The sequence below is a fragment of the Vogesella sp. XCS3 genome (genome assembly GCF_020616155.1).
GTDB lineage: Bacteria > Pseudomonadota > Gammaproteobacteria > Burkholderiales > Chromobacteriaceae > Vogesella.
In genome coordinates, this window is the sequence record NZ_CP085530.1 from 1,345,264 (window position 1) to 1,400,813 (window position 55,550).

The 55,550-nt window shown below is 63.3% G+C and carries 56 protein-coding genes, 8 tRNA genes and 1 riboswitch (2 of these 65 only partly in view); of the genes, 29 read left to right on the forward strand and 35 right to left on the reverse strand.

Features of this window, described 5'->3' with window-relative positions:
• Positions 1-209, forward strand: partial view of an ABC transporter ATP-binding protein gene (locus LCH97_RS06320; protein ID WP_227304146.1) — the end only. It extends 568 nt beyond the left edge of the window; the window shows 209 of its 777 coding nt (coding positions 569-777); the start codon falls outside the window, past its left edge; it ends in the stop codon at positions 207-209.
• 78 nt (positions 210-287) lie between these two features.
• Here the strand turns inward: LCH97_RS06320 and map are convergent, their stop codons facing one another.
• Positions 288-1,082, reverse strand: coding sequence for a type I methionyl aminopeptidase (gene map, locus LCH97_RS06325; RefSeq protein ID WP_227304148.1), 795 nt, complete (start codon positions 1,080-1,082; stop codon positions 288-290).
• Positions 1,082-1,312 (reverse strand): ParD-like family protein, encoded by a 231-nt coding sequence (locus tag LCH97_RS06330; RefSeq protein WP_227304150.1) that lies wholly within the window; start codon positions 1,310-1,312, stop codon positions 1,082-1,084. The genes map and LCH97_RS06330 overlap by 1 nt, the downstream gene beginning before the upstream one ends.
• A gap of 258 nt (positions 1,313-1,570) precedes the next feature.
• On the opposite strand from LCH97_RS06330, the gene LCH97_RS06335 reads away from it, so the two are divergent.
• A complete protein-coding gene (locus LCH97_RS06335) occupies positions 1,571-2,695 on the forward strand; it encodes a methyl-accepting chemotaxis protein (protein WP_227304152.1) in 1,125 nt (374 codons plus the stop codon).
• A gap of 104 nt (positions 2,696-2,799) precedes the next feature.
• On the forward strand, positions 2,800-3,276 hold the full coding sequence (locus tag LCH97_RS06340; protein ID WP_227304154.1) for a YbaK/EbsC family protein: 477 nt from the start codon (positions 2,800-2,802) through the stop codon (positions 3,274-3,276).
• 76 nt (positions 3,277-3,352) lie between these two features.
• On the opposite strand, the gene LCH97_RS06345 is transcribed toward LCH97_RS06340, so the two are convergent.
• The 5 genes from LCH97_RS06345 to LCH97_RS06365 form a co-directional block, all read right to left on the reverse strand.
• On the reverse strand, positions 3,353-5,047 hold the full coding sequence (locus LCH97_RS06345; RefSeq protein WP_227304157.1) for a methyl-accepting chemotaxis protein: 1,695 nt from the start codon (positions 5,045-5,047) through the stop codon (positions 3,353-3,355).
• A 345-nt stretch (positions 5,048-5,392) separates the two neighbouring features.
• The gene (locus LCH97_RS06350; protein ID WP_227304159.1) at positions 5,393-5,980 is read right to left on the reverse strand and encodes an SIS domain-containing protein; all 588 of its coding nucleotides are present in this window, start codon (positions 5,978-5,980) and stop codon (positions 5,393-5,395) included.
• A 117-nt stretch (positions 5,981-6,097) separates the two neighbouring features.
• On the reverse strand, positions 6,098-7,042 hold the full coding sequence (locus LCH97_RS06355; RefSeq protein WP_227304161.1) for an ABC transporter ATP-binding protein: 945 nt from the start codon (positions 7,040-7,042) through the stop codon (positions 6,098-6,100).
• A complete protein-coding gene (locus LCH97_RS06360; RefSeq protein WP_227304163.1) occupies positions 7,026-8,558 on the reverse strand; it encodes an iron ABC transporter permease in 1,533 nt (510 codons plus the stop codon). The genes LCH97_RS06355 and LCH97_RS06360 overlap by 17 nt, the downstream gene beginning before the upstream one ends.
• 121 nt (positions 8,559-8,679) lie before the next feature.
• Positions 8,680-9,693: a thiamine ABC transporter substrate binding subunit gene (locus LCH97_RS06365; RefSeq protein WP_227305278.1), complete on the reverse strand. Its 1,014-nt coding sequence runs from the start codon at positions 9,691-9,693 to the stop codon at positions 8,680-8,682.
• A gap of 55 nt (positions 9,694-9,748) precedes the next feature.
• Positions 9,749-9,843: riboswitch (TPP riboswitch) on the reverse strand.
• Between the two features lie 111 nt (positions 9,844-9,954).
• On the opposite strand from LCH97_RS06365, the gene LCH97_RS06370 reads away from it, so the two are divergent.
• Together LCH97_RS06370 and LCH97_RS06375 are read left to right on the forward strand one after the other, a co-directional pair.
• On the forward strand, positions 9,955-11,292 hold the full coding sequence (locus tag LCH97_RS06370) for a DUF1800 family protein (RefSeq protein WP_227304165.1): 1,338 nt from the start codon (positions 9,955-9,957) through the stop codon (positions 11,290-11,292).
• A gap of 10 nt (positions 11,293-11,302) precedes the next feature.
• Positions 11,303-12,490, forward strand: a complete 1,188-nt coding sequence (locus LCH97_RS06375) for a DUF1501 domain-containing protein (protein WP_227304167.1) — start codon at positions 11,303-11,305, stop codon at positions 12,488-12,490.
• 52 nt (positions 12,491-12,542) lie between these two features.
• On the opposite strand, the gene LCH97_RS06380 is transcribed toward LCH97_RS06375, so the two are convergent.
• Positions 12,543-14,075: a class I SAM-dependent methyltransferase gene (locus LCH97_RS06380; protein ID WP_227304169.1), complete on the reverse strand. Its 1,533-nt coding sequence runs from the start codon at positions 14,073-14,075 to the stop codon at positions 12,543-12,545.
• Positions 14,076-14,507: 432 nt separating this feature from the next.
• Between LCH97_RS06380 and LCH97_RS06385 the strand changes: the two genes are divergently transcribed.
• The 9 genes from LCH97_RS06385 to LCH97_RS06425 all read left to right on the forward strand — a co-directional run bounded on the left by LCH97_RS06385 (position 14,508) and on the right by LCH97_RS06425 (position 23,403).
• Positions 14,508-14,583, forward strand: a tRNA-Thr gene (locus tag LCH97_RS06385).
• A 115-nt stretch (positions 14,584-14,698) separates the two neighbouring features.
• The gene (gene phnF / locus LCH97_RS06390) at positions 14,699-15,430 is read left to right on the forward strand and encodes a phosphonate metabolism transcriptional regulator PhnF (protein WP_227304171.1); all 732 of its coding nucleotides are present in this window, start codon (positions 14,699-14,701) and stop codon (positions 15,428-15,430) included.
• A gap of 144 nt (positions 15,431-15,574) precedes the next feature.
• Positions 15,575-16,588, forward strand: coding sequence for a putative 2-aminoethylphosphonate ABC transporter substrate-binding protein (locus LCH97_RS06395; RefSeq protein ID WP_227304173.1), 1,014 nt, complete (start codon positions 15,575-15,577; stop codon positions 16,586-16,588).
• 42 nt (positions 16,589-16,630) lie between these two features.
• On the forward strand, positions 16,631-17,197 hold the full coding sequence (locus tag LCH97_RS06400) for a phosphonate degradation HD-domain oxygenase (protein WP_227304175.1): 567 nt from the start codon (positions 16,631-16,633) through the stop codon (positions 17,195-17,197).
• A complete protein-coding gene (locus LCH97_RS06405) occupies positions 17,194-18,330 on the forward strand; it encodes a putative 2-aminoethylphosphonate ABC transporter ATP-binding protein (protein ID WP_227304178.1) in 1,137 nt (378 codons plus the stop codon). Before LCH97_RS06400 ends, LCH97_RS06405 begins: the two co-directional genes overlap by 4 nt.
• Positions 18,323-20,014 (forward strand): putative 2-aminoethylphosphonate ABC transporter permease subunit, encoded by a 1,692-nt coding sequence (locus LCH97_RS06410; RefSeq protein WP_227304180.1) that lies wholly within the window; start codon positions 18,323-18,325, stop codon positions 20,012-20,014. Before LCH97_RS06405 ends, LCH97_RS06410 begins: the two co-directional genes overlap by 8 nt.
• Before the next feature lie 71 nt (positions 20,015-20,085).
• Positions 20,086-21,186, forward strand: a complete 1,101-nt coding sequence (locus LCH97_RS06415) for a 2-aminoethylphosphonate--pyruvate transaminase (protein WP_227304182.1) — start codon at positions 20,086-20,088, stop codon at positions 21,184-21,186.
• Positions 21,187-21,196: 10 nt separating this feature from the next.
• A complete protein-coding gene (gene phnX, locus LCH97_RS06420; protein WP_227304184.1) occupies positions 21,197-22,012 on the forward strand; it encodes a phosphonoacetaldehyde hydrolase in 816 nt (271 codons plus the stop codon).
• Entirely contained in the window at positions 22,009-23,403 is a 1,395-nt protein-coding gene (locus tag LCH97_RS06425) for an FAD-dependent oxidoreductase (RefSeq protein WP_227304185.1), read from the forward strand. Before phnX ends, LCH97_RS06425 begins: the two co-directional genes overlap by 4 nt.
• A gap of 10 nt (positions 23,404-23,413) precedes the next feature.
• On the opposite strand, the gene LCH97_RS06430 is transcribed toward LCH97_RS06425, so the two are convergent.
• Complete coding sequence (locus LCH97_RS06430) at positions 23,414-24,103, reverse strand: thermonuclease family protein (protein WP_227304187.1); 690 nt, start codon at positions 24,101-24,103, stop codon at positions 23,414-23,416.
• A 115-nt stretch (positions 24,104-24,218) separates the two neighbouring features.
• Here LCH97_RS06430 and LCH97_RS06435 point away from each other — a divergent pair, with 115 nt between their 5' ends.
• On the forward strand, positions 24,219-25,637 hold the full coding sequence (locus tag LCH97_RS06435) for a DUF945 family protein (protein WP_227304189.1): 1,419 nt from the start codon (positions 24,219-24,221) through the stop codon (positions 25,635-25,637).
• Between the two features lie 54 nt (positions 25,638-25,691).
• On the opposite strand, the gene LCH97_RS06440 is transcribed toward LCH97_RS06435, so the two are convergent.
• A complete protein-coding gene (locus tag LCH97_RS06440) occupies positions 25,692-26,486 on the reverse strand; it encodes a helix-turn-helix domain-containing protein (RefSeq protein WP_227304191.1) in 795 nt (264 codons plus the stop codon).
• Positions 26,487-26,581: 95 nt separating this feature from the next.
• On the opposite strand from LCH97_RS06440, the gene LCH97_RS06445 reads away from it, so the two are divergent.
• The 6 genes from LCH97_RS06445 to LCH97_RS06470 all read left to right on the forward strand — a co-directional run bounded on the left by LCH97_RS06445 (position 26,582) and on the right by LCH97_RS06470 (position 31,365).
• On the forward strand, positions 26,582-27,469 hold the full coding sequence (locus LCH97_RS06445; protein ID WP_227304193.1) for a DMT family transporter: 888 nt from the start codon (positions 26,582-26,584) through the stop codon (positions 27,467-27,469).
• 102 nt (positions 27,470-27,571) lie between these two features.
• Positions 27,572-28,291, forward strand: coding sequence for a phosphatase PAP2 family protein (locus LCH97_RS06450; RefSeq protein ID WP_227304195.1), 720 nt, complete (start codon positions 27,572-27,574; stop codon positions 28,289-28,291).
• Between the two features lie 191 nt (positions 28,292-28,482).
• Positions 28,483-28,752, forward strand: coding sequence for a PepSY domain-containing protein (locus tag LCH97_RS06455; protein ID WP_227304197.1), 270 nt, complete (start codon positions 28,483-28,485; stop codon positions 28,750-28,752).
• Between the two features lie 57 nt (positions 28,753-28,809).
• Entirely contained in the window at positions 28,810-29,343 is a 534-nt protein-coding gene (locus LCH97_RS06460; protein WP_227304200.1) for a cytochrome b/b6 domain-containing protein, read from the forward strand.
• 46 nt (positions 29,344-29,389) lie between these two features.
• Positions 29,390-30,052, forward strand: coding sequence for a winged helix-turn-helix domain-containing protein (locus tag LCH97_RS06465; protein WP_227304201.1), 663 nt, complete (start codon positions 29,390-29,392; stop codon positions 30,050-30,052).
• Complete coding sequence (locus LCH97_RS06470; RefSeq protein ID WP_227304203.1) at positions 30,049-31,365, forward strand: ATP-binding protein; 1,317 nt, start codon at positions 30,049-30,051, stop codon at positions 31,363-31,365. Before LCH97_RS06465 ends, LCH97_RS06470 begins: the two co-directional genes overlap by 4 nt.
• A 74-nt stretch (positions 31,366-31,439) precedes the next feature.
• On the opposite strand, the gene LCH97_RS06475 is transcribed toward LCH97_RS06470, so the two are convergent.
• From LCH97_RS06475 to LCH97_RS06485, 3 genes are read right to left on the reverse strand one after another with little or no spacing between them, the layout of a single operon-like run.
• Entirely contained in the window at positions 31,440-31,796 is a 357-nt protein-coding gene (locus tag LCH97_RS06475; protein WP_227304205.1) for a translation initiation factor Sui1, read from the reverse strand.
• Between the two features lie 27 nt (positions 31,797-31,823).
• Positions 31,824-32,789 (reverse strand): alpha/beta hydrolase, encoded by a 966-nt coding sequence (locus tag LCH97_RS06480; RefSeq protein WP_227304207.1) that lies wholly within the window; start codon positions 32,787-32,789, stop codon positions 31,824-31,826.
• On the reverse strand, positions 32,786-33,730 hold the full coding sequence (locus LCH97_RS06485) for a LysR family transcriptional regulator (RefSeq protein WP_227304209.1): 945 nt from the start codon (positions 33,728-33,730) through the stop codon (positions 32,786-32,788). The genes LCH97_RS06480 and LCH97_RS06485 overlap by 4 nt, the downstream gene beginning before the upstream one ends.
• Before the next feature lie 119 nt (positions 33,731-33,849).
• Between LCH97_RS06485 and LCH97_RS06490 the strand changes: the two genes are divergently transcribed.
• From LCH97_RS06490 to LCH97_RS06515, 6 genes are all read left to right on the forward strand, one after another.
• A complete protein-coding gene (locus LCH97_RS06490) occupies positions 33,850-34,962 on the forward strand; it encodes an alkene reductase (RefSeq protein ID WP_227304211.1) in 1,113 nt (370 codons plus the stop codon).
• A gap of 16 nt (positions 34,963-34,978) precedes the next feature.
• Positions 34,979-35,632, forward strand: a complete 654-nt coding sequence (gene nfsB / locus LCH97_RS06495; RefSeq protein ID WP_227304213.1) for an oxygen-insensitive NAD(P)H nitroreductase — start codon at positions 34,979-34,981, stop codon at positions 35,630-35,632.
• An 81-nt stretch (positions 35,633-35,713) separates the two neighbouring features.
• Positions 35,714-36,169, forward strand: coding sequence for a VOC family protein (locus tag LCH97_RS06500; protein ID WP_227304215.1), 456 nt, complete (start codon positions 35,714-35,716; stop codon positions 36,167-36,169).
• Positions 36,166-37,083 carry a glycine betaine ABC transporter substrate-binding protein gene (locus LCH97_RS06505; RefSeq protein WP_227304216.1) on the forward strand — a complete coding sequence of 306 codons (918 nt, stop codon included), beginning with the start codon at positions 36,166-36,168 and terminating at the stop codon, positions 37,081-37,083. The genes LCH97_RS06500 and LCH97_RS06505 overlap by 4 nt, the downstream gene beginning before the upstream one ends.
• Before the next feature lie 43 nt (positions 37,084-37,126).
• Positions 37,127-37,624 carry an Atu1372/SO_1960 family protein gene (locus LCH97_RS06510; RefSeq protein WP_227304218.1) on the forward strand — a complete coding sequence of 166 codons (498 nt, stop codon included), beginning with the start codon at positions 37,127-37,129 and terminating at the stop codon, positions 37,622-37,624.
• Complete coding sequence (locus tag LCH97_RS06515; protein ID WP_227304220.1) at positions 37,621-38,874, forward strand: sugar MFS transporter; 1,254 nt, start codon at positions 37,621-37,623, stop codon at positions 38,872-38,874. The genes LCH97_RS06510 and LCH97_RS06515 overlap by 4 nt, the downstream gene beginning before the upstream one ends.
• 23 nt (positions 38,875-38,897) lie before the next feature.
• Here LCH97_RS06515 and LCH97_RS06520 read toward each other — a convergent pair whose 3' ends face one another.
• The 10 genes from LCH97_RS06520 to LCH97_RS06565 form a co-directional block, all read right to left on the reverse strand.
• Positions 38,898-40,244 carry an MFS transporter gene (locus LCH97_RS06520; protein WP_227304222.1) on the reverse strand — a complete coding sequence of 449 codons (1,347 nt, stop codon included), beginning with the start codon at positions 40,242-40,244 and terminating at the stop codon, positions 38,898-38,900.
• 43 nt (positions 40,245-40,287) lie between these two features.
• Positions 40,288-41,664 carry an esterase-like activity of phytase family protein gene (locus tag LCH97_RS06525; RefSeq protein ID WP_227304223.1) on the reverse strand — a complete coding sequence of 459 codons (1,377 nt, stop codon included), beginning with the start codon at positions 41,662-41,664 and terminating at the stop codon, positions 40,288-40,290.
• A gap of 317 nt (positions 41,665-41,981) precedes the next feature.
• A complete protein-coding gene (locus tag LCH97_RS06530) occupies positions 41,982-42,263 on the reverse strand; it encodes a hypothetical protein (protein WP_227304225.1) in 282 nt (93 codons plus the stop codon).
• A 41-nt stretch (positions 42,264-42,304) separates the two neighbouring features.
• The gene (locus tag LCH97_RS06535) at positions 42,305-43,237 is read right to left on the reverse strand and encodes an IS5 family transposase (RefSeq protein ID WP_227301451.1); all 933 of its coding nucleotides are present in this window, start codon (positions 43,235-43,237) and stop codon (positions 42,305-42,307) included.
• Between the two features lie 113 nt (positions 43,238-43,350).
• Positions 43,351-43,719: a hypothetical protein gene (locus LCH97_RS06540; RefSeq protein WP_227304227.1), complete on the reverse strand. Its 369-nt coding sequence runs from the start codon at positions 43,717-43,719 to the stop codon at positions 43,351-43,353.
• 66 nt (positions 43,720-43,785) lie between these two features.
• On the reverse strand, positions 43,786-44,166 hold the full coding sequence (locus tag LCH97_RS06545; protein ID WP_227304229.1) for a hypothetical protein: 381 nt from the start codon (positions 44,164-44,166) through the stop codon (positions 43,786-43,788).
• 139 nt (positions 44,167-44,305) lie between these two features.
• Positions 44,306-45,238 carry an IS5 family transposase gene (locus LCH97_RS06550; protein ID WP_227301451.1) on the reverse strand — a complete coding sequence of 311 codons (933 nt, stop codon included), beginning with the start codon at positions 45,236-45,238 and terminating at the stop codon, positions 44,306-44,308.
• The gene (locus tag LCH97_RS06555) at positions 45,235-47,037 is read right to left on the reverse strand and encodes a replication endonuclease (protein ID WP_227304231.1); all 1,803 of its coding nucleotides are present in this window, start codon (positions 47,035-47,037) and stop codon (positions 45,235-45,237) included. Before LCH97_RS06555 ends, LCH97_RS06550 begins: the two co-directional genes overlap by 4 nt.
• Before the next feature lie 2 nt (positions 47,038-47,039).
• Positions 47,040-47,360, reverse strand: coding sequence for a hypothetical protein (locus LCH97_RS06560; protein WP_227304233.1), 321 nt, complete (start codon positions 47,358-47,360; stop codon positions 47,040-47,042).
• A gap of 33 nt (positions 47,361-47,393) precedes the next feature.
• Complete coding sequence (locus LCH97_RS06565) at positions 47,394-47,702, reverse strand: hypothetical protein (protein WP_227304234.1); 309 nt, start codon at positions 47,700-47,702, stop codon at positions 47,394-47,396.
• Between the two features lie 102 nt (positions 47,703-47,804).
• Here LCH97_RS06565 and LCH97_RS06570 point away from each other — a divergent pair, with 102 nt between their 5' ends.
• Together LCH97_RS06570 and LCH97_RS06575 are read left to right on the forward strand one after the other, a co-directional pair.
• Entirely contained in the window at positions 47,805-48,593 is a 789-nt protein-coding gene (locus LCH97_RS06570) for a DUF6166 domain-containing protein (protein WP_227304235.1), read from the forward strand.
• Positions 48,583-49,587 carry a tyrosine-type recombinase/integrase gene (locus LCH97_RS06575; RefSeq protein WP_227304236.1) on the forward strand — a complete coding sequence of 335 codons (1,005 nt, stop codon included), beginning with the start codon at positions 48,583-48,585 and terminating at the stop codon, positions 49,585-49,587. Before LCH97_RS06570 ends, LCH97_RS06575 begins: the two co-directional genes overlap by 11 nt.
• Positions 49,588-49,650: 63 nt before the next feature.
• On the opposite strand, the gene LCH97_RS06580 is transcribed toward LCH97_RS06575, so the two are convergent.
• From LCH97_RS06580 to uvrC, 12 genes are all read right to left on the reverse strand, one after another.
• Positions 49,651-49,735, reverse strand: a tRNA-Leu gene (locus tag LCH97_RS06580).
• 130 nt (positions 49,736-49,865) lie between these two features.
• Positions 49,866-51,149 carry an acetyl-CoA C-acetyltransferase gene (locus tag LCH97_RS06585; RefSeq protein ID WP_227304237.1) on the reverse strand — a complete coding sequence of 428 codons (1,284 nt, stop codon included), beginning with the start codon at positions 51,147-51,149 and terminating at the stop codon, positions 49,866-49,868.
• A gap of 181 nt (positions 51,150-51,330) precedes the next feature.
• Positions 51,331-51,795 carry an Rrf2 family transcriptional regulator gene (locus LCH97_RS06590; RefSeq protein ID WP_227304238.1) on the reverse strand — a complete coding sequence of 155 codons (465 nt, stop codon included), beginning with the start codon at positions 51,793-51,795 and terminating at the stop codon, positions 51,331-51,333.
• A gap of 80 nt (positions 51,796-51,875) precedes the next feature.
• Positions 51,876-53,087 carry an NO-inducible flavohemoprotein gene (gene hmpA, locus LCH97_RS06595; protein ID WP_227304239.1) on the reverse strand — a complete coding sequence of 404 codons (1,212 nt, stop codon included), beginning with the start codon at positions 53,085-53,087 and terminating at the stop codon, positions 51,876-51,878.
• 328 nt (positions 53,088-53,415) lie between these two features.
• A tRNA-Cys gene (locus tag LCH97_RS06600) sits at positions 53,416-53,489 on the reverse strand.
• A 50-nt stretch (positions 53,490-53,539) separates the two neighbouring features.
• Positions 53,540-53,615: transfer RNA gene (locus LCH97_RS06605), tRNA-Gly, on the reverse strand.
• 25 nt (positions 53,616-53,640) lie between these two features.
• Positions 53,641-53,716, reverse strand: a tRNA-Gly gene (locus LCH97_RS06610).
• Between the two features lie 25 nt (positions 53,717-53,741).
• Positions 53,742-53,817 (reverse strand) — tRNA-Gly (locus LCH97_RS06615).
• A 25-nt stretch (positions 53,818-53,842) separates the two neighbouring features.
• Positions 53,843-53,918: transfer RNA gene (locus LCH97_RS06620), tRNA-Gly, on the reverse strand.
• 25 nt (positions 53,919-53,943) lie between these two features.
• Positions 53,944-54,019 (reverse strand) — tRNA-Gly (locus LCH97_RS06625).
• Positions 54,020-54,116: 97 nt separating this feature from the next.
• Positions 54,117-54,698: a CDP-diacylglycerol--glycerol-3-phosphate 3-phosphatidyltransferase gene (pgsA, locus tag LCH97_RS06630; protein WP_017508599.1), complete on the reverse strand. Its 582-nt coding sequence runs from the start codon at positions 54,696-54,698 to the stop codon at positions 54,117-54,119.
• Between the two features lie 17 nt (positions 54,699-54,715).
• Positions 54,716-55,550, reverse strand: partial view of an excinuclease ABC subunit UvrC gene (uvrC, locus tag LCH97_RS06635; protein ID WP_227304240.1) — the end only. The gene runs 968 nt beyond the window's last position; only the last 835 of its 1,803 coding nucleotides appear in the window; its start codon lies off the right edge, out of view; the stop codon is at positions 54,716-54,718.

Here is a 55,550-nt window from a genome sequence, read left to right on the forward strand (position 1 = left end):
GCGTGCTGCACGAGCTGCAACTGGCGGCCAACTTTGCCGACTGGCTGCTGCTGGTGGCCGACGGCGAGCTGGTGGCGCAAGGGCGGCCGGACGCGGTGCTGCACGGCGAGCTGCTCAGCCAGGTGTACCGCTGGCCGATCCGCGCCGAACGCCAGCCCGCTAGCGGGCGCTGGCAGCTGGACGTCTACGGCCACGGCGCCGTGGCCTGAGCCGCCCACTTTAGCCCCGGCGTTAAGACAAAAGCCCCTGTCTGGCGACAGGGGCTTTGCTTTGCAGGCGTGGCCGCGTCAGACCGGCGCGTAGCTGCCCACGCCGTCCGGCCAGCGTGTCAGCACGTCGTAGCCGTCTTCGGTCACCACCACCATGTGTTCCCACTGCGCCGACAGCGAGCGGTCCTTGGTCACCACGGTCCAGCCGTCGGCCAGCTGGCGGATGTCGGCCTTGCCGGCGTTGATCATCGGCTCGATGGTAAAGATCATGCCCGGCGCCAGCGTCAGGCCGGTACCGGGGCGGCCGTAGTGCAGCACCTCCGGCTCGGTGTGGTACACGGTGCCGATGCCGTGGCCGCAGTACTCGCGCACCACGCTAAAGCTTTCGCGCAGCGCCACCTGCTGGATGGCGTGGCCCACGTCGCCCAGGCGCGCACCGGGGCGCACGGCGCGGATGCCGGCGCACATTGCCTCGTAAGTGGTGTCCACCAGCCGTTTGGCCAGCGGCGATGGCTCGCCCACGTAGTACATGCGGCTGCTGTCGCCAAACCAGCCATCCTTGATCACCGCCACGTCGATATTGACGATATCGCCGTCCTGCAACGGCTTGTCGTCGGGGATGCCGTGGCAGATCACATGATTAACCGACGCGCAGATGGTTTTGGGGTAGCCGTGGTAGCCGATATTGGCCGGCTTGGCCTGCTGCACATTGATGATGTATTCGCGGCAGATACGGTCCAGCTCGTTGGTGCTGACACCGGGTTTCACGTACTGGCCGATCATCTGCAATAGCTCGGCCGCCAGCGCGCCAGCGCGGCGGGATTGTTCGATCTCGCCAGCGTTGCGGCGGATCACTTGTCGTTGGTTTGCCATCAGGCGTGCTCCTGCGTGGTAGGTGGCCAGGCGATACCCGACAGGCGCTCGCCGGCTTCTGCACGGATCAGCAGCTGGCAGATGTCGCTATAGCTCAGTTTGGGGTTGAGCTCGGCCAGCATGCCTACACGCAGCCAATGTTCGGCTTGCGCGTTGATGGAGCGGCTAAGCGCCCCGCTTGTCTGGCGCAAGGTCTCGTGCATCTGTTCGGAAATCTTGACGATACCCATGGCCGCCTCGTTATATGGTTTGTATACGATGCGTATATTACCAGCCCGCCGCATCACAAGCCACCCAGGCTGGCCAGCGCTGTGACAGGGCACGTCATGCACATTGGCTATTTAAAAAAGTATTCTGTATTTCAAGCACAACAAGCAAATCGATAGACGTAGCTGACAACCTTACAAAGGCAGACAAAGAAACACGCCACATGCTAAACAGAAGCTATCAATAAAAATATCGCATCTGACACACACAGGGAGATAAGCATGTTCGGTTTGTTCAAACAAAAAGAAGCCAGCAGCGCCAAAGACGAAGAAATACACCAGCTGCGCCAGATGCTGGACTGTGTAGACAACCTGATCATGCTGGCCGACACCACGCCGGACAACAAAATCATCTACATGAACAAGACCGCCCGCGAGCTGCTGTCGCAACACCGGGCCGCCATGAACCAGAAGTTTCGCCCTGGCGTAGATGTGGAAAAAGCCTTCGAACACTCTATCCACCAGTTTCACACCTCGCCCGAACGCATACGCGGCATTCTGCAAGACCTGGCCAGTGGCAAGCTGGCAGTACACAAAGCCATGATTCCGGTCGGCAATATCACCTTCGAGACCAAAATCTTCCCTATCTGGCGCCAGGGTAATAACCGCGAGTTGCTGTGTTTCATGGCCAGCTTCCGTGACGTGAGCTCCAGTGTCATCGCCGACAAGCTGGCGGCAGAAACCGCCAACCGCCGCCAGTTCCTGGAAGAGCGCGTGGGTGAAATCTCGCAAAACATGCAAGCCATGAGCGCCACCATCGAAAACGTGGCGGTTCAGACCGCCTCGGCATCCGAGTCGGCCGAGGTCATGCTGCGCGAAAGCCGGCACGGGGTCGCCATTGTGGACGAAACCAGCAAGAGCATGAAAACCGTGGCCGATATGGTACGCAGCACGGCAGACAGCCTGACCTCGCTGGGGCAGCGCTCGGAAGCCATTGGCCAGATCGTCAACGTGATCAAGGATATTGCCGACCAGACCAACCTGCTGGCGCTGAATGCCGCCATCGAAGCCGCCCGCGCCGGCGAAATGGGCCGCGGTTTTGCCGTGGTAGCCGACGAAGTCCGCAAGCTGGCAGAGCGCACCACAGCGGCGACGCAGCAGATCGGCGGCATGATCAAGGACATCCAGCAAGACGTGCAACAGAACGTTTCGGCTACCGAACAAAGCCGGCAGCAGGTTGCGGCGACCGAAAGCGACTTCCAGCGTGCGGAGGCAGCACTGATCAAGATCGTGGAAGAAGTCAACCAGATGCGTGACTTTGTCGTACAGATCGCCGAAGCCAGCGAAGAGCAAGCCGCCACCTCGCAAGACATTTCCGACAAGCTGGGCGATATCGCCCGCGGCTAGTGATTCACGCCACCACGGCACCGCACCCACGGGCAGCGTACAGCTGCTCGTTTGCATGGTGCTGCCGCTGGCCGATAATGGCCTTTTGATCCGGAGACCCCCGCATGAGCTTGCAGTCGGTACGTGACTTTTTTGCTGCCAGGTCGCTGGCAATCGACATCATCGAGCTGGAAACCAGCACCGCCACAGTAGCGTTGGCCGCAGAGGCACACGGCGTGGCTCCCGGCCGCATTGCCAAAACACTGGCGTTTCGCCTGGCCGACGAGCGCACCATTTTGCTGGTAGCGCGCGGCGACGCCCGCATCGATAACAAGAAATTCAAAGCCGCATTCGGCAAAAGCCGCATGCTGCCTGCCGAAGAAGTGCAAGCGCTAACCGGCCACCCGGTAGGCGGGGTGTGCCCGTTTGGCCTGGCGACACCGCTTCCGGTTTATGTGGATGTATCACTGCAGGATTTTGACGAAGTACTACCGGCAGCCGGCGATGTGCACACCGCCGTACGCATCAGCCCGGCGCAGCTGACCGAGCTGGTAAACGGGCAATGGGTGGATTGCTGCCAGGCACAAACCGCCGAAGCCTGACACGGCCAGCATGCAAAAGCCCTGCCGACAGTGCCGGCAGGGCTTTGTATTGATGCGGCAAGGTTGGCCGCAACACTTACATCACCGGCACCCCTACCCCCACAGCCTGCATACCGTCACCACCGCGGCTCTGCCCTGGCTGCGGCAGGGTAAAGAAGTCGATACTGGCTTTCAGCTCGTGCGCCATCTGCTCCATCTGCTCGGCCGAGCTGGACGTCTGCACCGCAGCAGTACTGGTTTCTTCCGACATCTGCGCTACCTGCTCCACATTGCTGGCCACCATGCCGCTGGCCGACTGCTGCTCGGCCAGCGCAATGGAAATGGACGCCACCGAGTCGTTGATGCGCGCCATATTGCTGCTGATACCGGTTACCGCCTCGCGTGCCTGCAGGGTTTGCTGCAAGCCGGCGTCCATTTCATCAACGGTAGCGTGAATGGTCTTGACCACCTGCTGGCTGCTGCTGACCATCTCGGTAATGATGGTGCCGATCTCGGCGGTAGACTGCGCGGTACGCTCCGACAGCTTGCGCACCTCGTCGGCCACCACGGCAAAGCCCCGGCCCTGCTCGCCGGCGCGTGCGGCCTCGATGGCCGCGTTCAGCGCCAGCAGGTTGGTCTGCTCGGCCACATCGCGGATCACCTGTACCACATTGGAAATCTGCTGCGATTTGGCACCCAGCAGGTCGGCTTGCTGCTGCGAGCCACGCGCCATATCGGCGACGGTATTGATGGTGCGCAGGGTGTGGTCGATGATGCGTTCCCCGTCACGTGCCAGCTTGCCGGATGCTTTGGCGTCTACCGACACGTCACGCGCGTTGTCGCTGACCGAGCTGATACTGACCGACAGCTGCTCAACCGATGCCGACATGGCGGCCGCGGCGCGGGTTTGCTCCTCGGTGCTGACTGCAACCTGCTCCGACGCGGCAGCCAGCTCGCTGGCGTTCACACTCAGGCGGCCAATGATGTTTTCCAGATTACGTACCAGCGCAATCAGCCCGCTTTGCATCGCCCCCATGGACGCCACCACGCTGCTGGTGTCGCCAGCGCGAATCTGCAGCTTCTGGCTCAGGTCGCCCTTGGCGATACGCTGCGCCAGTGCCACCACGTCCTTGGGCTCGCCCCCCAGCTGCGCCAGCAGGTTACGGATAATCTGCCAGGCCAGAACCGCGCCAAACAACACGCCCGCCACCATCAGCATGGCCGACAGGCGGGCGCTGAAATTGGCGCTGGCTTCCGACTTGGCATACTCCTGGGCAGCCACTTTCAGCTGCAAGTCAATCAGCGCCGAGATGCTGCCGGAGACCGGGTCCAGCGCAGGATAGAGTTGCTTGTTGTTGAATACCAATAGCGGCGCTTCGTCACCGGCCTCTACCAGGCGGCGCAGCTCGTCCACCGCGCCATCGGCACGCTTCATCGCCTGCTCGGCCTGGCCCGCCAGCGCCAGCTCCTGGTCGGTAAGGTAGGTGGAACGGTAGGCCTGCCACTCGGTGCCAATGGTGGCGCGGGCGCTATCCAATTCTTTCAGGAATGCCGATTTTTCCATGGCACCGGAATGGACTTTATGCGCTGCATCGACAATGCTCACCGCATAGCCGTCACTGACTTTCTTCAATTGCTGCAGCGGCACTACCCTGTCGTGATAAGTACTTGAAAAATCCTTCAAAATAGCCGACTGGGTATGCATGCCATAAGCACCCAGCGTCATGGCAATCGCCAGCAGAACAATGACCAGCACAGTCAGCCGCTGGCCGATAGTCAGTGTAGGCAACATGGCTAAGCTCCAAATTTCGATAAGTTTTGCAACTGAATTTTGCAAATTAAACTTATTGATATTTAGCGCCCCGCGTGGGTGCCGTCAATCGCAAACATGCGTTATAGGTATTTCTACCTAGCCAGTCACACGTCGCGATTCCAGCTAAAAAATGCCATCAACCGGCTTGTTTCACAGCACAAAAAGCACGGGCTGCCAGCCCGGCAAGCCGATAGAAATAAAATACCAATCAAATACCAAACTAATAACAGTGCCAGTGCGACAAAAGCCCCACCCGCCATACCAAAAGCATGCGCGCATGAAAAAACCCGCCACAGGGGCGGGTTGGTCGGGGAGCGGGCGGGCTCAGGCGTAGTTGGCCGGAAACAACGCGCGCTCTACCGACTCGATCAGGATATGGATCACCTTGATGTGCAGCTCCTGTACGCGGTCGGCGTACTGGCCGCCGGGGGTGCATACGTCGATATCGGCCAGGCCGCCGATCACCGAGCCCGGGCGGCCGGTGAGCGACACCACCACCATGCCGCGCTCTTTGGCAGCTTTTACCGCCGCCAGAATGTTTTTGCTGGTACCGCTGGTGCTGATGGCCACCAGCACGTCACCGGCGCCGGCGTGCGCCTCTAGATAACGCGAGAAAATGGCTTCGTAGCCGTAGTCATTACCCACGCAGCTGATATGGCTGGGGTCGCTGATGCTGGCCGCCGGCAGCGCGCGGCGGTCGTTGCGGTAGCGCCCGGACAGTTCCTCGGCAAAGTGCATGGCGTCGCACATGGAGCCGCCGTTGCCGCAGCTGAATACACGCCGGCCGTTATTGAACGCGTTGACCAGCGCATCGCCTGCCGCTTCGATGGCGGATAGCGCCTGCGGGTTGGACAGCAGGGCATCCAGCGCGCTGCGGGCTTCGGTAAGGGTGGCAACAATATGCGGTTTCATAGGCGGGGCGTGTTCTGTATAGCGAGTCGATGCGGCATTTTACCCGTGCTTTGCCGTGCCATCACCCACCATCTGTACACAAAATGGTGGCAAAGCAGAAAAAACCGCCCGCCCAGGCTACCAGTACAGCACCTGGCGGCGATCCAGCCCGATAGCCAGTTGCTGCCCCACGCACGGCGCGCCCTGCCCGGCCAGCTCGCGCACGCCCAGCAGCAATTGCCAGGGTTGGCCGCCCTCGCCCGCCACGGTGACGCGCCAGCCGTCGGCCTGCGCCTCGGCGGCGATGATGTCGCGGCGCGGCTGGCCGGCGCCCAGCACAAAGGCCTGCGGCGGGATGGCGTGGTCGTCAAATACATTGTCGAGGCCGACAAAGCGCGCCACCCAGGCGCTGGCTGGCGCCTGCAAAATGGCCTGCGGCGTGCCCTGCTGCACGATGCGCCCCGCTTGCAAAATGGCCACGCGCTGCGCCAGCGCAAAGGCTTCGTGGCGGTCGTGCGTGACCAGCAGCGCCGGCACCTGCAAAGCGGCCAGGTGGCGGCGTACGTCGGCCAGCAGCTGTTGCTTGAGGTGAGTGTCGAGGCTGGAAAACGGCTCGTCCAGCAGCAGCAGCCGTGGCTGGCACACCAGCGCCCGTGCCAGCGCCACGCGCTGGCGCTCGCCGCCGGACAGCGTGTGTACCGGCGCCGCCTCGCGCCCGGCCAGCCCTACCGCCGCCAGCATCTGCACCGCCTGCTGGCGTGCGGCCAACTTGCCCGTGCCACGCTCCACCAAACCAAACGCTACGTTGGCCGCCGCGTCCAGGTGCGGAAACAGCGCGTGGTCCTGGAACATCATGACGATGTGGCGCTGCTCCGGCGGCAGCCGGGTAATGTCCTGCCCTGCCAGCTGTACGCGCCCCGCGTCGGGCCGCTGCAAGCCGGCCACCAGCGACAGCAGGCTGGACTTGCCCTCGCCGGATGGCCCCAACAACGCCAGCGTTTCGCCAGCGGCCACCTGCAGGCTGACACCTTGCAGCACGGCGCGGCCAGTGTAGGACAGGGTCAGGTCAATCAGCTCGAGCATGGTTTTTCTCCGGCCACTCGATGGCCACAAAGGCCAGCAGGGCAAACAGCATCAATAGACAAGACAACAGCAAGGCCAGCTGCAGGTTGGCCGCACCCGGCCGCCCCAGGTGCTGGTAGATCAGCGTGGTGAGCGTGGCCCACTCCGGCCGCGACAGAAACAGGCTGACGGCAAACTCGCCCACCGCCGTGGCGGCGGCAAACGCCAGCCCGCGGCGCAAAGCCGGGCGCATCAGCGGCAGGCTGACGCGGCAGAAACTGCGCCACGGCGTGGCGCCCAAGGTGCGCGCCGCTTGCGGCAGCTGCGGCGGCAGCGCGGCGGCGGCCGACAGCACGCCCTTGGCCACAAAGGGGTAGGCCAGCAAGGCGTAGGCAGCGATCAGCAGCCACACGCTGGCACTGTACTGCGGGTACAGCAGCAGCAAGCCAAAAGCCAGGCACACCGGCGACACCATAAATGGCAAAAACACCAGCGCGCGCAAGGCCAGCCAGCGCTGCGCCGCCCAGCCGTGGCACAGGCCCAGCAGCAGCGACAACAGCAGCGCGGCGCCGGAAAAGCGCAGGGTATTACCCAGCGCGGCCAGTACTTCGGGCTCGGCCAGTTGCGCCCACACCCCAGCATCGGCCTGCAATGCGCGCCACAGGATAGCCAGCAGCGGCAGCAGGCAACACAGCGCCAGCACCGCCAGCGCTGCGGCCAGCAGCAGGCGCTGCGGCCAACCTTGCGCAGGCTGGCGCAGCGTGGGGGCCAGCCGTTGCGGGCGCGCCAGGCCACGCTCCAGCGCAGCGTAAGCCAGCGCCACCACAGCGCCGATACCCAGCGCCAACAGCGCCAGCACGCCGGCGTCGGCCAGGTTCAGCTCGTAGGCCACCAGCGTATAGATCTCCACTTCCACCGTGGCGTAGCGCTGGCCGCCCAGCAGCAGCGCCAGGCCAAAGCCGGAAAAACAGTACAGAAAAATCAGGCACAGCGCCGACGCCAGCCACGGCCGCACCACCGGCCACTCCACCCGCCAGAAGGTACGCCACGGCGAGGCGCCCAGCGTGCGCGCCACCGCCAGCCGGCTGGCCGGCACCTGCTCTAGGCCGTCGACGCCGGCGCGTACCAGCAACGGCAGGTTGTAGAACAGGTTGCCGTACAGCAGCAGCCACGGCGTGTCCTGCAAATTGACACCGGCCACACCGTGCGGGCCGAACAGCGCCAGCACCCCCATGCCGGCCACCAGCGTGGGCATGACAAAGGGCAGCATCAGCATGCGCAGCAGCAGGCGGCGGCCGGCAAAATCGAACCGCGCCAGCACCCAGGCCAGCGGCAGGCCGATCAGCAGCGCCAGCGCGCAGGTAGCCAGCGCCTGGCCTAGCGACCACGCCAGCCGCCACTGGATATAGCTGCCCTGCAGTAGCGCCAGGCTGAAACCGGCGTGGCCTTCCTGCAGCAGGCGCGCCAGCGGCGCGGCCACCATCAGCAGCAGGAAGGCCAGCGGCAGCAAGGCTGGCAAGGTACGGTAGCGGTTCATCGGCAAGGGTCGGGTCGGTTGGCGGTACGGGTCATGGGGTGCGGTATCTGTACAAAGGCGCAAGGGCGCCGCAGGCGCCCTTGCTACGCGGTGCCGCGGCCAAGGTTGGCCGCAGTGGCCATCAGTTGGCCTGTTTCACCACCAGGCGGTTCCAGCGGCTGACCCAGCCGGCTGTCTTGCTGTTCATCGCTGCCAGGCCAGGGTTGCTGAACTTGGCCGGTTTTTGCGCGTGGGCAAACACCGGGTCGATGGCGGTACCGGCTACCGCCGGGTACATCCACATCTTGGTTTGCAGGCCGGTTTGCACGCCTTCGCTACGCAGGAAGTCCACAAACGCCTGCGCCGCCTGCGGCTCCTTGCCGCCCTTCAGCAGCGCCACGCCTTCTACTTGCAGGAACACGCCGCCTTTGAGCAGCAGGTTGGCGGTGGGCGATTCGCTGATTTTTTCCTTGCTGTAGAACACTTCCGCCGCAGGGCTGGTGGCGTAGCTCACCACGATGGGGCGGCTGCCGCCGTTGCGGCTGAAATCGGTGTAGTAGGCCTCGCTCCAGCCCTTGCTGACTTTCAGGCCGTTATCGCGCACTTTTTCCCACCATTTGAAGGCGCCGTCTTCACCACGGTCGGCGATGGTGGCCAGCAGAAAGGCCAGGCCGGTGCTGGACGTGGCCGGGTTCTGCACCACCAGCAGGTCTTTGTAAGCGGGCTTGGCCAGGTCGTCCAGCGTGGCTGGCAGCGGCAGCTTGGCTTTGGCAAACCAGGCTTTATCGTAGTTCAGCGTGACATAGCCGTAATCCACCGCTACAGCGCCTGGCAGCTGGGCGTCTTTTTCGGTGCGGCCAACCTTGCTGCTGGTGGGCGCCAGAATGCCGGCGGCACTGGCCTTGGCGATTAGCGTATTGTCGATGCCGTACACCACGTCGGCAATCGGGTTGGCGCGGGTCAGGATCAGTTTATTCAGCATCTCGCCAGCGTCGCCGCCTTTGACGATGGACAGCTTCACGCCGTTTTGCTTCTCGAATTCGGCAATACGGTCTTTGGGCAGGCTGAACGAGCTGTGCGTCATGACGCGCAGCTCGGCGGCCAGGGCAGACAGGGACAGGCCGGCAAGAGCCAGCAGCAGTACAGACTTCTTCAACATTACAGACATCCTCTTTTGGTGATGACGCTACCAAAAAAGAAAGCGGGACACGGGCAGACGCCCATCACGCTCCCTCCGCTGGCATTATCCAGATCAGGTTCTGGGGTATGTCTCAGCCCGCACGCGCAGGCACCCCCGGTGATCGAGCCGCGAGTATAGAGCTTTGTGTCACATTCGTTAACACCTGCCTGCCCACACTTCACATCCGGCCAACAAATAAGCGCCATACTTGATAGGTCAAACCATCAGGAACATGCCATGTTTTTGCTGCGTAAACTCGCCACCCTGGTGTGGCTGCTGCCGCTGCCCGTGCTGGCCGCCCCTATCGGCGAAGCGGGCGCCCGCCTGCTGCTTGGCCGTACCGGCTTTGGCGCACCGCCTGCACAGGTGGCCGCGCTGGCGCCACTGGAACGCGAAGCCGCGGTAGACCGCATTCTGGCCAGCAGCCGCACCGTGCCGGCTACGGCGCCGCCAGACTGGACCGCCGAGCCGCTGCTGCACCCGCCGCGCAAACAGCTGAGCGAAGAGGAAAAAAAAGCCCTGCGTGACACCGAAACCCGGCGCGGCCTCGCCCTGCGCGGCTGGTGGCTGCAGGAAATGGCCACCACCCCCAGCCCGGTCACCGAAAAACTCACCCTGTTCTGGCACGGCCATTTCGTGTCCGGCCAGAGCAAGGTCAAAAGCGCGCAGCTGATGTACCGCCAGAACACGCTGCTGCGGCGCGAAGCGCTAGGCAACTTTGCCACCCTGCTGCACGACATCGCGCGTGACCCGGCCATGCTGCGCTACCTCGACACCGCCGGCAGCCGCAAAGGCGAGGCCAACGAGAACTTTGCCCGCGAGGTGATGGAGCTGTTCACGCTGGGCGAAGGCCACTACAGCGAGCAGGACATCCGCGACGCCGCGCGCGCCTTCACCGGCTGGCAACTGGACCCAGACAGCGGCGAGCCGGTATTCCGCCCGCGCCGCCACGACGACGGCGCCAAGACAGTACTGGGCCGTAGCGGCGCGCTGGACGGCGACGCGGTGCTGGACACGCTGCTGGCGCAGCCAGCCACCGCCCTCTTCATCACCCGCAAGCTGTGGCTGTACCTGGTATCGCCTACGCCGGACGAGGCCACCGTGAACCGGCTGGCCGCCAGTTTTGCCCGCGACTACCAGATCAAGCCGCTGGTACGCGCCCTGCTGCTCACCCCGGCGTTCTGGCACAGCAGCGGCCAGCAAGTGAAATCGCCGGTGGAGCTGACAGTGGGCACCGTAGCCACCTTCGGCATTGCCGTCTCCGACTGGCAAGCGCTGGCCGTACAAAACCGCCGCCTGGGGCAAGACCTGTTCGACCCGCCCAATGTGCGCGGCTGGCCCGGCGGCGATGCCTGGGTCAACAGCGACAGCCTGCTGCTGCGCAAACAGTTTCTGGACAGCCTGACGCGCCCTGGCGGCAACAAGCCGCGGCCACAGATCGCACCGGACTGGCTACAACAGCACCCGACCGCTGCCAGCTGGCTACCGGCACTGCCTGCGGCCAACCCCGCCCCGGCCGCACCGCTACAGGCGCTACGCCAGCTGCTGCAAGACCCGGCCTGGCAGCTGCAATAAGGACACCACCATGCAAAGACGACAGTTTCTCGCCACCCTCGGCGCCGGCCTGCTGACCGTACAGCTGCCGGGTCTCGCCTACGCCATCGCGCCCGCCGGTTACCAGCGCCTGCTGGTGCTGGTAGAGCTCAAGGGCGGCAACGACGGCTTGAATACCGTCATCCCCTACGCCAGCCCCGACTACACCCGGCTGCGGCCAACCCTGGCCATCGCCCGTGAACAGGTACTACAGCTGGACGAGCAGCGCGGCCTGCACCCGGCGCTGGCGCCGCTATTGCCGCTGTGGCAAGCGGGCCAGCTGGCCATCGTGCAGGGCGTCGGCTACCCCGACCCGAACCTGTCGCACTTTCGTTCCATCGATATCTGGGACACCGCCAGCAATAGTACGCAAACACTCAGCAGTGGCTGGCTCACCCGCTTGCTGCAGCAGTACCCGGCTGGCGACGCCTTCGCCAGCGACGGCCTGATTCTGGGCAGCCAGACGCTGGGGCCACTGGCCGGCGGCGCCCGCGCCGTAGTACTGCGCAACGCCGCCGACTTTGCCCGCCAGGCGCGGCTGGCACAGGCGGGTGCTAGCCAGGGCGGTAGCAGCGCGCTGGCCCATGTGCTGAAAGTGGAAGCCGACATCCGCCGCGCCGCCAGCGACATCGGCAAAATGAGCCCGGCCCAGCAGGCCATGGGTGGCGCGCAAGACCCGGGGCGCATTCCGGACGCCCCCGGCAATTTTGGCCGTGCCGTGCATACCCTGCTGGAAACCCTGGCTGGCGGTAGCCAGGTCGTGGTGGCCAGGCTCACGCTGACCGGCTTTGACACCCACGCCGGGCAAACCGGTACCCAGCAGCGGCTGCTGGCCGAGCTGGCCGAAGGCTTGGCCGCATTGCAGGCCGGCCTGGCCGCACAAGGGCGCTGGGACGATACGCTGGTGATGAGCTACGCGGAATTCGGGCGGCGCCCGAAAGAGAACGGCAACCAGGGCACCGACCACGGCACCGTCAATAGCCATTTCGTGCTGGGCGGCCGCGTGGCGGGCGGTTTCTACGGCCAGGCGCCGCAGCTGGCCGGCGTCAGCGATGGCAACCTGCCCTACGCGGTGGACTTTCGCCAGCTATACGCCACCGTGTGCGAACGCTGGTGGGGCAAACCGTCGGCAGCCGTGCTGGGCGGGCGCTTCAGCCCGCTACCGCTGCTACGGGCCTGACAGCAAAAAGCCAGGCACAAGGCCTGGCCTGGGGCGATGGCTCGGGGCCAAATCAGACCAGCGGCACAATGCCCAGTGCCTGCAGCGATGCCAGCTCGGCCTGCAGGAAACGCTGCGCCAAAGCCTGCAGGTGGGCCAGCTGGGCGGCGTCGTTTTCCATCATCTTGCCCTCGTGCACCACGCGTTCGCGGTTGCGCTGCAGCAGCGTGTGCACGTAGCGCGCCAGGCCATCCGCCTCGCGCTCCCCGGCCAGATACTGCTGGATAAACAGCTGGGTAAAGCGCGAGATCGGCACGCCGCCACCGGTTTGCGGGCTGGCCAAGGCGGCAATGCCCGCACTATGCTGCGCCAGCTGCACAATGCGCTGGTTCAGCCGGGCGGCGGCCTGGCCGTCTGCTGCTGCCTGCTCGGGCAGCGGGTGCAACATGCGTGCCCCCACCATCACACGAATCACCTCCACCAGCTGGCTGCGCTGCATGGCAGGGCCCAGCAGCCGCTTGGCCAGCTCGCCCAGCGTGCGCGGCTGGCCATCCTGCAATATTTCCAGCAGCGGGTCGTACAGTGCGGGGGTCAGGTTGATGGTGCCACGCGGCAAGGCCAGCTTCATTTTTACCTGGTCGCGCGGCACCGCCAGCGCCACGCGCATGCGCTCCCATTGCGCCTGCTGCTCGGCCGGCGCCAGCTTGCGGGCGCCTTTTATCCAGTAGTCGCGGCGGAACTGCTGGTTCTGGATGTAATCACGCACGGTTTCGCGAAACAGCGGGTCGGCAATACCGTCCAGCAGCGCCTGCTGCTCCGGCGTAAAGTGCAGCACCGGTACCTGGTCCATGGTGCTGGCCTGGCAGGCGTAAGCCAGCTTGGCCGGTGCCAGCGCCGCGGCCAGATCGGCAAAGTACATCGGCTCCCAGTCGCGGTTGAAGTATTCATGCGCCAGATAGTGCGGGTCTTGCTTGGCGATGGTGCCCAGCCTGTCTTTGACGCGGCTATCGGACAGGGCGCGCGGCTCGGTGGCAACGAGCTGCTGGCTGAAATCCAGTGCCGCCTTGACCTGGGCTTCGATGCCGGCACCCGGCGCGCTCATGCGCTCGGCGTGGCAGGCAAACAGCTTGCGCAGCGGCGCAAACGCCGCCCAGCCCGGCAGCGTGTTGTAGCTGATATACAGCACGCCGCCCACCCGCAGGCGGCGGCGCACAAAGTCCACGATCAGGGCGCGGTTGTCGGGCGAGATCCAGCTCCAGATACCGTGCAGGCCGATGAAATCGAACTGCGGCAGGTCGTCTCGGGCGCAAAACTCGGCAAATGATTCGTCGCTGAGCACCGCACCGCTACCACTGATGGCCGCCAGCTCTTGCGCAAAAGCGGCGTGCTGCGGGTTGAAGTCATTGGCGTACCACTGCAGGCTGCCGCTGGCGGCGTGCAGGTTCACGCTCATGCCCTGGCCAAAGCCCAGCTCGCAGGCGGTATGCCAGGCCGGCAGCGCGTAGCCGGCATCCTGCAACACAAAGCGCGCGTAGTAGGGGTTCAGCTCGCTGTAGTACCCGTAGGTGTAATCCACATCCGTGACATAACCGGCAGACCAAGACATAACGCGCTCCCCTTATTTAAGTAATCCGCACGCGGACAAGTTATGCCCACCATAGCGCATGGCTACCCAAAGCTGCAGCAATCGCCTGCCAGATTCTGCCACCGGCCACGCCGCCGTCGGCAGCAGCGCGACACCTTGTGCCGCCACCGGCGCGTCTGGCCAGCTTCATAGCAATAATCTAGCTATCGTATTTTTATTATTAATTTAACTTTTAAATCAAAATGCAGCATCATGACAGCAGCCCATCACACCGCAGGAGCCGCAACATGAAACGTCTATTCCAGCACCGCATCAACCTGGACGAAATCTGGGCCAACCTGGTGTGGATGCAGTAATACTGCCGGCCACCGTCGCCTGATTGCCCTGCATGCAAAAAAATTGCATGCAGGGGCTTGCCAAAGCGCGCGGGCTTGTCTAATATTCGCGTCCTACGCCGGTGTAGCTCAGTTGGTAGAGCAGCTGACTTGTAATCAGAAGGTCGAGGGTTCGACTCCTTTCTCCGGCACCAAGCATTTAGGCCCCTGTCGCAAGACAGGGGCCTTTTGCCATTTGCGCGACGGCGTACGCTGTCAGCTGTCACATTGCCATGGTAATGTCGGGCAAATCCTTTTTGCCCGTACACCATGAACAAACGCACCGCCCGCCCTGCCGGCACGCCGCTGTGGCTGCAGATCGAAGCCACCCTCAGCCAGGAAATCCTGGCCCGCACCCTGCAGGGCCGCTTGCCCAACGAAACCGCGCTGGCCGAACGCTTTGCCGTAAACCGCCACACCGTGCGCCAGGCTATCCAGCACCTGCAAGACAAAGGCCTGGTACGTATCGAACGCGGCCGCGGCACCTTTGTGCAAGAAGAAATCATTGCTTACCGCCTGGGCAAGAGCAGCCGCTTTTCGCACAGCCTGAACGAACAGCACCTGGTAAGCGATGTGGACATCCAGTCCTGCCATTTCGAGCCAGCCAGCGACGCCGTGGCCCGGCTGCTGGCCGTGCCTGCCGGCAGCCAGGTATTGCGCGTCGAAGCACTGGACCTGGCCGATGGCAAAGTGGTCAGCGTCTGTACCCAGTACTTTCCGTTACCGCGCTTTGACGGCTTTATCGAGCACTACCGCCACAGCCGCAGCACCAGCGAAGCCTTTGCCCGCCTGGGCATCGCCAGCTTTCGTCGCAGCCTGAGCCGCATCAGCGCGCGCCTGCCGCGCCCCGAAGTCGCCGCCGCACTGTGCCAGGGCAAGCAGCAGCCCATCCTGTACGTGGAAAGCGTGTATGCCGACAGCGACGGCACACCCATCGAGTACGGCATTACCCGCTTTGGCGGTGACAATGTGCAGGTAGAAATCAACCCCGACAGCCTGTAAGCAGCAGGCCACCGCTCGTGGCACCGGCACAACGCTGTGTGGCACAAGACACACAAAGTCATCTAGACATCTAGATGTAAATCGCCTGTAATGTTGGCCGCGTACAGTGCGCCTTGTCTCCCAACCCGACACAAGGCTCACGACATGCACACCCTCCGCACCCTGCTGGCCGCCGTGCTGGCCACCACCAGCCTGGCCGCCCTGGCCGACACCACCCTTACCGTGTACACCGCGCTGGAAGCCGACCAGCTGAAGGCGTACCAGCAAAAGTTCGAGCAGGAATACCCGGACGTGAAGCTGCGCTGGGTGCGCGACTCCACCGGCATCATCACCGCCAAGCTCTTGGCCGAAAAAGCCAACCCGCAGGCCGATGTGGTAATGGGCGTGGCGGCATCGTCGCTGCTGGTGCTGGAAAAGGAAGGCATGCTGCAGCCGTACGCGCCGAAAAACCTGGCCCGGCTCAGCAAGGCCTACGTGGATGACAGCAACCCGCCAGCCTGGGTAGGCATGGACGTATGGGGCGCGGCCATCTGCTTTAACACGGTAGAGGCCTCCAAGCAGGGCCTGAAAAAACCGGAAAGCTGGAAAGACCTGCTGAAGCCCGAATACAAGGGCAAGATCGTGATGCCGAACCCGGCCTCCAGCGGCACCGGCTATTTTGATGTCACCGCCTGGCTGACGCTGTTCGGCGAAAAAGACGGCTGGTCCTATATGGACAAGCTGCACCAGAACATGGCGCAGTACACCCACTCCGGCTCCAAGCCGTGCAAGCAAGCCGCTGCCGGCGAGTTCCCCATCGGCATCTCGTTTGAATACCGCGCGGCCAAGCTCAAAGACGGCGGCGCACCGATCGACGTGGTGTTCCCCAAAGAAGGCCTGGGCTGGGACGTAGAAGCCACCGCCATCCTGAAAGGCACGCGCAATCTGGCCGCTGCCCGCAGCCTGGCCGACTGGTCGGCATCGCAATCGGCCAACGAGCTGTACGAGAAAAACTTCGCCATCGTGGCCATGCCCGGCATTGCCAAGCCCAACGCGCACATCCCCGCCGACTACGAAAAACGCCTGGTAAAACAAGACCTGCGCTGGTCTGCAGCCAACCGTGACCGCATCCTGGCCGAGTGGACCCGCCGCTACGACGCCAAATCCGAACCCAAGTAAGCCACCCCACGCGGCGGGCACGCCCCGCCGCCGGAGCCCCCCATGCCCAGCACCCCGCTTAGCTCCCTGGACGATATCGCCCGCCTGCTGGCCGGCAGCGGCACCCGCCTGTACGGCGGCGAAGCCATCAGCCAGCTGCAACACGCCCTGCAAAGCGCCCACGCGGCCGAACAAGCGGGGGCCAGCCCGGCACTGATTACCGCCGCCCTGCTGCACGACCTGGGCCACCTGGTGTGCGAGCAAGGCGACGACGATATCGCCAACGGCATCAACGACCACCACGAAGCGGTGGCCGTACACAGCCTGCAACACCTGTTTGCGGACGAGGTATTGCAGCCCATTGCCCTGCACGTGGCGGCCAAACGCTATCTGTGCGCCGTGCAGAGCGGCTACCACGCCGCGCTGTCGCCCGCCTCGCAAGCGTCGCTGGCACTGCAAGGCGGCGTGATGAATGCCGCAGCCTGCCAGCGCTTTGCCGCCCGCCCGTGGGCAGCGGATGCCCTGACACTACGCCACTGCGACGACCTGGCCAAAGACCCTGCCGCCAGCACGCCGCCGCTGGCGCACTACCTGGCTATTGCGGCCAACGTTTTGAAAGCCACGCCATGAAGCTAGACCCTACCACCCTGCTGCACAAAGCGCCGCCTGCCGACGGTGCGGCCACCCGCCCCTACCTGCAGCTTGCCGGCATCAGCAAACGCTTTGGCCAGCAGCAGGTACTGAGCCAGCTGGACCTCACCATCGGCAAGGGCGAATTTGTCTGCCTGCTGGGGCCATCGGGCTGCGGCAAAACCACACTGCTGCGCCAGATCGCCGGGCTGGACGTGCCCGATAGCGGACACATTGTCATGGATGGCCGCGACATTACCCTGCTGCCACCCGCGCAGCGCGACTACGGCATTGTGTTCCAGAGCTACGCGCTGTTTCCCAACCTGAGCGTGGCCGACAACATCGCCTACGGCCTGGGCGGCGCCCGCCGCGACAAAGCGCGCCGCGTCACCGAGCTGCTGGCACTGATCGGCCTGGACGGGATCGCCGGCAAATACCCGGCGCAGCTGTCCGGCGGCCAACAGCAGCGCGTGGCACTGGCGCGCGCGCTTGCCACCTCGCCCAGCCTGCTGTTGCTGGACGAGCCGCTGTCGGCGCTGGACGCCCGCGTACGCGAACACCTGCGCCGCGAGATCCGCAGCCTGCAGCAAAAGCTGGGCATTACCACCATCATGGTCACGCACGATCAGGAAGAAGCCCTCACCATGGCCGACCGTGTAGTGGTGATGAACGGCGGCCGCATCGAGCAGTGCGCCACGCCGTTTACGCTATACCGCGAGCCGGCTACGCGCTTTGTGGCCAGCTTTGTCGGCCAGGGCAACTGGTTGGCCGCACGTAGCCGCAGCACCCAGCACGCCACGCTGGGCGATGTGTCGCTGCTGCTGCCTGCGCCGCACGGTAGCGCGCCAGGCAGTGCGCTGACGCTGTTTATCCGCCCGGAAGACCTGACCCTGCACCCGCGCTGGCCGGCCACGCCGGACGCGGTACTGGCCGACATCACCAAGCTGGAGCTGCTGGGCCCCATCTACCGCGTGAGCCTGCACGTGCCGGCCTGGGGTGCGGCCAACGTGGTAGCCGACATCACACACGCCCAGCTGGCGCAGCTGGATATCAGCCTGCAGCAGCGCGTGCCGGTATCGCTCAATGTGGCGCGGCTGCGCGTGTTTGCCAGCGAAGGGGCGCAGCATGACTAGCCTGAGCACACCACGCCGCCTGGCGGCCAGCCGCGACGAAACCCAGGCCAGCCTGCTGTTGTGGCTGCTGCTGGCCTTGCTGGTGGTGGCCGTATTGCTGCCGCTGGCTGCCATTCTGGGCCAGGCCATGTTGGCCGCGGACGGCAGCTTTGCCGGGCTGGCACCGCTACGCGACACGCTGGCGCAGCCGGGGCTGACGCGGGCGGCGGGCGGCAGCCTGCAGGTAGCGCTGGCCACTACCGCCCTGGTGCTGCCGCTGGCCTACGGCTACGCTGCCGCGCTCACCCGTGTGGCGCTGCCGGGGCGCGGGCTGTTCCGCCTGCTGGCCTTATTGCCCTTGCTGGCACCGTCGCTGCTGCCGGGCATTTCGCTGGTCTACCTGTTTGGCCACCAGGGCCTGCTGAAAAGCTGGTTTGCCGACGGCAGTATTTATGGCTTTGCCGGCATCGTGCTGGGCGAGGCGTTTTACACCTTTCCGCACGCGCTGATGATTCTGCTCACCGCGCTGGCGGTGGGCGACGCCAGGCTGTACGAGGCGGCGCGCACACTGGGCGCCGGCCCGCTGCGCCGCTTTGCCACCATCACCTTGCCCGCCACGCACTACGGCCTGGTATCGGCCGCCATGGTGGTGTTTACCCTGGTAGTCACCGACTTTGGTGTGGCCAAGGTGATAGGCGGCCAGTACCCGGTGCTGGCGGTGGAGGCGTACAAGCAGGTGATCGGCCAGCAGAATTTCCCGCGCGGCGCGGTGATCGGCCTGCTGTTGCTGCTGCCGGCGCTGCTATCGTTTGCGGTGGATCGCTGGCTGCAACGGCGCCAGGGCAGCCAGGTCTCGGCGCGCGCACAGCCCCTGCAGCCGCTACGCCAGCCACTGGCGCGCCTGCTGGCGCTGCTGTACTGCAGCGTGGTGGGTGGCGCACTGCTGGTGCTGCTGGGCACCGCCATCGCGGCCGCTTTCATCAAACAGTGGCCGTACCAGTTGCAGTTCACGCTGCAGCATTTCGACTTTGACCTGGTAGACGGCGGCGGCTGGCTGGCGTTTGGCAACAGCCTGAAGCTGGCGCTGTATACCGCGCTGGCCGGCACGGTACTGGTGTTTCTGGGCGCCTGGGGTAGCAGCAAGCTGCGCACCGCCGGCACAGCCGGGCAGCTGCTGCACGCGCTGGCCATGCTGCCCATGGCAGTGCCGGGGCTGGTGCTGGGCCTGGGCTATATCTTTTTCTTCAATCATGCGGCCAACCCGCTGCACGGCCTGTACGGCACGCTGGCGATTCTGGTGCTGTGCTCGGTGGCGCACTTTTACACCACCGCCCACATGACGGCGCGCACGGCGCTGGCGCAGCTGGATGCCGACTTCGAGCCGGTAGCCGCCTCGCTGCACGTACCACTGTGGCACACGCTGTGGCGCGTCACCCTGCCCACCTGCCTGCCGGCGGTGCTGGATATTGCCCGCTACTTTTTTGTGTCGGCCATGACCACGGTGTCGGCGGTGATCTTTCTGTATACCCCGGACACCGTGCTGGCTGCCGTAGCGGTGCTGAACATGGACGACGCCGGCGATACCGCCGCCGCCGCGGCCATGGCCACGCTGATCGTGGCCAGCAGCGGCACGGCCTGCCTGCTGTTTGCCCTGCTGTCGCACTGGCTGCTGGCACGTAGCCAGCGCTGGCGGCGGCCGCTGTAAACCCTGCCTCACCGGGCTGCGGCCCGGTTTTTCTGACCCCGCAAAGACATCTAGACAAGCAAGGAAGCACCATGCGCGAACCGATACTGCTCACCCCCGGCCCGCTCACCACCAGCCTGGCCACCAAAACCGCCATGCTCACCGACTGGGGTTCGTGGGATAGCCGCTTCAACCAGCTCACCGCCAGTGTATGCCACGACCTGCTGGCCATTGCCGGCGGCCAGGGCAGCCACGTGTGCGTGCCGCTGCAAGGCTCCGGCACCTTTGCCGTGGAAGCCGCCGTGGCCAACCTGGTGCCGCGCGGCGGCAAGCTGCTGGTGCTGGCCGGTGGCGCCTACGGCCGCCGCATGGCCGACATTGCCCGCTATCTGGGGCGCGAACACAGCCTGTACACCACTGCCGACGATACCCCGCCGGACGCCGCCACGCTGGCCATGCTGCTGCACGACGACCCGGCCATCACCCACGTCGGCCTGGTGCACTGCGAAACCAGTACCGGCATGCTGAACCCGCTAGCCGAGCTGGCCGCCGTGGTACACGCCGCCGGCCGCCGCCTGATTGTGGACGCCATGTCCAGCTTTGGCGCGCTGCCCATCGACGTGGCCGCGCTGCATATCGACGCACTGGTAGCCAGCAGCAACAAATGCCTGGAAGGCGTGCCCGGCATGGGCTTTGTCATCGTCAACCAGGCCAGCCTGGCCGCCAGCCGCGGCAACAGCCACTCGCTGGCGCTGGATCTGGCCGCGCAGCACGACTACCTGCAAACCACCGGCCAATGGCGTTTTACCCCGCCCACCCACGTAGTCGCCGCGCTGCGCGCCGCGCTGGACCAATACCTGGCCGAAGGCGGCCAGCCGGCACGCCTGGCGCGCTATGCGGCCAACGCGGCACAGCTGCAGCGCACCCTGGGCGAAGCCGGGCTGGCGCTATTTCTGCCGCCCGCGCTACAGGCGCCCATCATCCTGACCTTCCACGCCCCCGCGCACCCGGACTACCGCTTTGCCACTTTCTACCAGGCGGTGCGCGAACAGGGCTTTGTGCTCTACCCCGGCAAGCTCACCACGCAGGAAACCTTCCGCGTGGGCTGCATCGGCGCCATCGACCAGGCCGAAATCGGCCAGGCCTGCCACGTCATCATTTCTACCCTGCGCCAGCTCGGCTGGCTTGCCTGAGGCACACACCATGCACACCTACCAACACCTTGAAGCCGTGATTTTCGACTGGGCCGGCACCGTAGTGGATTTCGGCTCCTTTGCCCCCACCCAGGTATTGATCGACGTCTTCGCGCGCATGGGCGTACCGGTCAGTATGGCCGAAGCCCGCGTGCCCATGGGCCTGGCCAAGTGGGACCATATCCAGGCGCTGGGCCGCCTGCCCGGCGTGGCCGCACGCTGGCAGGCACGCTTTGGCCGCCCCATGCAAGACAGCGACGTGGACGCGCTGTACGCAGAATTCATGCCGCTGCAGGTAGCGCGCGTGGGCGAGTACTCAGCCCCCATCCCCGGCGCGTTTGCCACGGTGGAAAGCCTGCGGGCGAGCGGTTTGAAGATCGGCAGCTGCTCCGGCTACCCGCGCGTGGTGATGGACCAGCTGCTGCCGCTGGCCGCCGCCGCCGGCTACGCACCGGACCACACCGTAGCCACCGACGACCTGCCCGCCGGCGGCCGCCCCGGCCCGTGGATGGCGCTGGACAACGTACTGGCGCTGGGCGTGGGTGATGTACGCCACTGCGTGAAAGTAGACGACACCGTGCCGGGCATTGCCGAAGGCCTGCGTGCCGGCATGTGGACGGTAGGCCTGGCAGCCAGCGGCAACGCCGTGGGGCTCACCGCCGACAAGTGGGCTGCGCTCAGCCCGGCGCAGCAGGCCGAGTACCGCGCCCCGGCCGAGGTGCAGCTGCGTGCTGCCGGTGCGCACTACGTGGTGGATACCCTCGTCGAGCTGCCTGCGGTGCTGGACGCCATCGACGCCCGCCTGGCCAACGGGGAACGCCCGTGAGCCAGCAAGCCTTCTGGCTGCAGCAGGCGCTGGCGGCCGAACTCCAGCCGCCGTCGCCACCGCTGCAGGGCGAGCAGCAGGCCGACGTGTGCATTGTGGGCGGCGGCTTCACCGGCCTGTGGACCGCTATCCTGACGCAGCAGGCGCAGCCGCACTGGCGCATCGTGGTGCTGGAAAAAGACCTGTGTGGCAGCGGCGCGTCAGGGCGCAACGGCGGCTGCATGCTGACCTGGAGCACCAAATACCTGTCGCTGTGCCAGCTGTACGGCGCCGAGGAAGCAGGCCGCCTGGTAGCCGCCTCGGAACAAACCGTGTTCGACATCGACCGTTTCTGCCGCCAGCACGGCATCGATGCCGGCATACGGCTGGGCGGCGCCGTATACGCCGCCAGTAGCGCGGCCCAGGCCGGCACGCTGGACGGGGTACTGGCGGCACTGGACAAGGTTGGCAGCAACCGCTGGCAGCCGCTGGACGCCGCCACCACGGTGGCGCTGGGGGGTAGCGCGGCCTTGCAGCACGGCGTGTTCAGCCCGGCAGCGGGCAGCCTGCAGCCGGCGCTGCTGGTACGCGGCCTGCTGCGGGTGGCGCGCGCCATGGGCGTGCGCGTGTACGAACATAGCGCCATGACCACGCTGCAAGAGGGCGAACAGGTGCGGGTGCATACCGCGCAGGGCTGCGTACAGGCGCGGCAGGCGGTGATGGCGCTGAACGCTGCCATGCCGCGCCGCTTTGGCCAGCTGGCCGACAGCGTGGTGCTGGTATCGTCCGACATGGTCATTACCGAGCCCGTACCCGCGCTGATACAGCAGCTGGGGCTGGCGCGTGGCCAGGCGGTGTGCGACCTGCGTACCTTTGTGCACTATTGGCGCAGCACGCCGGACGGGCGGCTGATGCTGGGCAAGGGCGGCAACCACATCGCCTGGGCTAACCGCCTGCATGGCTATTTCGACCAAGCCAGCGCCTACCGCGGCCAACTACAGGCAGCCATCGCGCGCTTTTTTCCGGCGCTGGCCGGGGTGCCGCTGGCGCAAAGCTGGACCGGCGCGTCCGACCGCTCGGCCACTGGCCTGCCCTTCTTTGGCGTGCTGCCCGGCTACCGGCGCGTGTTTTACGGCATGGGCTATTCCGGCAATGGCGTGGTGCAGTGCCACCTGGGCGGGCAGCTGCTCAGTAGCCTGCTGCTGGGGCTGGATAATGCCTGGACGCGCAGCCCGCTGGCGCAGGGGCCGCTGGCACAGTTCCCGCCCGAGCCGCTACGCTGGCCCGGTGCCATGCTGGTGCGCCAGGCCATACGCAGCGTGGAGTCAGCCCAGGACGCCGGCAGGCAGCCGGCGTGGCTGGCTACGCGGCTGGCCGCACTGGCCAGCATGGCCGGCAAGGCCGACCGTTAACGCTACAGGCTCAAGGGCGGCATAGCGACGCGCAGGGGATGCCGTCGTTATTGCCGTCCAGCTTTTTCACGCCGCACTGCTGCAGGTAGAACTGCGCCTCGGCGCAGTTGGCCATCTGGCTGCAGCGGTTTTTGCTGCCGCACTGGAACGCCGCTGCCGGGCTGGCGGGGGTGCTGCGGCCAGGGTTGGCCGCAGGCGGTGCCGCAGGTGTGTCCAGCGGTGGCAGGCTGCTGGCGCGGCGGCTGCCACGGCGCCAGTCTTGCGGGCGTACCGGCCCGCTACCTGCCCACAGGCCGCGCCCGGCGGCGCGGGCGCTGTTTTCGGCGGCGATATAGTGCGGCTCTTTCAGGTAATCGCGATAGGCCCAGGCCCAGCCGTCCTGCACCTGCGCCAGGTTGATGTCCACGCCGTCCAGCCACAGGCGGCCAACGATGCGGCCGTATTTGTCGGTTTCATGGCGCTCCAGCTGCACATTGCGGCCGAACACGCGCGCGGCCAGCGCGGCACGAGCCCGCTGGCCGTAGGGCTGGGCTTTTTCCGGCGCGTCGATCTGCACCAGGCGCACGGTAAGCTCGCGCCAGTCTTGCAGGCACTTTACCGTATCGCCATCGCTGATCGCCGTGACCCTGCACGCCTGCCCCGCGCCCCAGCTGGCCGCCGCCAGGCACAGGCATAGCCACCCTGCTATGGTTTTCAGCACACGACGCTCCTGCAACATAAAAATGCACTGTAATGGCTGGCCCGGTGGCGGGCAAATTGACCCTGGCTATTCCGCTGCCATACAGTGACGCTTTCCCCCCCGCCCGAGCCCCGTCATGAAGCCCGCCCATCTCGCCCTTACCGCCACTGCCGTCCTGCTGGCTACCTTTAGCGGTGCCAGCGCCTATACCGCCTGGCGCAGCCACCAGCAGCTGGACAAGCTGAATCAAGCCATGGTGCAGTACCCGCTGCTGAAAGTGATCAGCCGCAGCAAGACCTACAGCCTGTGGCAAAGCGAAGAAACCGTGAGCTACCAGCTAGGCTGCGACAACGAAATCAGCAGCGAGCTGTTTGGCGGTACACGCCCCGGCATTACCGTGCGCAATACGGTGTCGCATAACCCGCTATCGCCAGGGGTGCGTACCGACATCATTTGGCCGGCCAACTGGGCCGAACCCATCAAGCAGCTGTTTGGCGATGCGCAGCCGCTGAGCATCCACACCCGTGCCGGCTGGCTGGGCCAGATGGAAACCCGCATCAGCAGCCCCGGCTTCCGTGTGGAAAAAGACGGCAATATGCTGCACTGGAAAGGCCTGGAAGCCACCTTCCAGTACGACCTGCCCCTGCAAAACCTGCAGCACACGCTGATATTGCGCGGCAGTGACGCCAGCGATGCCCAGGGCCGCTTCAAGCTCAGCACGCAAGACTTGCAGCACCAGGGCCAATACCAGCGCAGCAGCAGCGGGCTGTTGCTGGGCCAGGAAACCCTGCGCTTTGGTGGCGTGCAGCTTGCTGCCAGCCAGGGTGATACGCCGCACAGTTTTAGCGCCGGCGTACTGGAAACCAGCATGCAAAGCAGCGAACAAGGCGGCATGGTGGCGCTCAGCGGCAAAGGCAGCTGGGTGGGCCTGCACTACAACAGCAAGCCACTGGGCGACCTGTCCGGCCAGGCCAGCCTGAGCCGGCTGGATGCCAAGGCGCTGGCCGATTACAACAAGCAGGCGCTCACCCAGGGCGTACTGCAATGCCATTTCGACAGCCAGCTGGCCAACCCGGCTAACCGCGCACTGCTGGCGCGCATCCTGTCGCATAGCCCGGCGTTTGCGCAGGTGATTGCCCTGGCCAACCCCGAAGGCAACAGCACGCTGAACATCAAAGCCAGCCTGAACGCGCCAAGCGAGGCCGAGCTGGCAGGCAATGACGCCGCGCTGGCCAAAAAGCTGGCGCTTCAGGCCTTGATCAGTTGGCCGCAAATCCTGCCAGAGCGCTGGGTCAACGATTTTGCCCCCGAGGCCCAGCGCGACGCGCTGGTACAAAGCTACCGCAGCATGGTGTCGCAGATGCTGGCCACCGGCAGCTTGCAACAGGCCGGTGCGCTGCTGCAAACCCGTTTCGAGCTGGCAGACGGCAAACTGCTGCAAAACGGCAAGCCCTACCAGCCGCAACGCGGGCCCGCGCTGGCCGCCAGTGAACCGGCCGCAGAGCCGATAGACCCGGCCCTGCCGGTGGCGCCGGACGAGGCGCTCAGCCAGTAAACCAGCCTCGCCCCGCCCATGCGGCCAACCTTGCCCAGGTTGGCCGCAGCCGTTTTACGCCCTGCCTGCCAGCAGCTGGCGCCGGTAGCGTTCTGGTGTCATGCCGGTATGGCGGGCAAACATGGCAATAAAAGCCGACGGCGTGGTGTAGCCCAGCTCGGCGGCGATATCGGCCACGGTACGGCCGGCCTTCAGCCAGGCCAGCGCCTGCAGCAGGCGCACGCGGTTGCGCCAGGCGGCAAAGCTCATGCCCAGCTGCTGCTGGAAACGCCGCGCCAGCGTGCGCTCGGTGCTGTGCACCTGTGCAGCCCACGCCGCCAGCGTGGTGTTATTACCCGGCTCGGCACGCAAGGCATGCAAGAGCGGGCGCAGCAGGCGGTCGTGGCTATCGGGCAGGTAGTCGTCCAGGCTGCCGGCCTGCACCATGCGCTGCAGCAAGAGCTGCGCTTGCAGGGTGTCCCACTCATCGGCCATGGCAGTAACGCCGCGCTGGCAAAAGTCATCCAGCAAGGCACGCAGCAGCGGGGTTTGCGGTATCAGGCAGGGCTGCGGCGGCAGCTGCGCGGCCAACCCTGGCGCCACGTACACCGACACGTAATCCAGCGCCTGGCGGATGTGCGCCGCGTGCGGCAGGTCGGCCGGTATCCACACTAGGTACTCGGCCGGCGCGGCCAGGGTACGCTCCGGCAGCTGCAGCTCCAGAATGCCCAGGCTGATGCGGTTGATCTGGCCCCACGGGTGGATGTGCCACTCGAAATCGGTATTGGCCAGGAACTGCTCGTGGCGGAAATGCAGTGGTGCTGGCGGCAGCAGATCCAGGTCGGTACTGCTGTAGTGGTAAGCGGGCATGTTGTCGGCAATGGCGTATCGGATTGTCTGCTTTGAAGTATATACCTTGCAACAGACAGATTTACACTCGCCGTATTCTTGCTCTGGAGCCTGTCATGGCACGATTTTTCCCCCTGCTGGCGGTGCTGATCTGGGCCGCCAATACCGTGGTATCCAAGGCGGCGGCCAGCGTGCTGGACCCGGCCGCCATTTCTTTCTACCGCTGGCTGGTGGCGCTACTGGTACTCAGCCCCTTCATGTGGCGGCCGCTGCGCGCGCAATGGCCGGCCATCCGCCCGCTGCTGCCACGCTTTGCCGTACTGGCGCTGCTGGGCATGGTGGCCTACCAGTGCCTGGCCTACTACGCCGCCCACCTGACCACAGCTACCAATATGGGCGTGATCTGCGCGCTGATTCCGCTACTGGGCCTGCTGCTTAACGTAGTGGTGTTCCGGCAGCGCATTAGTGCGGCTGCCGCTACCGGGGTAGCGGTGTCGCTGGCGGGCGTGCTGTACCTGCTGGGCGCCGGCAACCCGCTGGCGCTACTGGCTGGCGGGGTAAACGGCGGTGATGCGCTGATGCTGCTGGGCTCCACCAGCTATGCGCTATACGGCATTCTGTTCAAACGCTGGGCACCGCCGTTTGGCCAGTGGCTGAACCTGTACGTGCAGGTGGGGCTGGCCGTGCTGATGCTGATACCGGTGGCGGCTAGCGCGCAAACCATGGCCATCCCCCCGGCCGGTGTGCCGCTGGTGCTGTTTGCCGGCATTGCTTCGTCCATTCTGGCGGCCTATTTCTGGATGCGCGGCATCCAGACGCTGGGCAGCGACCGCACCGCCATCTTCATGAACCTGCTGCCGCTGTTTACCGCGCTGATGGCCAGCGTGGCGCTGGGCGAAACCATCCACGGCTACCACTGGCTGGGTGGCGGCCTGATTCTGCTGGGTGTCAGCCTGAGCCAAGGCGTGATCCGCTTTACCCTGCGGCAAAAGCAACATATTTGATGCCCCCGGCACGGCCACTGCACTAAAACTGTGCTTCATTAAGCCGAATTTAAGTTAATTCATGCAGCATAAAGGACATTTTATCGATAAGGCAGAATAAGCATGCACGGCAGCGTACTGAGCGGTAGCCGGGAGGCTAGGCTTCCCATTCCGGGCCAACGGGTAATCCGCCGTACTGCCTGGCATCTGGCCAGTGCTGCCGCCCTGGCGGTACTGTTTCTTGTGCTGGAGTACGACACCAGGCTGGACGATGCCGTCACCCGCCTGTTCTATAGCGACGCCTTGCAAGCTTTTCCCCTGCAAAACAGCGCCTGGCTAGACTGGCTGAACCACCGCCTGGCCAAATACGCTATCGCCGCCAGTGTGTTGTGGCTGCTGTACAGCAGCCTGCGTCGCCGCGACAGCCGCCGCGCTTTTGCCGCCGGCATGATGATGCTGGCGACTGCGGCGGTATCCAGCCTGAAAGCCCGTAGTGCCCACTCGTGCCCGTGGGACATGGCCGCCTACGGTGGCAGCGCAGAACACTTCCCCACCCTGGCGGCTACCCCGCTCAATGCCGGCCCCGGCCATTGCTTTCCGGGCGGGCATGCCTCTGCCGGTTTTGCCCTGATGGCCTTGTACTTTTACTGGCAACCCAGTCACCCGGGCCGGGCGCGCATGGCGCTATGGGGTGGCTTGCTGGCGGGCATGCTGATGGGGCTGGGCCAGGTGGCCCGCGGCGCCCACTTCCTTAGCCACAATCTGTGGAGCGGCTGGGTAGTCTGGCTAGTGTGCGTGCTGGGTTTTGCCCTGTTTGACTACCGCGCCGCGCGCCGCCACTAAAGCACCCGCACGCTCAAACCCATGCCGGCCTGCCCATGCAGCCCGGCATTTTTCATGCGCCCCGCACCCGCTGCCAACAACCACAAAGCCGGCCATGCAAAACATCCGCCAGGCATAAGGGGGCGTTAAGGCTGGCTTGCTTTAATGCACCTGTACCTGCACTGCAGCAGGGGTCTACACGGAGCGTCACCATGAAAAAACTGTTTGCTGTTGCCCTGATCGCCGCCTTTGCCTCCAACGCAGCCCTGGCCGGGGCCGAGTGCAAAGCCCAGCCAAAAGACAAATGGCAGAAAGAAGCCGACTTCAAGAAAAAGCTGACCGCCGAAGGCTACCAGATCAAGAAGTTCAAGGTGTCCGGCAACTGCTACGAGATCTACGGCAAAAACAAGGACGGCAAGAAAGTGGAAATCTATTTTGACCCGGTAAGCGGCGCGCCGGTTAAAACCGACATCGAAGACTAAACCGCACCGCCCTGGCCTGCCGGCAAACGCTGGCAGGCTGCTTACCTGGAGTCTGCCATGAATACCCTGCCCGCCACCCCGCACCGCCAGTACGTATGGGACCCGCTGGTGCGCCTGTTCCACTGGAGCCTGGTAGCCTGCGTGCTGGCCAACTTCCTGCTGCTGGAAGAAGGCGACCCGCCACACCGCTGGGCGGGCTATATCGCCAGCGCCCTGGTGCTGATCCGCATCGTGTGGGGCTTTGTCGGTAGCCATCACGCGCGCTTTGCCAGCTTCTTCCCTACCCCGTCGCGGCTGCGCCACCACCTGCAGCAGCTGCGTGCCGGCACCCTGCCGCACAGCGATGGCCACAACCCGCTGGGGGCGCTGATGATGCTGGCGCTGATGGCGCTGGTGCTGTCGCTGGGCGCTACCGGCTACCTGATGGGCACCGACACCTACTGGGGCGAAGAATGGCTGGAAGAGCTGCACGAAGGCCTGGCCAATACCCTGATGCTGGCCGTGGGCCTGCACGCCGCCGCTGCCATCGTGATGAGCAAGCTGGAAAAGGTGAACCTGGTACGCGCCATGATCACCGGCTACAAGACCTAGCGGGGCTGAACACAGTACACTGCCCGTATAAAAAAACGGAGGTAGCATGCGCATCCTCATTATCGAAGACGACCTGCTTATCGGTGACGGGCTACAAACCGGCCTCACCGCCCTGGGTTTCAGCTGCGACTGGCTACGCGATGGCAAGCTGGCGCTACGCGGCCCCGACGCGGCCCCCTACGACGCCGCAGTGCTGGACCTGGGCCTGCCCGGCGTGGACGGGCTAAACGTACTGGCCACCTGGCGCCAGGCCGGCCACACCCTGCCGGTGCTGATCCTGACTGCCCGCGATAGCGTAGACGACCGCATCCGCGGCCTGGACAGTGGCGGCGACGACTACCTGGTGAAACCGTTTGCCCTGGGCGAAGTGGCCGCCCGCCTGCGCGCCCTGCTGCGCCGCCGCAGTGGCCAGGCCAGCCCGTTGCTGCAGCACGGCCGCATCAGCCTGGACCCCGCCGCCCGCCGCGTACTGCTGGACGGCCAGACGGTAGAGTTGGCCGCACGCGAGCTCACCCTGCTGGAGCTGCTGCTGAACAATAAGGGCCGCGTGCTGAGCCGCGCCCAGATAGAAGAAAAGCTGTACGACTGGGCGCACGAAGTAGAAAGCAATGCGGTAGAAGTCCACATCCACCACCTGCGCAAAAAGCTGGGCAGCGAGCTGATCAAGACCCGTCGCGGCCTGGGCTATACGCTAGGCGACGACGCATGAGCCGCAGCTTGCGCGGCACCGTTGGCCGCAGCCTGCTGAAAACCATCACCCCGCTGTGGCTGCTGGCCTGCCTGCTAGTGGGCCTGCTGGCGCACCACGAAGTATCCGAGCTGTACGACGAGCAGCAGCAGCTGTTTGCCCGCCAGCTCTACCACACCCTGCCGCAGCTGAAGAGCGGCGCGAGTAATGCCCGCCACGAAGAAAATGCCGACCATCAGGCCGTCGCGATCTGGGACAGCCAGGCGCGCGCGCTGGTGGCCGACACCGACGGCATGCAGCTATCGCCGCGCCCCGGTTTTACCGGCTTTGTCACCAGCCTGCACGACAAGGAAATCTGGCGCGTGTACTACTACAGTGGCGAGCAAGGCACCGTGGCCGTGGCACAAGAAGAAGGCGAACGCTGGGAGCTGATGCGCGGCCTGCTGCTGACCCAGCTACTGTGGCTGATCATCCTGCCGGTAGCCATGCTGGCCATCTGGTGGGCACTGGGCCGCGGGCTGAGCCCGCTGGTGCATATCCGCCAGCAGCTACAACAGCGCAGTACCGACGACGACACCCCGCTGCCTACCGATGTGCCCAGCGAAATCCGCCCGCTGATCGACGCCATGAACCAGCTGATTGCCCGGGTAGCCAGCACCCTGCAACACGAACGCCGCTTTACCGCCGACGCCGCGCACGAGCTGCGCAGCCCGCTGGCTGGCCTGCGCGTCCAGGCCGAGCTGGTTCAGCTGCTGGACGAGCCGGCCGCCCGGCAAGCAGCCATCGGCAAGGTACTGGCCAGCGTGGACCGCGCCAGCCACCTGGTAGACGAGCTGTTGGCGCTGTCGCGGCTGGAACAGCAGCAAACCCTGCCGTTTGCACCGCTGTCGTGGCCGGCCATTGCCGAGCAGGCCATGGCCGAGGTAGCCGCCGCAGCCACGCAGCGCGCTACCCGCATCGAGCTGCAGCTGGATGGCCACGGCCCGCTGGCCGACGGCGACGCCAGCCTGCTGCAGCTCTTGCTGCGCAACCTGCTGGATAATGCCGTGCGCTACAGCCCGCCTGGCAGCCTGGTGGCCTTGCAGATCGGCCCGCAGCAGATACAGGTGCTGGACAACGGCCCCGGCATTGCCGCCGAACACCTGGCGCGCATAGGCGAGCGCTTTTACCGCCCGGCCGGGCAAGACGCCAGCGGCAGCGGTCTGGGCTTGTCCATTGTTGGCCGCATCGCCAGCCTGCACCGCCTGCAGCTGGCGTGGCACAACCGGCCGGAAGGCGGGCTATGCGTGACACTGCAGCCGCGCGCGCAACACGAAAGCCAAACCAGGGGCTGACGTAAGCGGAAACAGACAAGCCCCTGTCGGTGAGACAGGGGCTTGTTGCGTTCAGGCCGATACGCTGCTGCCGTTCAGCCGCCGCTGTGCTTCGCGACATACCCCAGTGCGGCCAACTTGGCCAGCACCGTGTCCACGTGGTCGCCCTGTATTTCGATATCGCCGTCCTTTACCGTGCCGCCACTACCGCAAGCGGTACGCAGCTGCTTGCCCAGCGCGGCCAAGGCATCGGCCGCCAGCGGCACGCCACGCACCAGTGTCACCGTCTTGCCGCCGCGCCCTTTGCGCTGGCAGCTCACCCGCACCACGCCGTCGCCGGCCGGCACCGCCTGCGTGCCGCAGCGGCAGGCGGCTTGTGGCTGGCGACAGCCGGGGCACATCTGGCCGTGCTCGGTGCTGTATACCAGCCCGCCTTCTTTACCGTAGCGCATGTCTGCCCCCTTATTGAAAGGCCCGCATCACACCACGGGTGGCGCGGCGTGTAAAGCGCTGCCGTTCACAAAACCGGCTATGCGCTGGTAGGCCGCAGCGCAGGCGTCCGGTACCAGCGCTTCCAGCAGCATATAGGCGTGAATCTGGTCGGCCGCGCAGTGGTAATCCACCGCCACCCCAGCCGCAGCCAGCTGGCGGGCGTAAGCCAGACCTTCGTCGTGCAGCGGGTCGTAGCCGCCGGTCAGTATCTGCGTGGGCGCGTGCCGGGCGCCAGGCTGGCCATACAGCGGCGAGGCCGCGTGGCGGTCGCCCCCTTCGCGGAAATAATGGCCGAAATACCAGGCTATGCGCTCGGCCTCCAGCAGATAGCCCTGCCCCAGCGCCTGGATGGATGGCTGCGACAGCGTGTAATCCAGGCTGGGGTACACCAGCACCAGGCGGCTGATGGCCAGGCTGGCGTCGGCCTGCGCCCACTGCGCCACGGTGGCCGCCAGCGCGGCACCACCGGAATCCCCCGCCAACACGGGCAGGCCGTCGTCGATATTGGCCCCGCGCGCCAGCAAGGTTGGCCGCAAGCCGTGCAGCACGGTGCACACATCCTGCAAGGCGGCCGGGTACGGGCATTCCGGCGCCAGGCGGTACTCTACCGACACCACCACGTGCCGCGTGGCCTGTGCCAGCCTGCGGCACACCGGGTCGTAGCTGCTGACACTGCCCGCCATATGGCCGCCGCCGTGGCAGTACACCAGCACCGGCAGCGCCTCGTCCGGCGCCGGGTGGTAGATGCGCACCGGCACCGGGTAGCTGCCCGGCACCATGGCCTCCTGCACCCACGGCAAAGCGGGGCCGGCCGGCACCATGGCGGCGATCAGCCCGGCCAGCGCCTCGCGCGCGCTGATGGGGGTGGTTTGCTGGCCTGCGGCCAACCTTTGCGCCTGGATGGCGTTGACCTGGGCCAGCCAGGCGGCCAGCGCGGGGTGAAGCGGTGTCATGGGTGTACCTCGGTTGACGGGGTGGCCTGCTGGCCGCCCCGGTAATGGGTGATAAACGCTTGCAAACGCTCGCCCAGATAATGGCGCAGCGCCTGCACCACCGGGTTCAGCTGGCGGCGGTCGGCGCACATCATGTGCAGCGGCGCCGGCTCGCCCAGCCACGGCTGGCACAGCGCCACCAGGCGGCCGGCGTGCAGGTCGGGCAGCACGTCCAGCGCCGATTTGTAGGCAATACCGTAGCCGGCCAGCGCCCAGTGCCGCACCGCGTCGCCGTCGTCCGACACGCGGTTGCCGCCCACCTGCACGCTGTGCGCCACGCCATAGCGGAAAAACTGCCAGCGCTGGTGCACCTGCTCGCCCAGCTGGAAGCACAGGCAATTGTGCTGGCGCAAGTCATCCGGCTGCTGCGGCACACCGGCGCGCTGCAGGTAGGCCGGCGCCGCGCACAGGATGCGGCGATTGTCGGCCGCCAGTGGCACCGCAATCAGGCTGGAATCGCCTGGCACACCGTAGCGGATGGCCAGGTCTACCGGCTGGCGGTAGACATCGGCCATGCGGTCGGACAGCTGCACCCGCAGCGTCACGCCGGGGTGGCGCTGCTGGAAATCGTCCAGCCAGCCCAGCAACTGGTGCCGCCCCAGGTCGGACGGCAGCGACAGCTGCAGCGTGCCCTGCAAGTTGCCACCGCCGGCAATGGCGTCGCGCCCGGCGCCAAGCGTGGCCAGCGCCTGGCGGCAATGCGCCAGAAACAGCTCGCCCTGCGGTGTCAGGCGCAGGCTGCGCGTAGAGCGTACAAACAGCGCCGCGCCCAGCTCGGCCTCCAGCCGTTTCAGCGCCGCGCTGGTGGCTGCCGGGGTCAGGTCCAGCCGCCGTGCCGCCGCCGACAGGCTGCCGGTTTCGCTGGTCAGCACGAAAATTTCCAGGTCCTGCAGCGCCTTCATTTTCAAAAATCCTTCACAAGTGCTTGCAATGCCGCGCAGTTTTTCAAATTTCCATACAAGGCAATGATAGCAGCACCGTTTTCCTGCCCGGCAGGAAACCCCAACAGGAGCTTGCCACCATGCCCGATATATCGTTGTTTTCACCACTTGCCCACCCGGCCTTGCCGCTGCCCAACCGCATCGTGATGGCACCGATGACGCGCTGCCGCACCGACCAGCCCGGCGACGTGCCCAACGCGCTGATGGCCGAGTACTACGCCCAGCGCGCCAGCGCCGGCCTGATCATCAGCGAAGCCACGCAGATTTCGCGCCAGGGCCAGGGCTACAGCTTTACCCCCGGCATTTACAGCCAGGCACAGATCGACGGCTGGCGCGGCGTAACCGAGGCCGTGCACGCCGCGGGCGGGCGCATCGTGCTGCAACTGTGGCACGTTGGCCGCATGTCGCACCCGGTATTCCACGACGGCGGCCTGCCGGTAGCGCCGTCGGCACTGCCGCCACAGGCCCAGGTGTGGGTAGCCGACGCCAACGGCCAGGGCCAGATGCTGGACTGCCCGACACCGCGCGCACTGGACATCGGCGAAATTGCCGACATCGTGGCCGACTACCGCCAGGCAGCGCTCAACGCCATGGCCGCCGGTTTCGACGGTGTGGAAATCCACGCCGGCAACGGCTACCTGATCGACCAGTTCCTGCGCAGCACGTCCAACCAGCGCCAGGACCGCTACGGCGGCAGCCGCCGCTCACGGCTGCGCTTTTTGCTGGAAGTCTGCGGCGCCGTGGCCGGTGCCATCGGCGCAGCGCGTACCGGCGTGCGGCTGGCGCCCTATATCACCGCGCGCGGCATGGCCTGCCCGGACATCATCCCCACCATCCTGGAAGCCGCCGTGCAGCTGGACAAGCTGGGCGTGGGCTACCTGCACCTGTCCGAAGCCGACTGGGACGATGCGCCGCAAGTTGACCTGCTGTTCCGCCAGGCGCTGCGCCAGCGCTTTGCCGGCACGCTGATCGTAGCCGGCCGTTACGACGCCGCCCGCGCCGAAGCCATGCTGGCCAGCAAGCTGGCCGATTTGGTGGCCTTTGGCCGCCCCTTTATCGCCAACCCCGACCTGCCAGCCCGGCTGCAACACGGCTGGCCGCTAGCCGACTTCGACCCCGCCGCGCTGTTTGGCGGCCAGGCCGACGGCTACACCCGCTACCCACCCTATACCCCGCCTGCCAGCCAGGCCTGACACCGAGAACTGCACCATGGACATCACCCCTTACCTGCTCCGCCGCTATACCACCAAAGCCTTCGACCCCGAGCGCCGGCTGGACGCCGCGCAACTGGCGCAAATCGAAACCCTGCTGCGCTACAGCCCGTCGTCCACCAACGCCCAGCCGTGGCATTTCATCCTGGCCGGCAGCGACGACGGCAAGGCGCGCATCGCGCAAGCCACCCAGGGCTTTTACAGCTTTAACGAGGCCAAGATCCGCCGTGCCTCGCACGTGGTGGTGCTGTGCACCCGCGCCCAGGTAGACGACAGCCACCTGCTGCAGGTGCTGGCGCAAGAAGACCAGGACGGCCGCTTTGCCAATGCCGAGGCGCGCGAAGGCCAGCACCGTGGCCGCAGCCACTTTGTGAACGCCCACCGCTTCCAGCTGCGCGACAGCGTGCACTGGATGGAAAAGCAGGTGTACCTGGCGCTGGGCATGCTGCTGCTGGGCGTGGCCGCCATGGAAATCGACGCCTGCCCGATCGAAGGCTTCGACGCCGTGGCGCTGGACGAGGCACTAGGCCTGCGCCAGCACGGCCTGGTGCCGTCGGTGATCGTAGCGCTGGGCTACCGCACTGCCGACGACTTCAACGCCGCGCTACCCAAATCGCGGCTGCCGGCCGACAGCGTCATCACCCGGCTGTAAGCCCCCTTTGCCCGCGCCCTGCACGGGGCCGGGCCCCTGCCGGGTACGCGCTGCGCGCCCGGCTTTTCACAGGAGCCTGTCATGAGCATCCAGCGACTGGATCATTTCACCTTGCGTACCCCGGCGGTAGCCGCCACCGTGGCCTTCTACCAGCACGTTATCGGGCTGGCCCCCGGCCCGCGCCCGGCCTTCCGCTTCCCAGGCGCCTGGCTGTACGCCGGCAGCCAGCCGGTACTGCACATCGCCGAAGTGGGCGACAAGCAGGACCAACTGGAAGCCTACCTGGGCAGCCGCGACGCAGGCAGCGGTAGCGGCTGCCTGGACCACGTATCGCTGCGCGGCAGCGAGCTGGCCGCCACCCAGCAGCACCTGCTGGCGCTGGGCCAGCCGTTCCGCGAACGCGTGGTGCCGGAAATCAACGAACACCAGCTGTTCCTGCAAGACCCCAACGGCGTCACCATCGAGCTGATCTTCCCCTGCTCGCCCGACGACCGCATCGTGGGCGAACCGATGCCGCAGCTGGAGATCGCGCCATGAAGCCGCCACGCCGCCTGCCGGCTGCCAGCCGCCGCCAGTGGCTGAAGCTGGCCGCCACCACCGCGCTGCTGCCGGCGCTGCCGCTGGCCGCCGCCGAGACCCCGCCGCTGCAGCTGGGCGTCACCGACCTGAGCTTCCACCGCGCCACTGCTGCCGTGGTGGTAGCGGTGCTCACCCGGCTGGGCTACCGCGTACAGCGCAGCTACGCGCTGCACGAGGCCAACTTCGAGCGCCTGCGCAACGGCGACATCGACCTGCTGGCCTCGGCCTGGCTGCCGTACAGCCACGGCGTGTACCAGAACCGCGTGCACGAAGTAGTAAGCACCCGCGAGCTGGGCCTGCACTACCAGCCATACGCGCTGTGGGGCGTGCCCGACTACGTGCCGGCCGACGCGGTCGGCAGCGTGGCCGACCTGCTCAAACCCGAGGTACGCCAGCGCATGACGCCGCTGATACAGGGCATTGGCCCCGGCGCCGGCATTACCCGCTTTTCGCTACGCATGATGGACGAGTACGGCCTGAGCGCCGCCGGCTACCGCTTCCAGACCGGCACCCAGCAGCAATGTTTCGACGCCTTCGAGCAAGCGGTGGCCGCGCAGCGCTGGGTGGTGGTGCCGCTGTGGCACCCGCAGTTCCTGCACGCGCGCTACCGCATCCGCGAGCTGCAAGACCCGAAAGGCCTGCTGGGCGGTACCGACCGCGCCGTACTGCTGGCGCGCAGCGACCGCCTGTCGCGCCTGACTCCGGCCCACCTGCAGGTGCTGGACAACATCCGGCTGGATAACCGCATCGTGGCCGCGCTGGACTACGCCATCAACCGCGAAGGACAAAGCGAAGACCAGGCCGCAGAAGCCTGGCTGGCCGCCCACCCCGACACCCTGGCCGGCTGGCTGCGGCCAACCCTGGGCAGCTAAGACCCTAGCCCGCAACACCACACAGAAGAAACAGGAGGAGAACATGCCACATTCCGTCCCCACCCCCGAGGCCCGCCTGGCCGCGATGGGGCTCACCCTGCCCAGCCCGGCGCCGGCGCTGGGCAACTACGTGCCCTGGTGCATCGTGGAGCGCACTTTCATGACCTCGGGCCAGTTCCCCTGGCGCGACGGCCAGCTGCTGTACCGCGGCCGTCTGGGCCAGGAGCTGGACATCGACCAGGGCTACGCCGCCTGCCAGCTGGCGGCGCTGAACGCCATTGCCCAACTGAAACAGGCGGTGGGCGAGCTTAGCCGCGTGCGCCGCATCTTCCGGCTGGAAGGCGTGCTGAACGTAGCCGAGGGCTGCACCCAGCACCCGCGCGCGCTGGATGGCGCCTCGGACCTGCTGGCCGCCGTATTTGGCGAACAGGGCAGCCACACCCGCATGATCTGGACCAACCCGGTGATGCCGATGGACGGCTTTTGCCTGGTGTACCTGTTTGCCCACGTGGACACCGCTATGCCAGGAGACGCCGCATGAACGCCACACAACGCCTGTTTGTCGCCAGCTGTCTTTCCATCATGGTGACGTCGATGATCTTTTCCATCCGTGCCGACATCCTGCAGCCGGTGGCGGCCGACTACGGGCTGAACAACGCCCTGATCGGCCTGACCATGTCGTCGGTGTTCTGGGGTTTTACCCTGGGCATCCTGGTATGCGGCCTGATTGTGGACGTAGTGGGCATGAAGCGGCTGCACCTGCTGTCTGGCGCCGGCTACCTGGGCGGCATCGCGCTGATCTTGCTGGCGCCGGTACCGGCTGCGGCCAACCCTGCAGGCGGCCTGTTTGCCAGCACCGGCAGCACCGTGCTGTACCTGGGCTTTTTGCTGACCGGCATTGCCCAGGGCGTGGTGGAAGGCGTTACCAACCCGCTGGTGGCCACGCTGTACCGCCACGACAAGCGCCGCATGCTGCACAAGCTGCACGCCTGGTGGCCGTGCGGCCTGATCGTGGGCGGGCTGGTGGCCTGGGGCATGGGCCAGCTGGGGCTGGGCTGGCAGCTGCGGCTGCTCAGCGTGGCGGTGCCGGTAGTGGCCTACCTGCTGCTGATCGCCCCGCTGCACTACCCGCCTACCGAGCGGGTCAGCGCCAGCGTCAGCACCGGACAGATGCTGGCCGAAACGCGCCGCCCGCTGTTCCTGCTGCTGTTCGCGCTGATGTGGCTGACCGCCGCCACCGAGCTGGCACCGGACCAGTGGTTTGCCAAGATCATGGCCGACCTGCTGCCGGCGCTGGGTAGCAATACCATCCTGTTCCTGGTGTATACCGCCGGCCTGATGTTCGTGCTGCGCCAGTATGCCGCCGGCTGGCTGTTCCAGCGCCTGTCGCCATACGCCATCCTTACCGGCAGTGCGCTGCTGTCGCTGGCGGGCCTGGCCACGCTGGGGCATTTGTCGGCCGATGCGGCCTGGGCCGGTAGCGCCGCCTTGCTGGGCGCCACGCTGTTCGGCGTGGGCAAAACCTTCTTCTGGCCTACCATGCTGGCCATCACCAGCGAGCAGTTTCCGCGTGGCGGCGCGCTGCTGCTGAACCTGATGGGCGGCGCCGGCATGCTGTCGGTGATGGTGGCGCTGCCGGTAGTGGGGCAAATGATGGATAGCAGCGACACCGCTACCGCGCTGCGCCAGCTCAGCCTGCTGCCGGCCATCCTCAGCGTGGTGTTTGCCGTACTGTGGTGGCGGCAGCGCCAGCGCGGCGGTTACGCGGTGCAGGCCCTGCCGCACGACTAGGGCCCTACCCTGACCCGGCCGGCTTAGCCCGGCCGGGCTTCCAGCGTGTCGCGCTGCGCCAGCGACGGGAACCAGCGCATCCACAGCACCACCACCAGCAGGGTACCGGCACCGCCCAGCACCACCGCCGGCACGGTGCCAAACAGGTGGGCGGTAACGCCGGATTCGAACTCGCCCAGCTGGTTTGACGCACCGATGAACAGCGAGTTGACCGCATTGACGCGGCCGCGCATGTCGTCCGGCGTTTCCAGCTGCACCAGCGTGCCGCGGATCACCACGCTGATGATGTCGGACGCGCCCAGCACCATCAGCGCCGCCAGCGACAGCAAAAAGTGGGTGGACAGGCCAAAGCCGATGGTGGCCAGGCCAAACACCGCCACCGAGGCAAACAGCGTGCGGCCAACCTTGCGCTGTACCGGGTGGCGCATCAGCCATACCGACATCGCCAGCGCCCCCACCGCCGGCGCCGCACGCAACAGGCCTAGGCCCCACGGGCCGGTGTGCAGGATGTCGGCGGCAAACACCGGCAGCAAGGCCACCGCGCCGCCCAGCAGCACGGCAAACAGGTCCAGCGAGATGGCCCCCAGGATGTCTGGCCGGCTGCGGATGAAGCGGATACCGGCCAGCAGCGAATCCATGCTCACCTTGCGGCTGTCGGCCACGTGCGGGGGCAGCGGCAAGCCCAGCACCAGCACCACGCCGGCCACAAACATCAGCGTATTGAGGCCATAAGTCAGCGGCGCACCAAAGGCAAACAGCAACCCGCCCAGCGCCGGCGCCACGATGGTGGCCATCTCGTTGGCCGAAGCCGATGCTGCCACGGCCTGCGGCAGCAAGGCGGGCGGCACGATATTGGGCAGGATGGATTGCATGGTGGGCATATCGAAAGCGCGGCAGGTGCCGATCAGCAGCGACAAGCCAAAAATCAGCTCGCGGCTTACCGCCAGGCCCACGCCGCTATTGGCCAGCAGCATGGTGGCCGCCGCCAGCGCCTGCAGCAGCATGCTGATGGCCACGATGCGCTGGCGCGGGTAGCGGTCGGCCACCGTGCCGGTAACCAGCACCAGCAGGATGCGCGGCAGAAACTGCAGCAGCCCCACCAGGCCCAGGTCCAGGGCGCTACCGCTGAGGGTGTACATTTGCCAGCCCACCGCTACCCCCATGATCTGAAAACCGCCGGTCAGCAGCAGGCGCGCGCTCCAGAACTGCCAGAACGGGCGGTGGTGGCGCAGGGACAACACGGGCGGCGACGCTGGGTTGGGCATGGCAAAGGCAAGCAAAAGGGGAAAGCCGTACAGGCTACGCCGCCAGCCGCCCGCGCACCAGTAGGCCTGGCAGTACGCTGCGTTCTGCCAGGCAATACGCAACAAGGCCCGGGCTGCCAGCAGCCCGGGCCTTGTACCTGGCACCCGCTTAACGCGCGTCGATCAGCGGCTGGATGTCCAGCAGCGTCAGCTCGTTGTCGTCAGGCTTGCCCAGCTGGCGGCCGGACGAGTACGGGAAGTTGTTGTCGTTCACCAGCACGATGTGGTGACCGTCCACCACCACCAGCCCTTCCGGCCCCAGGTGCGGCAGGCCAAAGCGGCCGTTGGCGTCGCTGTAGCGCGACAGGCGCTTGGGGTCGGCAATGCGGGTCAGGTCGATATAGGCCACCTTCTTCACAAAGCCATCGGCATCGGCCTGCGCCAGGTCGATCTTGTACACGCGCTTGAACGCCGCCGGCTTGTTGAAGCAGTCGGTGCGCGCCATCTCGCCGGGGCACACCTGGCCCAGGCCCTCGCTGCTGTCGTCGCGCTCGATCAGCAGCCCGGTGCTGGCGTCCAGCAGCTGGAAGTCGGCCATCACGTTACCATCCTGCTCGAACTGGTACTTCCACTGCTTGCCGGTGTAGCGGCCGGCCGCCACGTCAAACTCGAAGATACGGGTGAAGGTCCTGCCGTTGGCCGCACGCTCGAAGCCCTTGCTGGCGGCGTCAAAAGCCGGCCATTCCAGCGCCGGGTACAGCTTGCTGCCGTCCGGCGCTTTGGCCATCGGCTCGAAGCCGCCGGAGCGGCGTACGTTCCAGCTGCCAATGCTGTCGGTAGGCAGGTTGCCCAGGCGGCCGTTCAGGTAGTGGTCCGGCGAGCGGTAGGCCACGTCGCCCACCTTCATCTCGTGTACCGCCAGCACCTTGCCGTCCAGGTCGGCGCGAATCAGATAGGGGCCGAACTCGTCGCCTATCCACATTTCCTTGCCCACTACCTGCAGCGATTCCACGTCGAAATCAACACCAGTGAGGTAACGCTGGGCGCTGGCTTCGTTCTGGATGGCAAACGGCACCTTGCGGTCCGGGTCGCGCAGGAAGATCGTCCGCTGTACGTCGGTACTGCCTTTGGCCCAGTCCACCGCTACGCGGTGCACCATCAGCAGCGCGTCCTGCGAGTTGATCTTGTTGCCAAAGCCGTTATCGGTAAGCGTCAGGTAGTGGTTGCGGTCCAGCATGGCAATGCCGGAAAAGCCCTGTACCGCCTGCCCCTTTACCGGCAGCGCCCCGCCCGACGCACGCGGGTACTTGGGGTCGCCCACAAAGGTGTTGGCCGCTTCCGAACCCGGCACCTCGTTACGCACGCGCTTGCCGTTGGCAAACTTGCCCGAGGTGGCAAAAAAGGTGCCCGCGTCCGCCGGCGGCGTGGCCACGGTATTAAACGGCACCACGGCGTGGCCAGCCAGCGTGGCCTCCACCGCCTGCTGCGCGTGGGCAGCGGTAGCACAACAAGCCAGGGCCAGCGTCAGGCTAAACAGGGGTTTCATGGCAGACAGCTCCGGTAACAAAAATGAAGCCGCTACGGTAAAGCGCCACGGTGACGGCAGCGTGACGCGGGTGTGAAAGGCGCAAGACAGGCAGATGCGTTGTAACGGTGGGGTAAACGACAAGGTTGGCCGCAAGGGGTGGGCATGGTGATAAGCCCGGATAAGGCGCAGCCGAATCCGGGGATAGGCCGGTATCGTTAACGAAGATGCGGTAGCGTTTTATCCTGGAGACACCAAGGACTAGGCAAGGCAAGCTACTGGCCATCAGCACTTTCAGCCAACCGTAAAAAAGCGGAAAGCTGTGCCACCAAATTTGGCTACTGAACAAATCGCGCCGTATCAACTTCATCAGAAAGGAAAAACGCACCATTAGGCCCGATAGTATAGAAGCGCCCGTTTGGTGCAACAAACTCGGCAATATTGTCTTCCGTCTCGTACATGTTGCTTGTATCCAAAGACAACACCACATGATTTGAGAAAACCAAGTCCACCATATTGGATTCACGCACTAAAAAATTACGCAGAAATACACCTTCTAAGTATTTTAATTTTTCTGCCGCATTATCATCAGTAATGGATTCGCTATGGCTTTGTTGCACAAATCAGCCGTAGGTCGAACTACCCCAATCCCCAGACGGATTTATCCCATACGGACCGTTTGCGGCGTGCCCAGTGCTGTGAAGCGATTCAGAATCGCTGCACAGATTTGAAGCTCCGCTACTTGCCGGTCAAAGTCCCGTGACTTAACCCGATCTGCCAGCAATTTGAAACAGTGCATCTTCGTTTCGACCAAGCTGCGGCGATGGTAGCCACTCCACTTTTTCCAGAGCGCGCGCCCCAGATACTTCACCGCTCGTAGCGACTCATTGCGAGCCTGATTGCCCCGTAAATTCCCTTTCCAGAATTGGCCATTTCGACGTGGGGGAATGATGGCTGCCGCCCCACGCTCTGCAATCGCTGCGTAACATAGGCGTGTGTCGTACGCCCCATCCGTGGTGACGGTTACCAGTCCCTCTCCCGCCGGAATTTGCGATAGCAGCTCTGGCAGCATCGTGGCATCTCCAGTGCGATTGTCGGTCACTTCCATTGCCCGGATTTCCAGCGTTTGCGCATCTATGCCCAGATGCAGCTTGCGCCATTGGCGGCGGTAATCAGCGCCATGCTTTTTCACCTTCCACTCGCCTTCACCCATCATCTTGATGCCGGTGCTATCCACCAAGAGATGCAGACAACCTTGCTTTTTCTGTACCGGGATGCGGACTTGCAGGTCTTTCTGGCGGCGGGAAAGCGTGCTGAAGTCGGGGACGGCCCAGTCAAGGCCAGCCAGGCGCAACATACTTTCGACCATACCTGTGGCTTGCCGTAGCGCCAGGCCAAAGAGGCATTTGATGGTGAGACAGAACTGGATGGCAGCATCAGAAAAAGTTAGCTGCCGTCCCCGCCTGCCGGTAGCCGGTGCCAACCAGTTCATGCCTTTGTCGAGCCAGAGAAGGAGCTGCCCTCGTTGCTTGAGGGACTGGTTGTATGACTGCCAGTTGATGGTTTGGTACTTGGGAGGAAGGGGCTTGCTCATGCGGTCATTCTACCGGACGGACGCAAGCACTGATTTGTGCAACAAAGCCCCTCAACATCTGAAAGATACTGCCATGAAATCAAAAGAAGCCCAATTGATTACCGGCCACAAAACTAGTACCCATATACATTTCGAGCCTGGGGACCATATGTCTTAATCACAGACTTAATCGCTTCAAAATCCAAAGGATCAAGCTGATCACGCAACAAGCGCAAGCCCGACTTAATTTTGCATATATGGGCGATAACAGACTCATCGGGGAGTGGTTTTTCTCGCTCCAAGGCCAAAACTTCAGAATAATGAGTGATCATGGAACCTATAACATCACAGGCAACTTCATACATCACACCAGTACGGCTAAAAAGCCCTGCTTTATCAATCTGCCGAAAAGCAATACTCAACGCATCGATATCACCATCGGCAAGAATACTATCAATTAGCACCCTCAGAAAAATGGGATCAGCATTGAACATCTCTACCATTGCCTCATCATGCGGCCGATCTCTCATACCTTGCCACCTCAAATTGAACACATAAAACCCCAGCCTCTACAACAGAAACGGCAAAAGTCTTATATTCGCATCATTTGCCTTAAATAATTCAAATTCCTTTATTGTTTTTTTCAAACCATCCAAATCACGCATCATCTGATCGATATTTTTTGCCACGGTAGACAATTGCTGCGTCGAACTATTCTCAATATCAATATTTAGAAGATCTTCCACATACTTCTTAGAACTCATACAAAATTTATGCTCCTCAACCAAGAAGCAAGAAACATTGGAAACTCTTCCAATCTCTTCATGAATAACACGAGAAGGATTATCATGTAATTTCTTCGCCTCTTCAAACTCAGCATCAGAAAGATTTCTACTATGGCGAACAGCATAATCAGCTCGATTTGCCATACTTCTCAAAGCACTAAACACCTTATCCCCATCACTGAGCGTCCCCTTAAAAAAACCTTTATCACGGGCAAAGCTTTTAGCCAGCGAATGAATTTCCTCTACTACCGGCTTTGTTGCACAAATCAGCCGTAGGTCGAACTACCCCAATCCCCAGACGGATTTATCCCATACGGACCGTTTGCGGCGTGCCCAGTGCTGTGAAGCGATTCAGAATCGCTGCACAGATTTGAAGCTCCGCTACTTGCCGGTCAAAGTCCCGTGACTTAACCCGATCTGCCAGCAATTTGAAACAGTGCATCTTCGTTTCGACCAAGCTGCGGCGATGGTAGCCACTCCACTTTTTCCAGAGCGCGCGCCCCAGATACTTCACCGCTCGTAGCGACTCATTGCGAGCCTGATTGCCCCGTAAATTCCCTTTCCAGAATTGGCCATTTCGACGTGGGGGAATGATGGCTGCCGCCCCACGCTCTGCAATCGCTGCGTAACATAGGCGTGTGTCGTACGCCCCATCCGTGGTGACGGTTACCAGTCCCTCTCCCGCCGGAATTTGCGATAGCAGCTCTGGCAGCATCGTGGCATCTCCAGTGCGATTGTCGGTCACTTCCATTGCCCGGATTTCCAGCGTTTGCGCATCTATGCCCAGATGCAGCTTGCGCCATTGGCGGCGGTAATCAGCGCCATGCTTTTTCACCTTCCACTCGCCTTCACCCATCATCTTGATGCCGGTGCTATCCACCAAGAGATGCAGACAACCTTGCTTTTTCTGTACCGGGATGCGGACTTGCAGGTCTTTCTGGCGGCGGGAAAGCGTGCTGAAGTCGGGGACGGCCCAGTCAAGGCCAGCCAGGCGCAACATACTTTCGACCATACCTGTGGCTTGCCGTAGCGCCAGGCCAAAGAGGCATTTGATGGTGAGACAGAACTGGATGGCAGCATCAGAAAAAGTTAGCTGCCGTCCCCGCCTGCCGGTAGCCGGTGCCAACCAGTTCATGCCTTTGTCGAGCCAGAGAAGGAGCTGCCCTCGTTGCTTGAGGGACTGGTTGTATGACTGCCAGTTGATGGTTTGGTACTTGGGAGGAAGGGGCTTGCTCATGCGGTCATTCTACCGGACGGACGCAAGCACTGATTTGTGCAACAAAGCCGTTTCGTGAGCTCAACCACAGGAATGACTGCTGCTCTAGCCCTTGAATGGCTGGCGATTCCGCCAGCCGCGTGGCTAGTACAGTTATTGACACGAGTCCAAGACTCGCTACGCTCGTTTTTTGGCGAAAATTCAACGCTCCATTCATGAATACGGGAGCGAACAAATAGGCCATCACCAATATCAACCAGGCCAAGAATACGAATGCCTTTTTCTTCGCCATATCGGTTCAGAAGACCAGTTTCACGGCTGAGTCTGAAAGGTAAATCAGCAAGCCTTAGTCCCGTACCACCAAGCACACGTACAAACTCAGCCCAATCACCAGTATCTGCAGCCACAGCGGCCCGCATAATGATGTCGCTATCGATGACAATCCCAAGGATGGAAAAGAGCCGGCGGCATTCTCGCCAAAAGGTTACAGGTGCAACACCGATCTGCTGAAACTGGCGTATCCCCCAGCACCATGCCCAGCCCAAAACACGCTCTGCTGCAACGGGGGTATCAATACCATCAAAATTAGTACCGACAGGTTCTCCATTATTTTTGAATCCATCAATGTTCTTGCAGACATACTTAACGATGTAGCCAGCAGCAGTACCACGCGACCAATCAATCTCTTTGCATTTAAATCGTGGAGAAATGTCATTACCCAGCTCTGCCCGATCTTCACGGGTGGCGTAATCGGCAAAGACATCAACCATTTCCGCTGCCTGCTCATTTGGAACAAACAACAAAAGATGCCAGTGTGGTGTACCGTCATGATGTGGCTCCGCAATTCGGAAGCCATACGGAGCGATCCCTCGACGATGCAACTCAGCACGCATACGGGAAAAAACACCAGAAAGGTATTGCTGTGCTTGGCGAGGCGTAGAACCGCAGTATTTGTCGTTAGCCACAACCTTGTTCTTGCCCAGCTTCCGGTAGGCGTGGAAACGTGAAGGGCAGGTAATAGTCAGGAATAGACCGGCATGGCCAAGGGTTCGCGCGATAGTTTCGAAACCCGCAATCCGAGTCATCAACTCTGCACGACGGATATCAGGATTAGATACAGACAGATCTGCAAGCTCTGCCAGTGTGTACTGCTGCCCTAACTCATTGAATGCCAGCAGACCTTCCAGAAGCGCACGGTTACGGCAGCGTTGGCCCCTGAAGCGAACTAGCGTCTCATCTGACACATAGAGCCCAGCTTTTTGATTCACTAGACCGCAGCGAATAGCTTCGGCCTCGACCTTGCGAGTAGTTCCCTTGCGGAAGACTTTTCGCCAAAAGGCTTCATCGACCAAGCGGGCAAAGAGCGACTCTTCCGTTACTCCTTTCACACCTAACCTGGGTAAGCGTGTACTCCCATCGGGAGCATCATCACTCGCATGGAAATACACATCCCGGTCAGCCAGGTAGCTGCTTAGGAGTCCCAACAGCTCACCGTGACTTTTATCCCTATGCAGTCTCTGGAAAAGCTGGATATATTCAGCCGTTTCCTTAGCCTGTTCACAAAGCTCTTTGTCAGTCGCGTTCAAATTCAACTGACCCGCTGCACGAGCGAAGTAATCACGGCGATCTTGAACATGTAGGTTTGCCGCACGACGGGCATCCCCGTCGTACTTGAACCCATTCGAAAAGAGAATTTTGTTGTGCTGACGCCGAATATCCTTTGCAAACGCAGCAGGAATACGACGAAGCCAGTGAGCAACGCGCTCACGGTCTTGCTTTAGGCAAGCGCGGCGGTATTCGAGCGACAGCGCAGACAGCACGATCAGTCCTCGACAGCAACGTAGGAGTTAACAACAGGACGACGAGTGAAGCGCTCACCTGTGTCCTTATCCACATACTGGAACGACTTACCGCGATAACCACCGCACACAACCGATACTTCGATCGTTTCACCGATCTGACCCAGCCGTTTACGACTACGAATCTCGACCGTGGCTGGCGCACTGTATTGATCTGGAGCAGGCAGCGTCACCTCTGTGAAAACTGCATCATCCGACTTACGGACAGCATTGACACGACCGGCCAGAACCGCTTGGTTGACGCGGGATTGATTCTTTACTTCAGCGACATTGGGGGTACTCATTTGATAGTCCTCTCAGCGATCAGCAGATAGTGTTCAACCGACTAATGCAGATTTCCCCGCACGGGTACGTGCCTGGCTAACCGCAGAACTAGGCTGAACAGGAAAAGGGATAGGGTCTTCAGGAAAGGATTTGCACTCTCTGTCAAGACAACGTGCATTCAATAGAGCAACATTGACGAGAGACCAGCGGCCAACAGAAACAACCGGGATGTAGCCACGGTCAATCCACTTATTGACGGTGTCATGAGTCACGCCGACGAGATCAGCAAAACGCTGCCTAGTCAGCAGTGGCGTTGCCCCTCCTGATTGGGAGAGGTTTCCGATGTTGAGGTTGTCACCCATAATTACACCATTGGTTCATCCAATCCGGATCATTGATCCGGAACAATGATCCGTATCATATGAGGAACGCAAAAAATGTCAAGTGCTTTGCGCGACCGGCTCATGGAGCTGATCGATCGACTCACCATTGAGTCACGCCGCTTTCGTCAACTAGATGAGTGGACAAAGTGCCCTGCTGATAGCTGGCGCAAGTTCTACGTTGGGCGGCAACGCTGCACTGAGGAAATGCTAGAAGGGCTGTGTCGAAACTTTCCAAGCCTTTCAATGTGGATAGTCACAGGAAAGCATGATTATGCGAATCAACAGTATGACCCTGCGGGGTATATTGCGATCGATAAAACAAGCCTATCCACCATTTTTGAAAAAGACCCAGCACAGATAACTGAAGAAGAATATTTACGCCTTGAGATTGAACTGGCTAGGCAACAAATGATTTACGAAGAAGGTAAATCTGGCTTATCTGTTTCCAAAATCATTGAAACCATGGAAATGCGAGAACGAAAAATGTCTCGCAACGACATGCTCAATGAGAAATTAGATGAACAAGAAAAAATTCTACGCCACGAACACATGAAAGCCCGCCTAAGAAGAGCACAGAATGGAGAGGTGATAACCAATGTACCTCACGTGATAAACCTAAGAGATCCATACTCGGCTCCATCATTTGAATGGGGCTATCACGGAACTGGTCCAAAAGAATTAGCTGCTAATATTTTGCACTGGCATGGATGCACCATTGAACAAGCAAAAATGCTAGCTACAGACTTTTCACAAGACATCATCGCTTCACTACAGCACAACGAAGCTGAATTATCAGAGAGTGAGACCCAGAACTGGCTAAGCATGAAAGGTTATAAAATATTAGAAAAATACAATCAAAATGAGCATTAAAAAGACAGAAACTGGTTGGATTGTTGACATTCAACCAGGAGGACGTGGGCATAAACGTTTCCGGAAAACGTTCGATACAAAACGTGAAGCACTAGAGTGGGAAACCTGGGTCAAGGGGCAGACACAGCAAGAGCCCGAATGGTCGCCCAAGTCAAAGAAAGACAGACGGCGGCTAACTGAGTTGATCGAGCTGTGGTGGCAGCATCACGGGCAGCAACTGCGGGATGGGGAACACACGCGCAACCGGCTAAGGCAGCTTGCCGACATGATGGGCAATCCGCTGGCCACAGAGGTCACAGCTGAGTCATTTGCAGCCTACCGAAGCATTCGGCTTGATGCTGGCGTCAAAGCAAACACCGTCAACAGGGAACATGCTTATCTTAGAGCGGTATTCAATGAGCTAAAGCGGCTCGGCCATTGGAATGGCGAAAACCCTCTTTCGGCAGTTCGACAGTTCAAGATCGTGGAGAGCGAATTATCTTTCCTCACACTTGAGCAAATCAAAACTCTACTGGCTGAACTGGATCGTAGCCAGAATGCCCATGTCGGGCTTGTGACCAGAGTCGCGCTAGCTACTGGAGCGCGGTGGAGTGAGGCTGAAGGGTTGCGTTCGAGCCAGCTTAGGGAAAATGCAATCGACTTTAGCAGGACAAAATCGGGGAAAAACAGGACAGTCCCTATCTCGGCCGACCTGGCAAGCATGCTGCATGCGCAAGCTTGCCAGCACACGGGAGCACTATTTGGCCCGTGCTATGAAGCATTCCGGGATGCCGTAGCCAGGACAGACATCGAACTACCCAAAGGGCAAATGACCCATGTGCTGAGACACACCTTTGCCAGTCACTTCATGATGAATGGCGGCAACATTTTGGCACTCCAACGCATTCTAGGCCATAGCACGCTGACCATGACTATGCGTTACGCGCATCTATCGCCAGATCATCTAGCAGAAGCAGCGACACTTAACCCTCTATCGCGGTTGACAGTTGGTTGACACTTCACATTTGCCAAAGAAAGAAAAAAGGCTTACCCAGCAGGTAAGCCTTTGATTTCTTTGTGGTGCCCCGGGCCGGGGTCGAACCGGCACAACCGAAGTCGAGGGATTTTAAGTCCCTTGTGTCTACCAATTTCACCACCGGGGCACAGACAGGGTGCAGATTCTAGCCGAAAGCAGCCCTGCCGGCAATGCCGGCGGCGTGGGCGCGGGCGTATGTTGGTGCGGCCAACCCTGTTGCGCTGGCCACCCTGCACTGCGCTACGACGCGTGGCGGCTTAGCGTTCCAGAATGGCGGTAACACCCTGGCCGCCGGCAGCGCAGATGCTGATCAGGCCTCGGCCGCTGCCTTTTTCTGCCAGCAGCTTGGCCAGCGTGGCCACCACCCGGCCACCGGTGGCGGCAAAGGGGTGGCCGGCGGCGATAGAGCTGCCGTTCACGTTGAGGCGGCTGCGGTCGATGCTGCCCAGCGCGCCAGGCAGACCCAGCTTGCTCTGGCAGAAGTCGTCGGACTCCCACGCCGCCAGCGTGCACAGCACCACGGCGGCGAAGGCTTCGTGGATTTCGTAGAAGTCGAAGTCCTGCAGCGCCAGGCCGTGCTTTTGCAGCATGCGCGGGATGGCGTAGGCCGGCGCCATCAGCAGGCCTTCACGTTCATCGATGTAGTCGACGGCGGCCACTTCGCCGGCGGTGATGTAGGCCAGGATGGGCAAGTTATGGGCGCGGGCCCAGTCTTCGCTGGCCAGCAGCACGGCGGAGGCACCGTCGGTCAGCGGCGAGGCGTTGGCTGCGGTGATGGTGCCACCGTTGCGGGCAAAGGCCGGCGCGAGCTTGGCCATTTTGTCCAGGCTGCTATCGGGGCGCAGGTTGTTGTCGCGCTGCAGACCGTGGTAGGGCATAACCAGGTCGTCGAAGAAGCCGCGGTCGTAGGCAGCGGCCAGCTTCTGGTGGCTGGCCAGCGCCAGCGCGTCTTGCGCCTGGCGGGTAATACCGTAGCGCTGGGCGGTGATCTCGGCGTGCTGGCCCATGCTCTTGCCGGTGCGCGGCTCGGCGTTGGCTGGCAGCTCGGGCTTGAGGTTGGCCGGGTTCAGCAGGCGTGGCAGCAGCTTGAGCTTGTCCGCGGTACTGCGGGCGGCATTGATGTCCATCAGCGCACGCTGCAGGCCACGGCTGACGGCCACCGGCGCGTCGGAGGTGGTGTCGGTACCGCAGGCGATGCCGGCGTCGATCTGGCCCAGCGCGATCTTGTTGGCTACCAGGATGGTGGCTTCCAGCCCGGTGCCGCAGGCTTGCTGGATGTCGTAGGCCGGGGTATGGGGGTGCAGGCCGCTGGACAGTACGCATTCGCGCACCATATTCCAGTCGCGGGCGTGCTTCATCACCGCGCCACCCACCACCTCGCCCAGCAGCCGGCCTTGCAGGCCGCATTTTTCCACCAGCCCCTTCAGGGTGTCGGTAAGCATGGTGCGGTTGGACAGCTGGCTGTAGGCGGTGCCGGAGCGGGCGAAGGGGATGCGGTTGGCGCCGACGATGGCGACTTTGCGCGGGGTACCGTGCAGCATGGGGGATTCCTCGTGTTGGTGTGGGCGGGGGGCTCTGCGGCCTTTGCCGGCTGCCGTGGCGGCAGCGCTGGCCCACAGTTAAACACGCGTTTTAATTTGCCTCAAGCCCCATGCAGCAACATCTGCGGCCAACTTTGACTGGCTACGTCACCTTTATAGAGCGCAGCCGGTAGCCAAGCGCTTAGCTGTCGCCAGCGGGCGGCAGGCCGGCGCTGCCCAGCCGGTGCAGGATGGCAATGGCCTGGCCGGTGGGCTGCGCCACCACGTCGGCCAGCGTATAGCGGTCCAGCACGCTAAAGAAGGCCGCCAGCGCCTCGTCCAGCACGCCTTTCAGCCGGCACTGGCCACGCAGCGCACAGGGCGGCTCGGCGCAATCGATCAGCACCGTTACCTGCTCCAGCTGGCGAATCACCTGCCCCAGGCGGTATTGGTCGGCCGGCATGGCCAGCGCCAGGCCACCGCCTTTGCCGCGCGTGGTGGCCAGCCAGCCTTGCTGCGCCATGGCGTGCACTACCTTCATCAGGTGATTGCGCGAGATGGCAAAGCGTTCGGCGATTTCGGCGATGGTGACGGGCTGCTCGCGCTCCTGGTAGCTGAGGTACATCAGGACGCGCAGGCCCAGGTCGGTAAACTGGGTAAGTTGCATAACGTTAGGCGGCGTGGAAACACTGCGCAGCATACGCTGCCTGCCGCCGGCTGACAAAACCCGGCGGCAGGCAAGGCCGCTTAGCCCAGGCCGTTACCGCCGGTGCCGAAAGCTTCGGCGTGGAGGTTGGCCGCAGGCACGCCCAATGCCAGCAGGCTGGCCTGCTGCGCCTGCATGAAAGCCAGCGGGCCGCACAGGTAGTAATGCGCGTCCGGCAGCACGTTGGCCGCACCCAGCTGCATGCGGCCAACCTGGCTGGCCACCGCACCGTGTGCCGGCAAGCGGTCGGCCTGCTCGTACCACACTGTTACCTGCAGCTGCGGGTACTCGGCCGCCAGATTGGCCAGGTGCGTGCCAAAAGCCTGTACCGACGGGCTGCGGCACGCGTGCAGGAACTGCACCGGGCGTGGCTGGCCGGCCTGTAGCAGCGTATCCAGCATGGCTATCATCGGGGTAATACCGACACCGGCGCTGATCAGCACCACCGGCGTGTCGGCGGCGGTATCCAACCAGAAGTCACCCATCGGCGGCGCCACGTCGATCAGCGCGCCCTCCTCTACCGTGTCGTGCAGCACATTGGACACCATGCCGGCCGGGCTATCCGCCGTGGCGGCTTCACGCTTGACGGAAATACGCAAGCTGCTGCCACCAGGGGCACACGACAGGCTGTACTGGCGCGGCTGCATGATGCCCAGCTGCGGCACCGCCACGCGCACGGTAACGTACTGGCCCGGCAACCACACCGGCAAGCTGCCGCCGTCGGCCGGCTGCAAGTAAAACGACGTGATCTCGCTGCTTTCCGCTACCTTGCGTACCACACGGCAGGCGCGCCAGCCGCTCCAGCCCCCCGCCTGCGTGGCTGCCTGCTGGTACAGCGCAGCCTCTTCGGCAATCAGCAGGTCGGCCAGCTGGCCATAGGCCGCGCCCCAGGCCGCCAGCAAGGCCTCATCCGCCGCCTCCCCCAATACTTCGGAGATGGATGCCAGCAAGTGGCGGCCCACTACAGGGTAATGCTCGGCGCGAATACCCAGGCTGGCGTGCTTGTTGGCCACCAGCGTCAGCACCGGCGCCAGCACCGACGGGTTGTCGATATGTTCGGCATAGGCCGCCACCGCCATCGCCAGCGCTTGCTGCTGGCTACCGGCCTGCTGGTGGCCCTGGTTAAAGATCTGCTTCAGCTCCGGGTTGTGCTGGAACATGCGGGCATAAAAATGACGGGTAAGCGCCACGCCGTGGGTTTTGAGTACCGGGGCGGTGGCTTTGACGAGTTGGCGGGTGGCTTGATCCAGCATGGCGGGCTCCAATAGATGAATTTAAAATGAATCTTCAAGGGTAAAAAACTGGCGCCACAGCTTTGTTTGGCGCCTGCAACATTAAGATGTGCAAAATATACATCTTTAAAAGTGGCAATACAAGCATCCATTGCACAGCTGGATACCGGCCCCTGCCCCGCCGCATTCGGCCGAATACACATCACGGCGATGCAACACGGGCGCGGCAGCACGTCGCCGGCACGCAGCCCGGTACAGGCAAGGCCCCGATGGCTGCGTCCGACAGGTGGTAGTCTGGAAGAATGGAATGAGAAAAGCCCGGCAGATCATTGATCTACCGGGCTTTATCTGGAGGCGCGGTCCGGAGTCGAACCGGACTGACCGGATTTGCAATCCGGGGCATAACCGCTTTGCTACCGCGCCAAAACTTGATTGCCTGAACATTAAACCATTCAAACAATTTGAACAATCTGTGGAGCGGGAAACGAGGCTCGAACTCGCGACCTCAACCTTGGCAAGGTTGCGCTCTACCAACTGAGCTATTCCCGCGTCGCATGGTACTGCTTAAATTTTATGGAGCGGGAAACGAGGCTCGAACTCGCGACCTCAACCTTGGCAAGGTTGCGCTCTACCAACTGAGCTATTCCCGCGTCGCATGGTACTGCTTAAATTTTATGGAGCGGGAAACGAGGCTCGAACTCGCGACCTCAACCTTGGCAAGGTTGCGCTCTACCAACTGAGCTATTCCCGCGTCGCATGGTACTGCTTAAATTTTATGGAGCGGGAAACGAGGCTCGAACTCGCGACCTCAACCTTGGCAAGGTTGCGCTCTACCAACTGAGCTATTCCCGCGTCGCATGGTGCTGCTTAAATTTTATGGAGCGGGAAACGAGGCTCGAACTCGCGACCTCAACCTTGGCAAGGTTGTGCTCTACCAACTGAGCTATTCCCGCATAAAACTTGGTTTTTCTTAATGACTGCTGCGTCGTTTCCGTCGCTGCGTCGTTAAGAGAAGGCGAATTATAATGATCTTTTCGGGGGTGTCAACACTCAAACATCAATTTTTTTGCCCGAGAATTCGCGCGCCGCCATCTGCAGGTAATAAACCATTGACCACAAAGTCAATATGACAGCGACAATCATGAACAATTTTCCTGCCAGCATGGTGCTCAGCCCCGGCACCAGCGGGCCTGCGTACAGCAAGAGCAAAATAGCTACCATCTGGGCGGCGGTTTTCAGCTTGCCGATATAGGCCACGGCCACGCTGCCACGCCGCCCCATTTCGGCCATCCACTCGCGCAGCGCCGAAATGGCGATTTCGCGGCCGATGATGATCATGGCCATCCAGCCTTCCAGCCGGCCCAGCTCTACCAGCAAGATGAGCGCGGCAGCCACGATGAGCTTGTCGGCCACCGGGTCCAGGAATGCGCCAAAGGCGGAGGTCTGCCCCAGACGACGCGCCAGGTAGCCGTCCAGCCAGTCGGTCGCCGCCGCCAGGCCGAAAATGAAAGCCCCCAGGCTATTGCGGTGATGTTGCAGCAGCACACTATCCGGCAGAAAGAACACCGCCACGCATACGGGAATCAGGGCTACGCGCAGCCAGGTTAATAAAATGGGCAGGTTAAAGGGCATGTGTCGGCTCGGGTGTGCTAGTGCAGTGCGTTATGAATTTTTTCGGCCAGCGCGCGGCTGATACCGTCTACTTGGGCTAGATCATCGATACTGGCTGCCACTACCCCGCGCAACCCGCCAAAACGGGTAAGCAGGCGCTGCCTGCGCGTGGGGCCGACACCCGGGATATCTTCCAGCGTAGACGAGGTACGCGCCTTTGCCCGCTTGGCACGGTGGCCGGTAATGGCAAAGCGGTGCGCCTCGTCGCGCACGGTTTGTATCAGGTGCAGGGCGGCATGATCGCGCGGCAATTGTAACGTCTTTTGCAGATGCGGCACGATCAGCGTTTCCAGGCCGGGTTTGCGCTCCTCGCCTTTGGCCACGCCGACGATGGGCACATTCACACCCACTTCTGCCAACACCTCCAGCGCCACCCCCACCTGCCCCTTGCCACCGTCGATCAGCAGCACGTCCGGCAGTTTGCCTTCTTCTGCGGCCAACCTGCTGTAGCGGCGGGTCAGCGCCTCGCGCATGGCGGCGTAATCGTCGCCAGCGGCGGCGGTTTCGATATTGAAGCGGCGATACTCCGACGGCTGCATGCCGCCACGGTCGTACACCACGCAGGAAGCCACCGTGGCCTCGCCCAGCGTGTGGCTGATATCGAAGCACTCCAGCCGCGCTACTTGCTCTACCTCCATCAGCTCGGCCAGTGCGGCCAACCTGCTTTGCTGGCCGGCCACGCTGAGTATTTTCTGGCCGATGGCCAGCTGGGCGTTTTTCTCGGCCATTTCCAGCCATACGCGGCGCTCGCCGATAGGGTTGCCCACAAAAGCCAGGCGCTTTTCTGCCTGCTCGATCAGCAGCGCCTGCAAC

Coding starts and splice junctions, on each gene's coding strand:
- map (WP_227304148.1), bottom strand. CDS start 1,082: ATGGCAAACCAACGACAAGTGATCCGCCGCAACGCTGGCGAGATCGAA.
- LCH97_RS06330 (WP_227304150.1), bottom strand. CDS start 1,312: ATGGGTATCGTCAAGATTTCCGAACAGATGCACGAGACCTTGCGCCAG.
- LCH97_RS06335 (WP_227304152.1), top strand. CDS start 1,571: ATGTTCGGTTTGTTCAAACAAAAAGAAGCCAGCAGCGCCAAAGACGAA.
- LCH97_RS06340 (WP_227304154.1), top strand. CDS start 2,800: ATGAGCTTGCAGTCGGTACGTGACTTTTTTGCTGCCAGGTCGCTGGCA.
- LCH97_RS06345 (WP_227304157.1), bottom strand. CDS start 5,047: ATGTTGCCTACACTGACTATCGGCCAGCGGCTGACTGTGCTGGTCATT.
- LCH97_RS06350 (WP_227304159.1), bottom strand. CDS start 5,980: ATGAAACCGCATATTGTTGCCACCCTTACCGAAGCCCGCAGCGCGCTG.
- LCH97_RS06355 (WP_227304161.1), bottom strand. CDS start 7,042: ATGCTCGAGCTGATTGACCTGACCCTGTCCTACACTGGCCGCGCCGTG.
- LCH97_RS06360 (WP_227304163.1), bottom strand. CDS start 8,558: ATGAACCGCTACCGTACCTTGCCAGCCTTGCTGCCGCTGGCCTTCCTG.
- LCH97_RS06370 (WP_227304165.1), top strand. CDS start 9,955: ATGTTTTTGCTGCGTAAACTCGCCACCCTGGTGTGGCTGCTGCCGCTG.
- LCH97_RS06375 (WP_227304167.1), top strand. CDS start 11,303: ATGCAAAGACGACAGTTTCTCGCCACCCTCGGCGCCGGCCTGCTGACC.
- LCH97_RS06380 (WP_227304169.1), bottom strand. CDS start 14,075: ATGTCTTGGTCTGCCGGTTATGTCACGGATGTGGATTACACCTACGGG.
- phnF (WP_227304171.1), top strand. CDS start 14,699: ATGAACAAACGCACCGCCCGCCCTGCCGGCACGCCGCTGTGGCTGCAG.
- LCH97_RS06395 (WP_227304173.1), top strand. CDS start 15,575: ATGCACACCCTCCGCACCCTGCTGGCCGCCGTGCTGGCCACCACCAGC.
- LCH97_RS06400 (WP_227304175.1), top strand. CDS start 16,631: ATGCCCAGCACCCCGCTTAGCTCCCTGGACGATATCGCCCGCCTGCTG.
- LCH97_RS06405 (WP_227304178.1), top strand. CDS start 17,194: ATGAAGCTAGACCCTACCACCCTGCTGCACAAAGCGCCGCCTGCCGAC.
- LCH97_RS06410 (WP_227304180.1), top strand. CDS start 18,323: ATGACTAGCCTGAGCACACCACGCCGCCTGGCGGCCAGCCGCGACGAA.
- LCH97_RS06415 (WP_227304182.1), top strand. CDS start 20,086: ATGCGCGAACCGATACTGCTCACCCCCGGCCCGCTCACCACCAGCCTG.
- phnX (WP_227304184.1), top strand. CDS start 21,197: ATGCACACCTACCAACACCTTGAAGCCGTGATTTTCGACTGGGCCGGC.
- LCH97_RS06435 (WP_227304189.1), top strand. CDS start 24,219: ATGAAGCCCGCCCATCTCGCCCTTACCGCCACTGCCGTCCTGCTGGCT.
- LCH97_RS06440 (WP_227304191.1), bottom strand. CDS start 26,486: ATGCCCGCTTACCACTACAGCAGTACCGACCTGGATCTGCTGCCGCCA.
- LCH97_RS06445 (WP_227304193.1), top strand. CDS start 26,582: ATGGCACGATTTTTCCCCCTGCTGGCGGTGCTGATCTGGGCCGCCAAT.
- LCH97_RS06450 (WP_227304195.1), top strand. CDS start 27,572: ATGCACGGCAGCGTACTGAGCGGTAGCCGGGAGGCTAGGCTTCCCATT.
- LCH97_RS06455 (WP_227304197.1), top strand. CDS start 28,483: ATGAAAAAACTGTTTGCTGTTGCCCTGATCGCCGCCTTTGCCTCCAAC.
- LCH97_RS06460 (WP_227304200.1), top strand. CDS start 28,810: ATGAATACCCTGCCCGCCACCCCGCACCGCCAGTACGTATGGGACCCG.
- LCH97_RS06465 (WP_227304201.1), top strand. CDS start 29,390: ATGCGCATCCTCATTATCGAAGACGACCTGCTTATCGGTGACGGGCTA.
- LCH97_RS06470 (WP_227304203.1), top strand. CDS start 30,049: ATGAGCCGCAGCTTGCGCGGCACCGTTGGCCGCAGCCTGCTGAAAACC.
- LCH97_RS06475 (WP_227304205.1), bottom strand. CDS start 31,796: ATGCGCTACGGTAAAGAAGGCGGGCTGGTATACAGCACCGAGCACGGC.
- LCH97_RS06480 (WP_227304207.1), bottom strand. CDS start 32,789: ATGACACCGCTTCACCCCGCGCTGGCCGCCTGGCTGGCCCAGGTCAAC.
- LCH97_RS06485 (WP_227304209.1), bottom strand. CDS start 33,730: ATGAAGGCGCTGCAGGACCTGGAAATTTTCGTGCTGACCAGCGAAACC.
- LCH97_RS06490 (WP_227304211.1), top strand. CDS start 33,850: ATGCCCGATATATCGTTGTTTTCACCACTTGCCCACCCGGCCTTGCCG.
- nfsB (WP_227304213.1), top strand. CDS start 34,979: ATGGACATCACCCCTTACCTGCTCCGCCGCTATACCACCAAAGCCTTC.
- LCH97_RS06500 (WP_227304215.1), top strand. CDS start 35,714: ATGAGCATCCAGCGACTGGATCATTTCACCTTGCGTACCCCGGCGGTA.
- LCH97_RS06505 (WP_227304216.1), top strand. CDS start 36,166: ATGAAGCCGCCACGCCGCCTGCCGGCTGCCAGCCGCCGCCAGTGGCTG.
- LCH97_RS06510 (WP_227304218.1), top strand. CDS start 37,127: ATGCCACATTCCGTCCCCACCCCCGAGGCCCGCCTGGCCGCGATGGGG.
- LCH97_RS06515 (WP_227304220.1), top strand. CDS start 37,621: ATGAACGCCACACAACGCCTGTTTGTCGCCAGCTGTCTTTCCATCATG.
- LCH97_RS06525 (WP_227304223.1), bottom strand. CDS start 41,664: ATGAAACCCCTGTTTAGCCTGACGCTGGCCCTGGCTTGTTGTGCTACC.
- LCH97_RS06535 (WP_227301451.1), bottom strand. CDS start 43,237: ATGAGCAAGCCCCTTCCTCCCAAGTACCAAACCATCAACTGGCAGTCA.
- LCH97_RS06540 (WP_227304227.1), bottom strand. CDS start 43,719: ATGGTAGAGATGTTCAATGCTGATCCCATTTTTCTGAGGGTGCTAATT.
- LCH97_RS06550 (WP_227301451.1), bottom strand. CDS start 45,238: ATGAGCAAGCCCCTTCCTCCCAAGTACCAAACCATCAACTGGCAGTCA.
- LCH97_RS06560 (WP_227304233.1), bottom strand. CDS start 47,360: ATGAGTACCCCCAATGTCGCTGAAGTAAAGAATCAATCCCGCGTCAAC.
- LCH97_RS06565 (WP_227304234.1), bottom strand. CDS start 47,702: ATGGGTGACAACCTCAACATCGGAAACCTCTCCCAATCAGGAGGGGCA.
- LCH97_RS06570 (WP_227304235.1), top strand. CDS start 47,805: ATGGAGCTGATCGATCGACTCACCATTGAGTCACGCCGCTTTCGTCAA.
- LCH97_RS06575 (WP_227304236.1), top strand. CDS start 48,583: ATGAGCATTAAAAAGACAGAAACTGGTTGGATTGTTGACATTCAACCA.
- LCH97_RS06585 (WP_227304237.1), bottom strand. CDS start 51,149: ATGCTGCACGGTACCCCGCGCAAAGTCGCCATCGTCGGCGCCAACCGC.
- LCH97_RS06590 (WP_227304238.1), bottom strand. CDS start 51,795: ATGCAACTTACCCAGTTTACCGACCTGGGCCTGCGCGTCCTGATGTAC.
- hmpA (WP_227304239.1), bottom strand. CDS start 53,087: ATGCTGGATCAAGCCACCCGCCAACTCGTCAAAGCCACCGCCCCGGTA.
- pgsA (WP_017508599.1), bottom strand. CDS start 54,698: ATGCCCTTTAACCTGCCCATTTTATTAACCTGGCTGCGCGTAGCCCTG.